Annotated in this window: 41 protein-coding genes; 19 read left to right on the forward strand and 22 right to left on the reverse strand. The window is 62.5% G+C overall.

Features of this window, described 5'->3' with window-relative positions:
• The 6 genes from BN1136_RS15905 to BN1136_RS15930 all read right to left on the reverse strand — a co-directional run.
• Nucleotides 1-221 (reverse strand): AraC family ligand binding domain-containing protein (locus tag BN1136_RS15905; RefSeq protein WP_043808896.1); only part of this gene is annotated, 221 nt, incomplete at its 3' end.
• A gap of 79 nt (nt 222-300) precedes the next feature.
• On the reverse strand, nt 301-1,002 hold the full coding sequence (locus BN1136_RS15910; RefSeq protein ID WP_043763936.1) for an ABC transporter ATP-binding protein: 702 nt from the start codon (nt 1,000-1,002) through the stop codon (nt 301-303).
• Nucleotides 1,003-1,013: 11 nt separating this feature from the next.
• Complete coding sequence (gene livG / locus BN1136_RS15915; RefSeq protein WP_043763938.1) at nt 1,014-1,787, reverse strand: high-affinity branched-chain amino acid ABC transporter ATP-binding protein LivG; 774 nt, start codon at nt 1,785-1,787, stop codon at nt 1,014-1,016.
• Nucleotides 1,784-3,052 carry a high-affinity branched-chain amino acid ABC transporter permease LivM gene (locus BN1136_RS15920; protein ID WP_043763939.1) on the reverse strand — a complete coding sequence of 423 codons (1,269 nt, stop codon included), beginning with the start codon at nt 3,050-3,052 and terminating at the stop codon, nt 1,784-1,786. Before BN1136_RS15920 ends, livG begins: the two co-directional genes overlap by 4 nt.
• Complete coding sequence (livH, locus tag BN1136_RS15925; protein ID WP_043763940.1) at nt 3,052-3,978, reverse strand: high-affinity branched-chain amino acid ABC transporter permease LivH; 927 nt, start codon at nt 3,976-3,978, stop codon at nt 3,052-3,054. The genes BN1136_RS15920 and livH overlap by 1 nt, the downstream gene beginning before the upstream one ends.
• 64 nt (nt 3,979-4,042) lie before the next feature.
• Nucleotides 4,043-5,164, reverse strand: coding sequence for a branched-chain amino acid ABC transporter substrate-binding protein (locus BN1136_RS15930; RefSeq protein ID WP_043763942.1), 1,122 nt, complete (start codon nt 5,162-5,164; stop codon nt 4,043-4,045).
• A 436-nt stretch (nt 5,165-5,600) separates the two neighbouring features.
• Between BN1136_RS15930 and BN1136_RS15935 the strand changes: the two genes are divergently transcribed.
• Nucleotides 5,601-6,605 (forward strand): substrate-binding domain-containing protein, encoded by a 1,005-nt coding sequence (locus BN1136_RS15935; protein WP_042074022.1) that lies wholly within the window; start codon nt 5,601-5,603, stop codon nt 6,603-6,605.
• A 90-nt stretch (nt 6,606-6,695) separates the two neighbouring features.
• Here the strand turns inward: BN1136_RS15935 and norR are convergent, their stop codons facing one another.
• Nucleotides 6,696-8,222 carry a nitric oxide reductase transcriptional regulator NorR gene (gene norR / locus BN1136_RS15940; RefSeq protein WP_043808899.1) on the reverse strand — a complete coding sequence of 509 codons (1,527 nt, stop codon included), beginning with the start codon at nt 8,220-8,222 and terminating at the stop codon, nt 6,696-6,698.
• A gap of 170 nt (nt 8,223-8,392) precedes the next feature.
• Here norR and norV point away from each other — a divergent pair, with 170 nt between their 5' ends.
• The 8 genes from norV to BN1136_RS15975 all read left to right on the forward strand — a co-directional run bounded on the left by norV (nt 8,393) and on the right by BN1136_RS15975 (nt 17,384).
• On the forward strand, nt 8,393-9,880 hold the full coding sequence (gene norV / locus BN1136_RS15945) for an anaerobic nitric oxide reductase flavorubredoxin (RefSeq protein ID WP_043763945.1): 1,488 nt from the start codon (nt 8,393-8,395) through the stop codon (nt 9,878-9,880).
• Nucleotides 9,877-11,028 carry an NADH:flavorubredoxin reductase NorW gene (norW, locus tag BN1136_RS15950; RefSeq protein ID WP_043763947.1) on the forward strand — a complete coding sequence of 384 codons (1,152 nt, stop codon included), beginning with the start codon at nt 9,877-9,879 and terminating at the stop codon, nt 11,026-11,028. The genes norV and norW overlap by 4 nt, the downstream gene beginning before the upstream one ends.
• 51 nt (nt 11,029-11,079) lie before the next feature.
• Entirely contained in the window at nt 11,080-11,421 is a 342-nt protein-coding gene (locus BN1136_RS15955) for a TehB family protein (RefSeq protein WP_043763949.1), read from the forward strand.
• Nucleotides 11,422-11,542: 121 nt separating this feature from the next.
• Nucleotides 11,543-12,760, forward strand: a complete 1,218-nt coding sequence (locus BN1136_RS15960) for a 4Fe-4S binding protein (RefSeq protein ID WP_043763951.1) — start codon at nt 11,543-11,545, stop codon at nt 12,758-12,760.
• Between the two features lie 179 nt (nt 12,761-12,939).
• Nucleotides 12,940-13,011, forward strand: coding sequence for a tryptophanase leader peptide (gene tnaC, locus BN1136_RS20680; protein ID WP_223302601.1), 72 nt, complete (start codon nt 12,940-12,942; stop codon nt 13,009-13,011).
• Nucleotides 13,012-13,214: 203 nt separating this feature from the next.
• On the forward strand, nt 13,215-14,681 hold the full coding sequence (gene tnaA, locus BN1136_RS15965) for a tryptophanase (RefSeq protein ID WP_043763952.1): 1,467 nt from the start codon (nt 13,215-13,217) through the stop codon (nt 14,679-14,681).
• Nucleotides 14,682-14,751: 70 nt separating this feature from the next.
• Nucleotides 14,752-15,966, forward strand: coding sequence for an aromatic amino acid transporter (locus tag BN1136_RS15970; RefSeq protein ID WP_043763953.1), 1,215 nt, complete (start codon nt 14,752-14,754; stop codon nt 15,964-15,966).
• A gap of 197 nt (nt 15,967-16,163) precedes the next feature.
• Complete coding sequence (locus BN1136_RS15975; RefSeq protein WP_043763954.1) at nt 16,164-17,384, forward strand: aromatic amino acid transporter; 1,221 nt, start codon at nt 16,164-16,166, stop codon at nt 17,382-17,384.
• A 61-nt stretch (nt 17,385-17,445) separates the two neighbouring features.
• On the opposite strand, the gene BN1136_RS15980 is transcribed toward BN1136_RS15975, so the two are convergent.
• Nucleotides 17,446-17,850: a g-type lysozyme inhibitor gene (locus BN1136_RS15980; RefSeq protein WP_043763955.1), complete on the reverse strand. Its 405-nt coding sequence runs from the start codon at nt 17,848-17,850 to the stop codon at nt 17,446-17,448.
• A gap of 309 nt (nt 17,851-18,159) precedes the next feature.
• Here BN1136_RS15980 and BN1136_RS15985 point away from each other — a divergent pair, with 309 nt between their 5' ends.
• Entirely contained in the window at nt 18,160-18,714 is a 555-nt protein-coding gene (locus BN1136_RS15985) for a hypothetical protein (RefSeq protein WP_152552647.1), read from the forward strand.
• 196 nt (nt 18,715-18,910) lie between these two features.
• Here BN1136_RS15985 and BN1136_RS15990 read toward each other — a convergent pair whose 3' ends face one another.
• From BN1136_RS15990 to glyQ, 6 genes are all read right to left on the reverse strand, one after another.
• Nucleotides 18,911-20,011, reverse strand: coding sequence for a polyamine ABC transporter substrate-binding protein (locus BN1136_RS15990; protein ID WP_043763956.1), 1,101 nt, complete (start codon nt 20,009-20,011; stop codon nt 18,911-18,913).
• 35 nt (nt 20,012-20,046) lie between these two features.
• A complete protein-coding gene (locus tag BN1136_RS15995; protein WP_043763957.1) occupies nt 20,047-21,075 on the reverse strand; it encodes a histone deacetylase family protein in 1,029 nt (342 codons plus the stop codon).
• 140 nt (nt 21,076-21,215) lie between these two features.
• Nucleotides 21,216-22,226, reverse strand: a complete 1,011-nt coding sequence (locus BN1136_RS16000; protein ID WP_043763958.1) for an AraC family transcriptional regulator — start codon at nt 22,224-22,226, stop codon at nt 21,216-21,218.
• A gap of 655 nt (nt 22,227-22,881) precedes the next feature.
• On the reverse strand, nt 22,882-23,829 hold the full coding sequence (locus tag BN1136_RS20300) for a DUF6236 family protein (RefSeq protein WP_134697167.1): 948 nt from the start codon (nt 23,827-23,829) through the stop codon (nt 22,882-22,884).
• A gap of 73 nt (nt 23,830-23,902) precedes the next feature.
• Nucleotides 23,903-25,972: a glycine--tRNA ligase subunit beta gene (gene glyS, locus BN1136_RS16005; RefSeq protein WP_043763959.1), complete on the reverse strand. Its 2,070-nt coding sequence runs from the start codon at nt 25,970-25,972 to the stop codon at nt 23,903-23,905.
• A 9-nt stretch (nt 25,973-25,981) separates the two neighbouring features.
• Entirely contained in the window at nt 25,982-26,905 is a 924-nt protein-coding gene (glyQ, locus tag BN1136_RS16010) for a glycine--tRNA ligase subunit alpha (protein ID WP_041212022.1), read from the reverse strand.
• A gap of 199 nt (nt 26,906-27,104) precedes the next feature.
• On the opposite strand from glyQ, the gene BN1136_RS16015 reads away from it, so the two are divergent.
• From BN1136_RS16015 to BN1136_RS16030, 4 genes are all read left to right on the forward strand, one after another.
• Nucleotides 27,105-27,677: a DNA-3-methyladenine glycosylase I gene (locus tag BN1136_RS16015; RefSeq protein WP_043763960.1), complete on the forward strand. Its 573-nt coding sequence runs from the start codon at nt 27,105-27,107 to the stop codon at nt 27,675-27,677.
• A 165-nt stretch (nt 27,678-27,842) separates the two neighbouring features.
• Nucleotides 27,843-28,097: a hypothetical protein gene (locus BN1136_RS16020; protein WP_043763961.1), complete on the forward strand. Its 255-nt coding sequence runs from the start codon at nt 27,843-27,845 to the stop codon at nt 28,095-28,097.
• A 97-nt stretch (nt 28,098-28,194) separates the two neighbouring features.
• The gene (locus BN1136_RS16025) at nt 28,195-28,437 is read left to right on the forward strand and encodes a hypothetical protein (protein ID WP_043763962.1); all 243 of its coding nucleotides are present in this window, start codon (nt 28,195-28,197) and stop codon (nt 28,435-28,437) included.
• A gap of 159 nt (nt 28,438-28,596) precedes the next feature.
• Nucleotides 28,597-29,253, forward strand: coding sequence for an OmpA family lipoprotein (locus BN1136_RS16030; protein WP_043763963.1), 657 nt, complete (start codon nt 28,597-28,599; stop codon nt 29,251-29,253).
• 109 nt (nt 29,254-29,362) lie between these two features.
• On the opposite strand, the gene BN1136_RS16035 is transcribed toward BN1136_RS16030, so the two are convergent.
• The gene (locus BN1136_RS16035) at nt 29,363-29,710 is read right to left on the reverse strand and encodes a RidA family protein (RefSeq protein ID WP_043763964.1); all 348 of its coding nucleotides are present in this window, start codon (nt 29,708-29,710) and stop codon (nt 29,363-29,365) included.
• 19 nt (nt 29,711-29,729) lie between these two features.
• The gene (gene tusA, locus BN1136_RS16040; RefSeq protein ID WP_043763965.1) at nt 29,730-29,975 is read right to left on the reverse strand and encodes a sulfurtransferase TusA; all 246 of its coding nucleotides are present in this window, start codon (nt 29,973-29,975) and stop codon (nt 29,730-29,732) included.
• Between the two features lie 171 nt (nt 29,976-30,146).
• On the opposite strand from tusA, the gene BN1136_RS16045 reads away from it, so the two are divergent.
• Nucleotides 30,147-30,338: a hypothetical protein gene (locus BN1136_RS16045; RefSeq protein WP_043763966.1), complete on the forward strand. Its 192-nt coding sequence runs from the start codon at nt 30,147-30,149 to the stop codon at nt 30,336-30,338.
• A gap of 44 nt (nt 30,339-30,382) precedes the next feature.
• Here BN1136_RS16045 and BN1136_RS16050 read toward each other — a convergent pair whose 3' ends face one another.
• From BN1136_RS16050 to BN1136_RS16075, 6 genes are all read right to left on the reverse strand, one after another.
• On the reverse strand, nt 30,383-31,639 hold the full coding sequence (locus BN1136_RS16050) for an ABC transporter substrate-binding protein (protein ID WP_043763967.1): 1,257 nt from the start codon (nt 31,637-31,639) through the stop codon (nt 30,383-30,385).
• Between the two features lie 131 nt (nt 31,640-31,770).
• Nucleotides 31,771-33,216: an ATP-binding protein gene (locus BN1136_RS16055; protein WP_043763968.1), complete on the reverse strand. Its 1,446-nt coding sequence runs from the start codon at nt 33,214-33,216 to the stop codon at nt 31,771-31,773.
• A 46-nt stretch (nt 33,217-33,262) separates the two neighbouring features.
• The gene (locus BN1136_RS16060; protein ID WP_005307430.1) at nt 33,263-33,985 is read right to left on the reverse strand and encodes a response regulator; all 723 of its coding nucleotides are present in this window, start codon (nt 33,983-33,985) and stop codon (nt 33,263-33,265) included.
• Nucleotides 33,986-34,309: 324 nt separating this feature from the next.
• Complete coding sequence (gene fadA, locus BN1136_RS16065; RefSeq protein ID WP_043763969.1) at nt 34,310-35,473, reverse strand: acetyl-CoA C-acyltransferase FadA; 1,164 nt, start codon at nt 35,471-35,473, stop codon at nt 34,310-34,312.
• A gap of 21 nt (nt 35,474-35,494) precedes the next feature.
• Nucleotides 35,495-37,642, reverse strand: a complete 2,148-nt coding sequence (gene fadB / locus BN1136_RS16070) for a fatty acid oxidation complex subunit alpha FadB (RefSeq protein WP_043763970.1) — start codon at nt 37,640-37,642, stop codon at nt 35,495-35,497.
• Between the two features lie 214 nt (nt 37,643-37,856).
• Nucleotides 37,857-39,794 (reverse strand): acetoacetate--CoA ligase, encoded by a 1,938-nt coding sequence (locus BN1136_RS16075; protein WP_043763971.1) that lies wholly within the window; start codon nt 39,792-39,794, stop codon nt 37,857-37,859.
• 196 nt (nt 39,795-39,990) lie between these two features.
• On the opposite strand from BN1136_RS16075, the gene pepQ reads away from it, so the two are divergent.
• The 4 genes from pepQ to hemG are packed head-to-tail and all read left to right on the forward strand — an operon-like array spanning nt 39,991 to nt 43,956.
• Nucleotides 39,991-41,313, forward strand: a complete 1,323-nt coding sequence (pepQ, locus tag BN1136_RS16080) for a Xaa-Pro dipeptidase (protein WP_043763972.1) — start codon at nt 39,991-39,993, stop codon at nt 41,311-41,313.
• A complete protein-coding gene (locus BN1136_RS16085; protein WP_043763973.1) occupies nt 41,313-41,930 on the forward strand; it encodes a YigZ family protein in 618 nt (205 codons plus the stop codon). Before pepQ ends, BN1136_RS16085 begins: the two co-directional genes overlap by 1 nt.
• 36 nt (nt 41,931-41,966) lie before the next feature.
• Nucleotides 41,967-43,424: a TrkH family potassium uptake protein gene (locus BN1136_RS16090; RefSeq protein WP_043763974.1), complete on the forward strand. Its 1,458-nt coding sequence runs from the start codon at nt 41,967-41,969 to the stop codon at nt 43,422-43,424.
• 7 nt (nt 43,425-43,431) lie between these two features.
• Nucleotides 43,432-43,956 carry a menaquinone-dependent protoporphyrinogen IX dehydrogenase gene (hemG, locus tag BN1136_RS16095; RefSeq protein ID WP_043763975.1) on the forward strand — a complete coding sequence of 175 codons (525 nt, stop codon included), beginning with the start codon at nt 43,432-43,434 and terminating at the stop codon, nt 43,954-43,956.
• Nucleotides 43,957-44,163 lie beyond the last annotated feature (207 nt).

A 44,163-nucleotide genomic window follows, 5' to 3' on the forward strand; every position in this document is an offset into this window, starting at 1 on the left:
GGGTTCATCAGCACCAGGCTGCCGCGACCGACCTCCTGCCGGCTGCGCTGATTGAGGTAGTGGCTGTGGCCGCCGGTGATGGCGCCGATGGAGAAGTGGGGGTGGCTGTGCTTGTCGTAGCAGACGCGGCGACCGTCCTGTACCGCACGCGCTTCGATGAAGGGCAGGGCAGGGTCGTGCCAGAAGTGGTGGTGATCCTGTGTCTCCCTCGACCGGCTCAAGGGGTGAGCCCCCGGGCGGGAGTCTCCCCCGACCGCGCCGGGTGGGCACGGCCGGGGAAAGTGGGGTGGCAATGCACGCTTAGCCGCCGAGGTAGGCCTGGCGGACGGCCGGGTTGGCCAGCAGGGCCTCCCCGGTGTCCTGCAGCACCACGCGGCCGTTCTCCAGCACATAGCCGCGATCCGCCAGCTTGAGCGCCTGGTTCGCGTTCTGCTCCACCAGGAAGATGGTCATCCCCTTCTGGCGCAGTTGCTCTATGGTGTCGAAGATCTGCTGGATGACGATGGGGGCCAGCCCCAGGGAGGGTTCATCCAGCAACAGCAGGCGCGGCTTGCTCATCAGGGCACGGCCGATGGCCAGCATCTGCTGCTCGCCGCCGGACATGGTGCCGGCCCGCTGATCCAGCCGCTCGTGCAGCCGGGGGAACAGGGTGAAGATCTGATCCAGCAGGCCTTGCTGCTCCGCCTTGTCGACGAAGAAGGCTCCCATCAGCAGGTTTTCCTCCACCGTCAGGCGGGCGAAGATGCGACGCCCCTCCGGCACCACGGCGATGTCCTTGCGCATGATGCGGGCGGTGCTGAGGTCATTGATCTGCTCCCCTTCGAACCAGATGCTGCCGCTGCTGGGTTTGGGTTCGCCACAGAGCGTCATCAGCAAGGTGGTCTTGCCGGCGCCGTTGGCACCGATCAGGGTGACGATCTCACCCTCTTTCACTTCGACGCTGACGTCGTGCAGCGCCTGGATCTTGCCGTAATGGGTCGATACGTTGCGAAGTTCTAACATCTTGCTTCTTCCTATGACTCGCCCAGATAGGCCTTGATCACGGCCGGGTTGCTACGAATGTCGTCCGGCTTGCCGTGGGCCAGGGGGGTACCCTGGTTGACCACGAAGATGCGGTTGGAGATCTCCATCACCAGCTTCATGTCGTGTTCGATCAGCAGCACGGAGACCCCGAACTCGTCCCGCAGGTTGGAGATGAGCTCGTTGAGCTCGTCCGTCTCGTGGGGGTTGAGGCCGGCGGCCGGTTCATCCAGCATCAGCAGCTCGGGCCGGGTCGCCATGCAGCGGGCTATTTCTAGGCGGCGCTGCTGGCCGTAGGCCAGGTTGCCGGCGGCGCGGTTGGCGAGATCCTTGAGCCCCACCTTCTCCAGCCAGAAGGCGGACTGCTCCAGCCCCTCTTTCTCGGCGCGGCGGAAGGCCGGGGTCTTGAACAGGCCGGCGAGGAAGCCGGTGTTGAGGTGCCTGTGCTGGGCTACCAGCAGGTTTTCCACCGCCGTCATCTCCTTGAACAGGCGCACGTGCTGGAAGGTCCGCACTATGCCCTTGCGGGCGATGAGGTGGCCGGGCAGGCCCTGGATCTCCTCGCCCTTGTAGCGGATGACGCCGCCGCTCGGGCGGTAGAAGCCGGTCAGGCAGTTGAAGATGGTGGTCTTGCCTGCGCCGTTGGGGCCGATGATGGAGATCACCTCCCCCTTGTTCACGTCCAGCTTGACGCCGTTGACCGCGAGCAGGCCGCCGAAGCGCATCGACAGATCTGAGACATCCAACAATGTGTGATTGTTGCTCATTTACGAAGCTCCATATGGGGTCGACTCATGGGCAGCAGTCCCTGCGGCCGCCAGATCATCATGAATACCATCAAGAGACCAAACATCAGCATGCGATATTCGTTGAACTCGCGGGCCAGCTCCGGCAGCACCGTCATGACGATGGCCGCCAGCACCACCCCGATCTGGGAGCCCATGCCCCCCAGCACCACGATGGCCAGTACGATGGCCGACTCGATGAAGACGAAGGACTCCGGGCTGATGAAGCCCTGGCGCGAGGCGAAGAAGCTGCCGGCGAAGCCCGCGAAGCAGGCGCCTATGGTGAAGGCGGTCAGTTTGATGATGGTGGGGTTGAGCCCCAGGGATTTGCAGGCGATCTCGTCCTCCCGCAGCGCCTCCCAGGCGCGGCCGAGTGGCATGCGCAGCAGGCGGTTGATGACGAACAGGGTGGCGATCACCAGCACCAGCGCCATCAGGTAGAGGAAGATCACCTTGTGATTCGCGTTGTAGGCGATGCCGAAGAACTCGTGGAAGGTCTCGAAGCCGCCATCCTTCACGGTGCGGTTGAACTCCAGGCCCCCCAGGGTCGGCTTGGGAATGCCGGAGATCCCGTTCGGGCCGCCGGTCAGGCTGGTCATGTTGTTGAGCAGGATGCGAATGATCTCGCCAAAGCCCAGGGTCACGATGGCCAGATAATCCCCCCGCAGCCGCAGCACCGGGAAGCCGAGCAGGAAGCCGAAGGTGGCCGCCATCAGGCCGGCGATGGGCAGACACTCCCAGAAGCTCAGGCCGAAGTAGCTGTTGAGCAGGGCGTAGCTGTAGGCACCGACCGCGTAGAAGCCGACATAGCCGAGGTCCAGCAGGCCGGCGAGGCCCACCACCACGTTCAGGCCCAGCCCCAGCATGATGTAAATCAGGGTGAGAGTGGCCAGATCGATGGCGCCGCGGGAGGCCATGAAGGGCCAGCTCACCGCGAACAGCAGCACCAGCACGGCAGTCAGGTTATAGAGCTTGGGCGCCTCCTCCGGGCTCGGCAGCACCAGCTTGGTGAAGCCGACGGAGAAACCGCTGATGGAAGCCTGGAACAGGCGTGCGATCTGGCCGCGCAGCATCTGGAACCAGAAGACGATGGTGGCGCCCCCCAGCAGCCAGGCCAGCGACACATCGAGGCGGCTCACCACCAGCAGGCGGGAGCCCTCGGTCTCCAGCTTGAAGCCGAGCAGCCAGAAGGAGAGCACCAGCAGCATCAGGCTGGAGATGCACGCATGGATGAATTGGCGTTTCATCATACTTTCTCCACTTCCGGACGACCCAGGATGCCGGTCGGCATGAACAACAGCACGAAGATGAGCAGGGCGAAGGCCATGACATCCTTGTATTCGGTGCTGAGGTAGCCGGCGGTGAGTGCCTCGACCACCCCCAGCAGCAGGCCGCCGATCACGGCGCCCGGAATGCTGCCGATACCACCCAATACCGCGGCGGTGAAGGCCTTCAAGCCGGCCATAAAGCCGAGGTAGGGGTTGATGACGCCGTAATACATGCCGAGCAGCACGCCGGCGACGGCGGCCAGGGCGGCCCCCAGCACGAAGGTGATGGAGATGACCACGTGGGTGTCGATCCCCAGCAGGTTCGCCATCTTGATGTCTTCCGAGCAGGCGCGGCAGGCGCGGCCCATGCGGGAGCGGCCGATGAACTGGGTCAGGGCCAGCATGGTGACGAAGGTCACCACGAAGATGATGAGCTGCATGTAGGAGAGGCTGGCCTGGAAGCCGTCTTCACCGCCGAGGGACCAGCCCCCGGAGATCAGGGTGGGCATGGCGATGTCGCGCGAGCCCTGTGCCATCCGCATCATGTTCTGCAGGAATATCGACATGCCGATGGCGGAGATGAGGGGGATCAGGCGGTTGCCACCCCGCAACGGGCGATAGGCCACCCGTTCTATGGTCCAGCCATAGCTGCCGGTGATGATGATGCTGACGAGGAAGGCGCCCCCCAGCAGCAGCACCGTGCTGTCGATGCCCATCATCATGAGCCCCGCCATCACCATGAAAGCGACATAGGAGCCGATCATGTAAACCTCGCCGTGGGCAAAGTTGATCATGCCGATGATGCCATAGACCATGGTGTAGCCGATGGCGATCAACGCATAGGTGCTGCCTATGGTCAATCCGTTCAGCAACTGCTGAACCAGATAGAGAAAGTGTTCGGACATACTGCGTTCCCTGTACTTGCCCGTAAAGAAAGGAGGGGTGACTCACGTCACCCCGGTCGGCAGATTATTTGACTTGGGTGGAGGTTCCGTCGGCGTGCCACTGGAAGACACCGAACTCGAAGCCTTTGAGGTCACCGTTCGGTGCCCAGGTCAGGGGGCCCATGACGGTGTCGATCGGTGCGGCCTTGATGGCGGCAGCCACGGCAGCCGGGTCATCCTCACCCGCCTTGGCGATACCGGCCGCCAGGGCCTGCATGGCAGCGTAGGTGGTCCAGACGAACGGACCGGAGGAGTCCTGACCCTTGGCCTTGAACGCTTCCACTATGGGGGCGTTGGCGGGAACCAGATCGTACTTGTTCGGCAGGGTGACCAGCAGGCCTTCGGAAGCCGGACCGCCGATGGCGGAGATGTCCTTGTTACCCACCCCTTCCGGACCCATGAACTTGGCCTTCAGACCCTTCTCGCCAGCCTGGCGCAGGATCAGGCCCAGCTCCGGGTGGTAGCCGCCGTAGTAGACGAAGTCCACGTTCTCTTTCTGCAGCTTGGCGATCAGGGCGGAGAAGTCCTTGTCGCCGGCGGTGATGCCCTCATAGGCCACAACCTTGACGCCAGCCTTGTCCAGGGCGGCCTTCACGCTGGAGGCGATGCCTTCACCGTACTGCTTCTTGTCGTGGATGACGGCCACGCGCTGGGGTTTGACCTGCTCGATGATGTACTTGGCGGCGGTCGGGCCCTGGTCGCTGTCCAGGCCGATGGTGCGCAGGGTCAGCTGGTAGCCGCGCTCGGTGATCTTGGGGTTGGTGGAGGCCGGTGTGACCATCAGCACCCCTTCATCTTCATAGATGTCGGAGGCGGGCAGGGTGTTGTCGGAGCAGAGGTGGCCGACCACGAACTTGACGCCGTCGTTGATCACCTTGTTGGCGATGGCCACGGCCTGCTTGGGATCGCAGGCGTCGTCATAGATGACGGCTTCGATCTGCTTGCCCTTGATGCCACCGGCCTTGTTGATCTGCTCGACCGCCATCTTGCCACCGGTGAACTGCATGTCGCCGTACTGGGCGACCGGGCCGGTCAGGGGGCCGGCGATGCCGATCTTGATGGTGTCGGCCGCATTGGCCATGGAGACTGATCCAAACAGAGCCAAAGAAACCGCTGCTCTGACTGCCATTTTGCTGAAGTTATGCATTGATTCGTCCCTTAATCAGTGAAATGTTTCATTTTATGCACGTCATTCCGAGCCTGTGTCCCGCCAGCCCGGCGATAGATAAGGTTCTATCATTCCTCACCGTGCAATAACAAGATGTTAAAGATACTAACCGGACGGGGGTGGGGGGGGCGTTTTGTGGAGCAAACAACCTGCCATGTTTGTCGTTTTGGAATTTAATCCTGTTTTGTTTGGTTAACATATTAACAACACAGGGCTGGTTGGCAGAAAATCAGAGTAAAAAGCTGACGATATTTCATTCTGCGTCTGCTCTCATTTTGACCAAATTTCGTTTGCGCAAATAGAAATGACCGCCTAGATTAGCCAGCATTGACAATTCACTGGCAGCTCTCGTTAAAACCAAGCCTTTATTCGGGAAATCTGCTACTGTTCCGCTTTTGTTATTCAGGAGACAGAGATGGCCACTATCAAAGATGTCGCCTCACGGGCAGGCGTATCCATCTCCACCGTCTCACATGTACTCAATCACACCCGTCGGGTCAGCGAAGATGCAACCCAGAAAGTGCTTGAGGCGGTGGCCGAACTCAACTACGCGCCGAACTCGGTGGCGCGCAGCCTCAAGATCAATGCAACCAAGACCATCGGCATGCTGGTGACCACCAGTGCCAACCCCTTCTTCGCGGAAGTGGTGCAGGGGGTCGAGGCGTACTGCTTCGAGCAGGGGTACAGCCTGATCCTCTGCAATACCGAGAACCAGCCGCCCCGCCAGCAGCACTATCTGCGCATGCTGATGGAGAAGCGGGTCGACGGTCTGCTGGTGCTGGGAACCGACATCGATACCCAGTTCAGGGACATGCTGCGCATCCACAAGAACGTGCCGCAGGTGGTGCTGGATTGGGGCAACGAGTGCGACTTCGCCAACGTGATCAACGACAACGCCCGCATCGGTGCGCGTCTGGCCGTGCGCCATCTGCTGGAGCAGGGCCACACCGACATCGTCTGCATCACGGGTCACCTAGCCAAGCCGACTACCCAGCAGCGTCTGGACGGGGTGCGCGATGCCCTGGCCGAGCAGGGCCTGACCCTGAAGGACGAGCAGATCTTCGAAGGGGACTACGAGAGCCAGAGCGGCTTTGATGCCATGCAGCGCATCCTGGCCCTCACCCCGCGTCCGACAGCGGTGTTCGCCTTCGATGACCCCATGGCCATCGGCGCCATCTGTGCCGCCTGGGAAGCCGGGGTCAAGGTGCCGGACGACATCTCCATGATCGGCTATGACGACGTGGAGATGGCGCGCTTCTCCAGCCCGCCGCTCACCACCATCCGCCACCCCAAGGCCGAACTCGGCCTGCTGGCGGTGCAACAGCTGGTGAGCCGGATCCGCAACAAGGAGCTGGAAGTCGAGTCCATGACGGTGCAGCCAGAGCTTATCGTTCGCCGCTCGGTCAAATCCCTGCGCTGATCCCTGCGCCGCCCGCGAGGCTGGCCCATGAAAAACCCCCTCCATCCCGAGGGGGTTTTTGTTTTTGGGCGCTTCTCGTCTCTGGGGGCGTCAGGCCTTGAGGCCGAGCCGCCTGGCGAGCCGGTGCAGGTTGCCGCCGTCCAGATCCAGCGCCCGGGCGGTAGCCGCCCAGTTGCCCTGGTAGGCTGTCAGGGTCTGCTCGATGAGCTGGCGCTGGAACAGATCGGTGGCGGCGCGAAGGCCCAGGCCGGCAATGACCGGGGAGGCGGGCTGGCTGACGGCGCCGACGGGCGGGGGTGAACCCGTCCCCCCCAGGTTGAAGTGGTGGGGGGCCAGCGTCGGCGAGGGGCTGCCCTGCTCGGCCCGGGCCAGCGCGGCGGCGCGGTGGATGGCGTGTTCCAGCTCCCGCACGTTGCCGGGCCAGTCGTGCCCCTCTAGCAGGGTGAGCGCCGCGGGCTGGATGCGCAGCTGCTCCAGCCCCAGGCTGAGGCGGCAGCGTTCGCAAAAATAACCGGCCAGCAGGGGAATGTCGCCGGGGCGCTCCCGCAGCGCCGGGGCATGGATCGGGAAGACGCTCAGGCGGTGGTAGAGGTCGGCCCGGAACTGCCCCTCGACCACCGCCTGCTTCAGATCCCGGTTGGTGGCCGCCAGGATGCGCACGTTCACCTTGAGGGGGGTGTCGTCGCCGATGCGCTGCAGATCGCCGTATTGCAGCACTCGTAGCAGCTTGGCCTGCAGCGCCAGCGACAGCTCGCCGATCTCGTCGAGGAACAATGTGCCCTGATCCGCCAGCTCGAACTTGCCGGCCCGGTTGTGGATGGCGCCGGTGAAGGCCCCCTTCACGTGGCCGAACAGCTCGCTCTCGGCCACGGATTCGGGCAGGGCGGCGCAGTTGAGGTAGACCAGGGGCGCGCTGGCGCGGGGTGAACCCTGATGCACCGCCTTGGCGATCAGCTCCTTGCCGACCCCGGTCTCCCCCAGGATCAGCACGTTCAGTTCCGAGCTGGCCACCACCTCGATCTCGTGGCGCAGCCGGGCCATGGCGGGGGACTGGCCGATCATCTCCGGCAGCTCAGGGCCGGGTCGGGTGCCAGGGACCAGCGGCTCGCTGCTCTGGCGGGCGAGCCGTTCCAGCAGCAGGGCATTGTTGAGGGCGGCGGCGGCCAGGGCGCCCACCAGCCGCAGCTCCTCGTCGCTGATGGCGTCGAACTGGGTCGGGTTCATGCCGTCTATGGTCAGCGCGCCGATCAGCGCCTGATCCGAGAACAGCGGCAGGCCGACGCAGGCGTGCACCTTGAAGTCGTCGTGATCCGGCAGCAGGCCGTCATAGGGGTCGGGCAGGCTGCTGTCGGCGGGGAAGCGCACCACGTCGCCGGCGCGGGCAATGGCCTCCATGCGCGGGTGATCCTTGAGGGCGAAGCGGCGCCCCAGCACGTCCTGCATCAGGCCGTCGATGGCGAGCGGGATGAACTGGCCCCCCTCGTAGCGCAGCAGGGCCGAGGCATCCGAGTTCAGCAGGCTGCGCACGCTCTGGATCAGGCGGTGGAAGCGGTCCTGATGGGAGATGCCGAGTTGCAGGTCGAGGGCGATGCGCGCCAGGCTGTCGGTCGAGATCACGATGATTGTCCAAATGACAGTGTGTTTGTGATTTTGACTATATGGAGAGATTGTCTTAATGACAATCATTGAAATTAGTGTCGATAAAAATCAATGAGTTATAACTTGGCACGTCCGCTGCAATAGCTGGTTCAGTCGAACATACACTATTGCATTCGAGGAACTGCCTGATGAGCATTCACGTCAAGAACAACATCCACTGGGTCGGCCAACGGGACTGGGAGGTGCGGGACTTCCACGGTACCGAGTACAAGACCCACAAGGGCACCAGCTACAACAGCTATCTCATCCGCGAAGGGAAGAACGTGCTGATCGACACCGTCGATCACAAGTTCAGCCGCGAGTTCGTGCAGAACCTGGCGGCACAGATCGATCTCGCTACCATCGACTATGTGGTGATCAACCACGCCGAGGAGGATCACGCCGGCGCCCTGACCGAGCTGATGGCCCGCATCCCCGGCACCCCCATCTACTGCACCCACAACGCCATCGACTCCATCACAGGTCATCATCACCACCCGGAGTGGAACTTCCACCCGGTCAAGACAGGTGACAGCCTGGACATCGGCAACGGCAAGCAGCTGGTATTCATCGAGACCCCCATGCTGCATTGGCCAGACAGCATGATGACCTACATGACCGAGGATGCGGTGCTCTTCTCCAACGACGCCTTCGGTCAGCACTACTGCGACGAGCACCTGTTCAACGACGAGGTGGATCAGAGCGAGCTGATGGAGCAGTGCCAGCGCTACTACGCCAACATCCTTACTCCCTTCAGCCCCCTGGTGACCGCCAAGATCAAGGAAGTGCTCGGCTTCAACCTGCCGGTGAGCATGGTGGCCACCTCCCACGGCATCGTCTGGCGCGAGGACCCCACCCAGATCATCCTGAAATACCTGGAGTGGGCCGACCACTATCAGGAAGACCGCATCACCTTGTTCTACGACTCCATGTCCAACAACACCCGCATGATGGCCGACGCCATCGCCCAGGGCATCCACGAGGTGGACCCCGGCGTCGCGGTGAAGATCTACAACGTGGCCCGCCACGACAAGAACGAGATCCTGACCCAGGTGTTCCGCTCCAAGGGGATACTGGTGGGCTCCTCCACCATGAACAACGTCATGATGCCCAAGGTGGCGGGCATGCTCGAAGAGATCACCGGCCTGCGTTTTCGCAACAAGCGGGCCTCGGCCTTCGGCAGCTACGGCTGGACCGGTGGCGCGGTGGACCGGATCCAGACCCGGCTGATGGATGCGGGCTTCGACATCAGCCTCTCCCTCAAGGCCAAGTGGCGCCCGGATGGCTCGGCGCTGGCCGAATGCCGCGAGCACGGCCGTCAGCTCGCCCGTCAGTGGGCGCTGCACCCGCTGGACGCGCCCCGTCCGATCACCACAACCCAGGCGACGCCTGCCCCCGTGGGACCCGCTGCTGTGGTTGCAGAGCCGAAAGCCGCACCGGTCGCCGCCGAATGGGACGACGATCAGGCCATGCTCTGCACCGTCTGCCAGTGGGTCTACGACCCGGCCCAGGGGGAGCCGGATCAGCTGGTGGCGCCGGGCACCCCCTGGGCCCGGGTGCCGGAGAGCTTCCTCTGCCCCGGCTGCGGTATCGGCAAGGAGGTGTTCGAACCCTGCGCCGTGGAGGCCTGCGTATGAGCGCCGTCCCCAGCAGTGACGAGATAGTGGTGATCGGCAGCGGCTTCGCCGCCCAGCAGCTGGTCAAGAGCCTGCGCAAGCTGGACGCCAAGCAGCCCATCCGCCTCATCACCGCCGACAGCGGCGACGAGTACAACAAGCCGGACTTGAGCTACGTGGTGAGCCGGGGCTGCCCTGCCGCGGCCATGACCCGCCAGAGCGGCAGCGACTTTGCCGAGCAGCAGCGCATCGCGCTGCTGCCCCACTGCCCGGTGCATGGCATCGACCCTGCCCGGCGGTTGGTGCTGACCGAACGAGGGGAATTCCCCTACGGCAAGCTGGTGCTGGCCACCGGGGCCAGTGCGGCGCGGCCCGATCTGCCGGGCAGCGAATCCCTCGTCACCCTCAACAGCCAGCAGGAGTACGCCGCCGCCGAGGGGGCAATCCAGCAGGCGCGCCGCATCCTGGTGCTGGGGGCGGGGTTGATTGGCTGCGAGCTGGCGATGGACATGGCGAGTGCGGGCAAGGAGGTGACGCTGGTGGATCTGGCCGACAGCCCGCTCAGCGCCCTGCTGCCCGCCGTCCTGACCCAGCCGCTGCAGCAGGCGCTGCGCAGCCAGGGGGTCAGCCTGCAATTCGGGGCTGGCCTTGCCAGGATTGACGCCCAGCCGGGTGAGCGCTGGCGCGTCACCCTGACCGACGGCCGCACCTGCGAGCAGGATCTGGTGATCGCCGCGATCGGCCTGCGGCCGAATCTGGCCCTGGCCCGCGGGGCCGGGCTGGCAGTGGGGCGCGGCATCCTGGTCGACGATCGGCTGCAGACCAGCGACCCCCATATCTTCGCCCTGGGGGATTGCGCCGAGTGGCAGGGTCGCTTGCTCCCCTTCCTGCAACCCATCCTGCTGGGGGCCAATGCCCTGGCCAAGACCCTGCTCGGCACGCCGACCCCGCTCAGCCTGCCCCCCATGCTGGTGAAGGTGAAGACGCCGCGCTACCCGCTGCAACTGGCCGGCCGCACCCGGGGCGAGGATCTCGCCTGGCAGTGCCGCTGGAACAGCCAGGGCATGGTGGCCGAGGCCCGCGACCAAGCCGGTGAGCTGTGCGGCTTCGTGGTGGGAGGTGATCAGATGAGCGCGGCCTTCCCGCTGCTGCGTCAGCTGCCCCGTTAACCCCTTTCATTGCACCGGCCGGGTAGACCCGGCCATTCGAGGAGAACCGATATGGCCATGCAACTGATCCCGTCTCACTGGGTAGTGCGCCGCTCCACCCCCTTCTTCACCCGTGACAACGTGCCCGCGGCGCTCTTGAGCCACCACAACACCGCGGCCGGGGTGTTCGGCCAGCTCTGCGTGATGGAGGGCACCGTCACCTACCACGGCTTCGCCGACGAGCAGGCCGAGGAGCCTGAGCTCACCCTGGTGATCCGGGCCGGGGAGTTTGCCACCAGCCCGCCCCAGTACTGGCACAGGGTCGAGCTGTCGGAGGATGCCCGCTTCAACATCCACTTCTGGGCCGAACAGGGTTCGTCGGACCAGCCCCTGTTCAACAGCCGCAAGGCATAAGGTTCAACCATGGGGAGGGGCATCGGGCGCAAATGTCCCCCTCTGCCCATGCAGATCAAAACAGTCAACTCAGATGTCCGTTATCTTTGCCGCCAGTGGTGGATGAGGCAGTGAGGGAAACATGAGCGTGATCGAAGCCGTGACCATGGCCGCCGGCCTGGTCTATCTGGTGCTGCTGGCGTGGCAGGGGCGCACCGGCTGGCCGTGGCGCCTTGCTCTCGGCCTGCTGCTCATGCTCTGGTTGCTGGCGGCGGACAGCCTGCTCTGGCTTGCCCTGGGCGGGGTGAGCGCCGTGCTCGCCCTCTGGCACCGTTATCGGCCGCTGCCCGCCCTCGGGGTGCTCGACGGTCAGCGGTTGCGGGGGCACACGCGCCAGCTGCTGCTGTTCTGCTGGGGGCTGGTGGCGGTGCAATATGGCCTGCATGTCTGGCAGCTGGGGCAGGGGGTGACCCCTTCGCTGGTGCGCCCGGACGTGGTGGACGGCTTCCTGCCCATCGCCGGCGGACTCGGGCTGCGGGCCTGGCTCGGTCAGGGGCTGGTGGATCCCCACCACCCGGCAGCCACCGTCACCGTGTTGATGCTCTCCCTGTCGGCCCTGCTGCTGGGGCGGGCGTTCTGTGCCTGGTTCTGCCCCCTCGGGCTGGTGGGGGAGTGGCTGCACGGCCTGCGCTCGCGCCTGTTGCCGGGGGAGTGGACCCCGCCGCGCTGGCTCGATGCCGTGTTGCGCGGCCAGAAGTTTCTGGTGCTCGGCTTTCTGCTCTTCATCATATTGCTGGCGGTACCCGCCGCCGCCCTGTCCGGCTACCTCGCCAGCCCCTACCATCAGGCGGCGGACATGAAGATGGGGGCCTTCTTCTTCAACCTGACCCTGATCTCGGGCCTGTGCCTTGGCTGGGTGTTGTTGCTCACCGTCACCTTCCGGCAAGGGTTCTGCCGCTATCTCTGCCCCTATGGCGCCTGGTTCGCCCTGCTCGGCCTGCTGACCCCATTGCGCATTCGCCGCGACCCGGCCCGCTGCCTGCGAAGCCTGGGCCACGATTGTGACAAGTGCAGCCGGGTTTGCCCCTCGCGCATCCAGGTGCACCAGCTCATTGCGGTGCAGAGCCTCGAGTGCACCAGTTGCCAGAGCTGCGTGGCCGCCTGCCCCAAGCGGGCCGATGCGCTGCACCTCGGTACTCAAGAGCGCAGGCTCGCCCCTCACCGGCTGCTGGGACTGCTCTGTCTGTTGCTGCTGGTGTTGCCGCTGCTCTCCTACGGCCTGCTGGATCTCTGGGTCAGCCAGACACCGCTGGCCGACCGCTATGAGCTGCTGCAACGGCTGCCCTGGCTGAGCCACTGAGTCACCGGGTGCATCGGGGCGGGACAGGGCCGCCCCGTTGCGACGGCCTGTATAAATTTCCCCCGCCAAATTGTTAGCGCCATCCCAAATTGCTCATGTTGCAATTGATCATATTCAAGGGCTCACCATAATGGATGCTGTTATTTGGCGTTGTTAATTCCAACCAGATGAGCAACAACATGAATATCAAGGTCAGCTATCCCAAGTGGTTTACCCTGGACCATAAAATCGCGTTCTTCTTCCCGCTGTAATATCCCGCGGCGCCGCTGCATTTCCCGCAATGCAACGAGCCCGTCTGAATACCTAATCTGAAATAAGCTGCACCCGTCTTCGCCACTTTATTTGGCGAGGCGATGTCGTGCACCCATTCTCAATATTTTCTACCTGCCGGATATTCTATTTTCGGCGGGGGAAGAGACACATTCTGAATATTTAACTCTGGGGTGTTTATATTATGGAAAACTTCAAGCATCTGCCCGAACCCTTCCGCATTCGTGTCATCGAGCCGGTCAAGCGCACCACCCGTGCCTACCGGGAGGAGGCCATCGTCCGCGCGGGCATGAACCCCTTCCTGCTGGACAGCGAAGACGTCTTCATCGACCTGCTGACCGACAGCGGCACCGGCGCCATCACCCAGGACATGCAGGCCGCCATGCTGCGCGGCGACGAGGCCTACAGCGGCAGCCGCAGCTACTATGCGCTGCAGCAGGCGGTGCAGGAGATCTTCGGCTATTCCCTGACCATCCCCACCCACCAGGGGCGTGGCGCCGAGCAGATCTACATCCCGGTACTCATCAAGAAGCGGGAGCAGGAGAAGGGGCTGGATCGCAAGAAGATGGTGGCGCTCTCCAACTACTTCTTTGACACCACCCAGGGCCACACCCAGATCAACTGCTGCGTCGCCAAGAACGTCTACACCAGGGAGGCGTTCGATACCTCGGTCACCGCCGACTTCAAAGGCAACTTCGATCTGGTGAAGCTGGAAGAGGCCATCCTGGAGGCGGGCCCTGCCAACGTGCCCTACATCGTCAGCACCATCACCTGCAACTCCGCCGGGGGGCAGCCGGTCTCCATTGCCAACCTGAAGGCGGTGTACGAGATCGCCAGAAAGTACGACATCCCCGTTATCATGGACTCCGCCCGCTTCGCCGAGAACGCCTACTTCATCCAGCAGCGGGAGCCCGGCTACGCGAACTGGACCATCGAGGAGATCACCAGAGAGTCCTACAAGTACGCCGACGGCCTCGCCATGTCCGCCAAGAAGGATGCCATGGTGCAGATGGGGGGCCTGCTCTGCTTCAAGGACGACAGCATGCTGGACGTCTACACCGAGTGCCGCACCCTGTGCGTGGTGCAGGAGGGCTTCCCGACCTATGGCGGCCTGGAAGGGGGCGCCATGGAGCGCCTGGCGGTGGGTCTGCGTGACGGCATGCGCCAGGACTGGCTGGCCTATCGCATCGGCCAGGTGCAGTACCTGGTGGACGGCCTGGAAGCCATCGGCGTGGTGTGCCAGCAGGCAGGGGGGCACGCGGCCTTCGTCGATGCGGGCAAGCTGCTGCCCCACATCCCGGCGGATCAGTTCCCGGCCCACGCCCTGGCGTGCGAGCTCTACAAGGTCGCCGGCATCCGCGCGGTGGAGATCGGCTCCCTGCTGCTGGGCCGGGATCCGGCCACCGGCAAGCAGCACCCCTGCCCGGCAGAGCTGCTGCGCCTGACCATTCCGCGTGCCACCTATACCCAGACCCACATGGACTTTGTCATCGAGGCGTTTGGCGAGGTGAAGAAGAACGCCCATCGGGTGAAGGGGCTCGACTTCATTTACGAGCCGGCGGTGCTGCGCCACTTCACCGCCAGACTGAAAGAGGTCGAGCATAACGACCCGTCAGCCGGCAAGGCGCAGAAAAAATTGATAGAAGCATAACGAGTCAGGGGCACAGATTTTTCTGTGCCCTTTTTTTTCGCAGCTTTGTGAAGTTTCGGGAGTGACACACATGACATCAAAACCGTCCGTCATCGGGGGGGCCTGCATCATTGCCAGCGTCTGTGTCGGCGCCGGCATGCTGGGGCTGCCGAGTGCGGGAGCCGGGGCCTGGACCACCTGGTCATCGCTGGCCATCATTCTCACCATGGTCATCATGACGGTCTCCGGCTGGATGCTGCTGGAAGCCTTCAAACCCTATGCGCTGACCGCCTCCTTCAACTCGGTGACCAAGGATCTGCTCGGTCACAAGATCAATGTTTTCAACAACCTGACCGTCTATTTCGTAGGCGGCATCCTGCTCTATGCCTATATCACCTCGTCGGGGCTGATCCTGGGCGGCCTGCTCGGCATTGACAGCCAGCTGGCCTCCGTCCTGTTCGTGCTGGCGTTCTCCTGGTTTGTCTGGCATTCGACCCGGGCGGTGGATCGCATCTCTGTGGTCCTGATCGCCTTTATGGTGCTGAGCTTCGTGTTCGGGGTCTCGGGGCTCGCCAGCAAGATCGACACCGCCATGCTGTTCAGCACGGTCGCCGAGGAGCTGGGCCAGGCCCCCTACGCCCTGGCCATGCTGCCGGTGGCGCTCACCTCCTTCGGTTACCACCATTCGGTGGCCTCGATGCGCGCCTACTACGGCGAGGAGCACAAGGCGAAGCAGGCGATCCTGGGGGGCACCCTGATCGCGCTGGCCCTCTACCTGCTGTGGCTGCTGAGCATCTTCGGCAACCTGCCCCGCAGCGCCTTCGGGCCCGTCATCGCCAAGGGGGGCGACGTGGACGTGCTGCTCGGGGCGCTGGCCTCGGTGATCGAGTCAAAGCAGGTCTCCCAGGCCATCAACCTCTTCTCCATGGCGGCCATCCTCTCCTCCTTCATCGGGGTGGGGCTCGGGGTGTTCGACTACCTGGCGGATCTGTTCAAGTTCGACAACAGCCGCCAGGGGCGCGCCAAGTCCTGGGCCGTGACCTTCCTGCCGCCGTTGGCGTTCTCTCTGCTGTTCCCGTTCGGCTTCGTGGTGGCCATCGGCTACGCAGGCGCGGCGGCGACCGTCTGGGCCTGCATCATCCCCGCCCTGCTGGCGAAGAAGTCCCGGGAGCTGGCTCCGGAAGAGGTGGGCTTCAGGGCCCCCGGCGGCCAGCCCATGATCTTGGCGGTCATCGTCTTCGGGGTGCTGACCGCCATCTTCCACCTGATGGCCATGGCGAACCTGTTGCCCGTCTACACCGGATGACCCGGGTGGTCTGAACCTGGCCCCATCCCGGACATGTCATGGGGATGGGGCGCAGGATCCGGCTCGTTTCGCCCCATTTTCCCTCCGGATTTGATACCCGGAGGCATGCAGGGTAAAGTCCCCCGCGCCAGCAATGGCGAACGCAGGAGAAGCACGGCGGTGTGCCGTGACCAGTCGACAATCCGTTTGGGGGAGTAATGGAACAGAAACCATCGTTGGTGGGCGGGGCATGCATCATTGCCGGCGTCTGTGTGGGGGCCGGCATGCTGGGGCTGCCGAGTGCGGGGGCGGGCGCCTGGACCCTCTGGTCCATGCTCGCGGTGGCACTGACCATGGTGGTGATGACGGTCTCCGGCTGGATGCTGCTGGAATCCTATCGGGGCTATCCCCTGCGCGTCTCCTTCGATACCGTGACCCGGGATCTGCTGGGGGATAAGGTCAACGCCCTCAACAACCTGAGCGTCTACTTCGTCGGCGGCATCCTGCTCTACGCCTACATCACCTCGGCCGGCCTCATCATCGACGGCATGACGGGGATGGGCAGCCAGTTATCCTCCATCCTCTTCACCCTGGTCTTCTCCCTGCTGGTGTGGCACTCCACCCGGGCGGTGGATCGTATCTCCGTGCTGCTGGTGATCCTGATGGGGCTGAGCTTTGCCTTCGGCATCTCGGGCCTGTCGATGAACGTACGCCTCGATCTGCTGCTCGACCGGGTGGGCAGTGAAGTCAGCTATGCCCCCTATGCCCTGGTGATGCTGCCGGTGGCGCTCACCTCCTTCGGCTACCACCACTCCGTCTCCTCCATGCGCGCCTACTACGGCGAGGAGAAGCGTGCCAGCCGTGCCATCCTGGGGGGCACCCTGATCGCGCTCGCGTTTTACCTCATCTGGCTGGTGAGCGTCTTTGGCAACCTGCCCCGCAGCGAGTTCGGCCCGGTGATCGCAGAAGGGGGCAACGTGGATGCCCTGCTCAAGGCGCTCGGCTCGGTGACTGAGTCCAGGGCGGTGGCCAGCGCCCTCAACGCCTTCTCCATGGCGGCCATCCTCTCCTCCTTCATCGGGGTGGGGCTGGGGGTGTTCGACTACCTGGCGGATCTGTTCAAGTTCGACAACAGCCGCGGCGGCCGCGCCAAGTCCTGGGCGGTGACCTTCCTGCCACCCCTGGTGCTGTCGCTCCTGTTCCCGTTTGGCTTCCTGGTGGCCATCGGCTATGCGGGCGCCGTGGCGACCCTGTGGACCTGCATCATCCCGCCCCTGCTGGCCTGGAAGGTGCGGGCGGCCCGGCGCGAGGAAGAGGGCGAGGGCTTCCGCGCCCCCGGCGGCGTCTTCATGATCGTCCTGGTGATCCTGTTCGGTGTGCTGACCGCCGCCTTCCACCTGCTCAACATGGCGGACCTGCTGCCCGCCTACAAGGGCTGACTCGTCTGGTGATAAAGCAAAACGGCGCCTTCGGGCGCCGTTTCTCATGGGGGCAAGACGGTTACTGGATGCTGACCGACAGGGTGTGGGGCACCTGCTCGCCGCGACGGGCGGAGGCGCGCATCTGGTAGACCTGGATCAGGTACTTGCCGGAGCTGGGCAGGGTGGCTTGCCACTGTTCGCCCACATAGCCGGAGCCCATGGCTTCGGCCTGACCCGGGATGGCGCCGGGGGCGTAGACATTGAAGTTGGCGTTGTCGCTGCCGGCGATGGTGACCTGCATGGTCTGCCCGGCCTTGGCGACCAGGGTGTAGTGGATGGTGTCGTAGCCCGAGAAGTTGCCCTTCACCTGGGCGCTGTGGGCCCCCTTGGCAAACTGCACGGGCACAGTGGTGATCTTGTCGGCGGCCTGTGCGCCGGCGGCCATGGCCATGGTCAGCAGAACCGCCGTGATGGCTCTTTTCATTCATTCCCCCTTGTTCGTTCAACGGATCCCCTCACCGGGGCCTGGTGACAAGATAGCCCCAGGGGGGCCAGGGAGCCAGAGGTCTGCTCCTGTGGCCAGGTTGTCCAGGGGAAGGGCCGGGAGGGGCTATAGTCAGACAGATGGCGCCCCGGGTTCAACGCAGTCCCCCGGGCTGCGATCCCCTGACGTCATCTGTTGATCACCCCGTCCCCCACCAGACAGCTGCTGCCCGGCAGCATGGCCGCCATGGTAGTCAGGCCCTGTGTGATCCCTCCAACCAACCGGGAGACAGACGTTATGTGCAAGCACATGTCCACCCTTGGAGCGCTCGCGGCCATTGCCCTGGCCGGCCTGGCGCAGGCCGAAGAGATGGCCGATGGCGCGGCGATGACAGACGAGGCGATGATCGCCAGCGCCATGGCGGCGGCCCCCGCCAGGGTCGGCGCCAATGCCGCCATCGTTGCCATGGGCGCCGATGGCAAGATGCGCACCCTGCGCGAGGGCAAGAACGGCTTTACCTGCATGCCCGACAACCCGGCCACGCCGGGGCCGGACCCCATGTGCATGGACGCGGCCGCGATGGCCTGGGCCCACGCCTGGATCAGCCACGAGCCCCCGCCCAAGGGCAAGATCGGCTTCATGTACATGCTCAAGGGCGGTACCGATGCCAGCAATACCGACCCCTACGCGACCCAGCCCACCGCCAGCAACAACTGGTTGCAGACCGGGCCCCACGTGATGATCGTCGGCGCCGAGGACGCCTTCTACGATCAGTACCCGAAAGGCCCTTCCCCTGACACCTCGGCCCCCTACATCATGTGGTCGGGTACCCCCTATCAGCACCTGATGGCGCCGGTGGAGTAGCGGCTGTCGTGCCATTGCGGGATCGGCAACGATCGATCACCAAAAGCGCCCTCCAAAGGCGCTTTTTTTGTGGCGGGGTGGTGGTAGAGCTACTGACACTGATGACCGATCACCCTGCACCTATGGCAGGCGTGGGCTGATCGGGTGGCAGGGAATGCCAAAAGGGGCCTGACGGCCCCTTTCTACATCGGTCGGATCAGACTCCCGACTTGATGGTGGTCCAGATGCGGGTGCGTGACCGTTCTGCCTTGGCGGGCAGCGGCTTGAGGGGGAAGAGGTGCGTCATCCCCTCGGCGGTGGGCACCAGATCCGGGTTGTCGCGGATCTCGCTCTTCACCAGGCCGATGCCCTCCTTGTTGGGGTTGGGGTAGCCGGTCTTGTCGCTGATGGGGGCGATCACCTTGGGTTGCAGCAGGAAGTTGATGAACTGGTAGGCCTCGTCGACGTTGGGGGCATCCTTGGGGATGGCCAGCATGTCGAACCAGATGGGGGCCCCTTCTTTGGGCTGGCGCATGGCCACCTTCACTCCGTTGCCGGCATCCTTGGCGATGTTGCCGAACTGGTAGAAGCTGCCGGAGTAGCCCACCGCCACGCAGATATCGCCGTTGGCGATGTCGTTCATGTACTTGGACGAGTGGAAGTAGCGGATATAGGGCCGCACCGACAGCAGCAGCTCCTTGGCCTTCTCGTAGTCCGCCGGGCTGGTGCTGTTGGGGGGCAGGCCCAGATAGTTGAGGGCGATGGGGATGATCTCGGCAGGGGAGTCGAGCAGGGTGATGCCGCACTTGGCGAGCTTGCTGGCGTACTCCTTCTTGAAGATGAGATCCCAGCTGTCGACCGGCGCCTGGTCACCGAGCGCCTCCTTCACCTTGTCGACGTTGTACCCCATGATCACGGTGCCATACATGTAGGGCACGGCGTGCTCGTTGCCGGGGTCGTTCTCCTGCAGCAGCTGCATCAGCTTGGGATCGAGGTGCTGCCAGTTGGGCAGTTTGCTGCGATCGAGCTTGAGGAACACCCCCGCCTGCACCTGCTTGGCCAGGAACATGTTGGACGGGACCACCACGTCGTAGCCGGAGCGGCCGGCCAGCAGCTTGGACTCGAGCGCCTCGTTGGTGTCGAAGACGTCGTAGGAGAGTTTTATCTGGGTCTGGGCCTTGAAATCGGTCAGCGCCTGGTCGGTGATATAGTCGGACCAGTTGTAGACATGCAGTTCTCCGGTTCTGGCCTGGACGGCGGGAGAGAGCAGGGAGCCAGCCAGCAGGCTGGTGGCAAACAGGCGGGTGAGTGTCTTCATGACAATAATCTCCATGTTGCAAAAACGGTCGCAAATCAGCGTTGTTCAAACCCTTCCAGCACATTCACGGCATTGATGCCGATGGCCTCCACCGCATAACCCCCCTCCATCACGAACAGGGTCGGCAGGTTCAGCGCCCGGATGCGCTCGCCCATCTTCAGGTAGTCCGGGCTGGTCAGCTTGAAGCGGGAGATGGGGTCCAGCTCGAAGGTGTCGACCCCGAGAGAGACGATCAGCACCTCGGGCTGGTAGTCGTCGATGGCCTGGCAGCCCTGCTCCAGTGCCGCACTCCACACCGGCCAGTCACTGCCGGCGGGCAGCGGCAGGTTGAGGTTGTACCCCTCACCCGCCCCGGCGCCTGTCTCGTCGGCATAGCCGAGGAAGAAGGGGAACTCGATGGCCGGGTCGCCGTGGAGGGAAACAAACAGCACGTCGCTGCGCTCGTAGAAGATCGACTGGGTGCCGTTGCCGTGGTGATAGTCCACGTCGAGGATGGCCACCCTGCGATAACCCTGATCGAGGAAGGCCTGGGCCGCGATGGCGGCGTTGTTGAGATAGCAGTAGCCGCCCATGAGATCGGCTGCCGCGTGGTGGCCGGGGGGGCGGCACAGGGCAAACGCACTGGTCGCACCGGACGCGATATGGTGCTGGGCGGTGAGCGCCACCTGCGCGGAGCTGTAGGCCGCCTGCCAGGTGCCGGCGGTGATGGGGACGCCGGCATCGAAGCTGTAGTAGCCAAACTGGCCGTGCACGCTGTCCGGTTTCTGCTGGCGCAGGGTGCGGGTCGGCCAGGTGTAGGGCAGCAGATCCCCCTCCTGACCGAGGGCCGCCCAAAGTGCCCAGGCCCCCTGCAGAAAGTCGAGCATCCCCTGATCGTGCACCCGGGCGATCGGTTCCAGCCCCCAGTCCCTGGCCGGCTCGATGGGGCCGAGCTGGCGTGCCTGCACGCGCTCGCGGATGAAATCGGCCCGCTCCGGTTTCTCGAAGCAGGGCATCAACTGACCGTCGATCAGCTCGCATCGTCCGTGGTGCAGATGGTGATCATCGCTGTAGATGGTGAGCATTCCGGCTCTCCTTTTGCTGGGTTTACGGAAGTGACGGCACCATTGTTGGGGAGTGTTGCAAAACTGTGAATGCTGGCAGCGGCCAAAAGGGGATAGATCAGGCCATTCTGGGCGGCCTGATTGTCCCTTTTATGCACACCTCAGTGGCGAAACTGGCTGGGGGGCACCCCGCTCCAGCGCTGGAAGGCGTGGCGAAAGCTGGCGCTCTCGCTGAACCCCAGCTCCTCGGCAATCTGGTAGATGGCGTGGCGCTTCTCTGCCAGCAGCTGCTTGGCGCGCTCGAAGCGCAGCTCGTCGAGCAACTCCTGATAGTTGGTGCCCATCTCATAGAGGTGGCGGCGCAGGGTGCGGGCGGAGCAGTGCATCTGGTCGGCCAGCGCCTCCAGCCGCGGCGGTGCCGACAGCTGGGTGCCGAGCAGCTCGCGTACCCGCTCCAGCCAGCGCTGGCGGGTGTTGAATTCGGCGTTGAGCTTGCGACAGCGCACCAGCATCTCGTTGTGGGTGACCGGGTTGGCCAGGGGCAGCCGCGTCGCCAGGGCACGGGTATCGATGGCAAAAGCATCCTGTTCGCCGTCGTAACGGATGTGCGGGCCGAAACTGGTGCGGTAACTGCCGGAGTAGGCGGTCTCGGACTGACTGAACTCGGCGCGGCGCACCGGCAGCGGATGGCCCACCAGATCGCTGCAGGTCTGGCGCAGGGAGGCCAGGCACATCTCGATATTGAAGCGGCGCAGGTCTTCCCGCTGGCGATAGTCGCTGGCACAGATCCAGGCCAGCTCTCCCTCGATGCGCAGCTGCAGGTGGAAGTAGGTGCCGAGCAGGGAGGGGTAGGCGAACATCAGTTGCAGGGCCTCCCCCAGGGTCGCGCTGGAGATGGCGGCATAGCCGAGCAGGCCATAGGCCGAGATGTGCATGCGCTGCCCCAGCCTCAGCCCGAGATCCGGGCAGCGAGACAGGCCGTTGGCGCACACGGTCAGCTCCTGGTGGCGGGTGATGCGGGCGTCGTTGTTGTGCACGTCCGCCGCCTCGATACCGCTGTGGGCCAGCAGGGCGGCGGTGACCCGCTCCTGCTGCTGGGGGGAGGCCTCCTGGCACAGGTACTCGAGCGCCAGCGAGACGACGTGCAGGGTCGTCAGCTGTGATTCCAGCATGGCAAATTCCTTCATCCTTGAATGGAAATGACAAGGAACCACTGTATCCGGAAAAACCGCCCAAGCGCCAAGGATCCCTGCATCCAACGTCGCCTTGTCAACACAGGCTGAAATAAATGGCGTCTATTGGCGCCAGTCGAAATACACCCCAAGCCACCTCCCCTGTAGGTTCGATTGGCACAGCGTAATCGGACGAACGAGATACCGTTGCTTAGGCTGTTTCGGCGAGTCAGGGACGGCCAGCCTGAGGGGAGAAATTCGGTTGGCCGTGATGGCGGGGGATTCCATTTACGCGAACGTCCGATTACGCCTGACGGCTAATCGAACCTACGATATTGAGGGGTAGTTCACATTCGGCTATTTATATTGTTGTCATTATCTGTGGGGTGGCACTACCGAAATGATCTCGTTGGTCTTGCCCATTGAAAGCTAATAGTTAATTGTATGACTATAAGGACAGATATGACTGATAGAAGACCTCTCAATCCTAATGTTACTGTTCCTAAGCCTGGTGGTGGCACTCAACCTAGGTCAAGAAACAAAGATGGCCAAGTTCGTGATAAACGTTCTGATGCAGGAAAACCAAAAAAATAGACTTTAATAGAAAATAAAAAGGCGCTATAAAAAATAGTGCCTTTTTTTATGCGATCTCACATTAATTTAGAATTTTACTTTTAAATCCCTCGGTTAGATATGAAATATGCTTTTGTTCGTCAGGGATAACTAATAATCGTGGTGAAATTTTTTTCTCAAACTTAAGAAGAGATGATAAATATGCAATAATAAACTGAGTAAGTGCACTTTGAATATCTGTTGAAACAATAGCTCCAGCGGTGCCATTCTTTAGACTCTCAAGTATGTTTTCACCAGAAATATCTATGTTTACACTCATGTTTGTACTGAATAAATTTCTGCCGAATTTCTCAGCTGTTTTTGTTCTGATTTCTTTGACGCAAGTTTCTAGATCATCATGTGCTAGTTTTACACTGTAATCAGAGATTTCACCAGCTTTGGAGACTTCATGAGTTAAAACATCCATTAATAATTTAAACTCTGAAAATAGATGCGAGTTTTCATATTTGAAATTGACTATTTTCTTAAGGCTGATATTGCTGGATGGTACAGGTAATACATTGTGTAATTGTATATGCAAGCAATCAACGTCTCTTGATATTTGATGGTTGGATATAAATTGTCTATAAGACTGCTGAGGTGTCCATAAAACATCACTCCGATTTTTCTTTAGATTTATAGCAGCATTGTTTTGGTTTTTTATAAAATGCTCTACCCAATATTTGTCATGTTCTACTTTGAGGCTATATGCATTTTCATTAACATATAGGCTTGATGTTTTACTTTGCGTAATATCAGCAATGACTGAAATATTCTCATGCAGTTTTAATAATATACCAGCCTCCTCTAGAACTATTTCATCCTGACTTCTTTTCCATTGCGGTAGTTGGGCTGAGACTGGCTGCACAATGTGATCCCAGTAAAGACAGAAAAATCTTAATTGATGAGGTCTTATTTGAACACTAGGTATATAGGCTCCACTATCATTTATTTCAAAGTGTGGGCAAAATATCACGCCTCTCTTTTTCATACCTAATCCTTGTGTTTTTATATAAAAACGGCGCCTCGCGGCGCCGTTTTTAATATCACTTACTCAACCAAAATCACTGCAGCAGGGAGATATCCGCGACTTGCAGGAACAGGTTGCGCAGGTTGTTTAGCAGCGCCAGACGGTTGGCCTTGAGGGCTTCGTCGTCGGCCATCACCATGACTTCGTTGAAGAAGGTGTCGACCGGCTCGCGCAGGGCGGCCAGACGGGTGAGGGCGGCCTGGTAGTCACCGGCGGCGAACAGCGGGGCCAGTTCGGCCTGCAGTGCGGCAACCTGGGTGGCCAGCGCCTTCTCGGCGGCGTCCTGCAACAGTTCCGGCTTGACGGCAGTCGGCAGCTCGCCTTCGACCTTGGCCAGGATGTTGCTCACGCGCTTGTTGGCGGCAGCCAGGGCCAGGGCGGCATCCAGCGTGCGGAAGTGGCTGACGGCCTTGACGCGGCGATCGAAGTCGAGCGGACGGGTCGGGCGGCGGGCCAGCACGGCCAGCACCACATCGGCACCGATGCCTTCGTCCTGATAGGCAGCGCGGAAGCGGCCCAGCATAAAGTCGACCACGTCGGTAACGACGGTCTTGTTGGTGAGCTTGTCGCCGTAGACGCGTACCGCTTCTTCAACCAGTTCAACCAGATCCAGATCCAGCTGCTTCTCGGTCATGATGCGCAGGGCACCGATGGCGGCGCGACGCAGGGCGAACGGGTCTTTGTCACCCTTCGGCAGCATGCCGATGCCGAAGATACCGGCCAGGGTGTCGAACTTGTCGGCCAGCGCGACGGCGCAGGCAACCAGACCAGACGGCAGGGCATCACCGGCAAAGCGCGGCATGTACTGCTCGTTGAGGGCCACGGCGACCGCTTCGTCTTCGCCATCGTGACGGGCGTAGTGCATCCCCATGACACCCTGGGTGTCGGTGAACTCGCCGACCATGTTGGTCATCAGATCACATTTGGAGAGCAGACCGGCACGCTTGGCCTGAGTGACATCTGCACCGATGCGCTCGGCGATAAAGCCGGCGACGGTCTCGATGCGCTCGACCTTGGCCTTGACGGTGCCCAGCTGTTGCTGGAACAGCACGGTTTCAAGGCGCGGCAGGCGGGAGGCCAGGGTCTGCTTGAGGTCGGTCTTGAAGAAGAACTCGGCGTCAGAGAGACGGGGGCGAACCACCTTCTCGTTGCCGCTGATGATCTGGCTCGGGTCTTTGGACTCGATGTTGGTGACGAAGATGAACTTCGGCAGCAGCTTGCCGTGCTTGTCGTAGACCGGGAAGTACTTCTGGTCACCCTTCATGGTGTGCACCAGGGCCTCGGCCGGCACGGCCAGGAACTTCTCTTCGAAGTTGGCGGTCAGCACCACAGGCCACTCGACCAGGGCGGTCACTTCTTCCAGCAGGGCGTCGTCCAGATCGGCCACGCCACCGAAGGCGGCAGCGGCCGCTTCGACGTCAGCCTTGATCTTGGCCTTGCGGGCCATAAAGTCGGCAATCACCATGCCGCGCTCCTGCAGGATCTGCGGGTACTGGCCGGCGTTGTCGATGGTGATCTCGCTCTCGCCCATAAAGCGGTGACCGCGGATGGTGCGGGCAGAGTCGATACCCAGAATGTGGGCGGGCACCAGATCCCCATCCAGCAGCAGGGTCACGGTGAAGACCGGACGCACGAACTGGATGGTCTTGTCGCCCCAGCGCATCATCTTGGGGATGGGCAGCTTGGCCAGGGCCTGGCTAACCAGCTCACCCAGCAGTTCTTTGGCGGGACGGCCTTCGACGCGGGCATTGTGGACCAGCCACTCACCCTTGTCGGTGACCAGACGCTCGGCCTGTTCGACGGTGATGCCGTTGCCACGGGCCCAGCCTTCGGCGGCCTTGGTCGGCTTGCCGTCCGCATCGAACGCCTGGGCCACGGCAGGGCCGCGCTTCTCGACGCTCTTGCTCGGCTGTTCGCCAGCCAGCTCGCTCACTTTCAGCGCCAGACGGCGCGGTGAGGCAAACCACTCGACACCGGCGAAGGCCAGATCGGCCTTGGTCAGTTCGCTCTTGAGGTTGTCGGCAAAGGCTTCGGCCAGGGAGCGCAGGGCTTTGGGCGGCAGCTCAGCAGTGCCGATCTCTACCAGAAATGTATGTTGTGCCATGTCCGTTCCTTAACCTTGCTTGTTCTCTGTGCGCTGACACATGGGGAAACCCAGCGCTTCGCGGGAGGCGTAGTAAGCCTCGGCCACGGCCTTGGTCAGGGTGCGAATGCGCAGGATGTAGCGCTGACGCTCGGTGACCGAGATGGCCTTGCGGGCATCCAGCAGGTTGAAGGAGTGAGCGGCCTTGAGGATGCGCTCGTAGGCAGGCAGCGGCAGCGGTTTTTCCAGTGCCAGCAGGTTCTGGGCTTCCTTCTCGTACTGCTCGAAGCAGTGGAACAGGAACTCCACGTCGGCGTGCTCGAAGTTGTAGGTGGACTGCTCCACCTCGTTCTGGTGGAAGACGTCGCCATAGGTGGTCTTACCCAGGGGGCCGTCAGACCAGACCAGGTCATAGACGCTGTCCACGCCCTGGATGTACATGGCCAGACGCTCGAGGCCGTAGGTGATCTCGCCGGTCACCGGCTTGCACTCGAGGCCGCCAACCTGCTGGAAGTAGGTGAACTGGGTCACTTCCATGCCGTTCAGCCACACTTCCCAACCCAGACCCCATGCCCCTAAGGTCGGGTTTTCCCAGTTGTCTTCCACGAAGCGGATGTCGTGGATCTCGGGATCCATGCCCAGCTCCTTCAGGGAGCCCAGATAGAGTTCCTGAATGTTGTCGGGGGAAGGCTTGATGATGACCTGGAACTGGTAGTAGTGCTGCAGGCGGTTCGGGTTCTCACCGTAGCGGCCGTCGGTCGGACGGCGGGACGGTTGTACGTAGGCGCAGGCGATGGGCTCCGGGCCCAGGGCGCGCAGGCAGGTCATGGGGTGGGAGGTACCGGCACCCACTTCCATATCCAGCGGCTGAATGATGGTACAGCCCTGGCGGGACCAATAGTCCTGCAACTGCAGGATCAGGCCCTGAAAGGTTTTGACATCGAATTTTTGCATAGTGTTTTTCGCGCGAAATGAAATCAGAGCAAGATTTGCTGAATGTGAACCGAGGGAGTATACCGTCTGGCATGGTCGGATAATAGGCGAAATTACAGGGGATTAGTGGGGCTATACTGCGCCGCGACCCGAGCTTGCCCTATGATGTGGCCGACGGAAGCGGCCGGCCGATGGCCGATGAAATGACAGGAGAGAGGGAATGGAGTTGCGTTGCGCCTGGGTGACCAGGGACCCGGAATACATCGAATACCATGACAAGCAGTGGGGCAGGCCGGTCCGCGACCCGCGGGAGCTGTTTGCCAAGCTCTGCCTCGACGGCCAGCAGGCGGGGCTGTCGTGGATCACCATCCTCAAGCGCACCGAGAGCTACCACCGCGCCTATGCCGACTTCGATCCGGTGCGCATCGTGCAGTTCGATGACCAGGACGTGGAGCGGCTGATGCAGGACACCGGCATCATCCGCAACCGGCTCAAGGTGCAGTCGGTCATCAAAAATGCCCGCGCCTACCTGGCGCTGGAGGCCGAAGGCATCGACTTCGCCGATTACCTGTGGGGCTTCGTGGGGGGCGCCCCCATGGTCAACCAGCGTCAGGGCAACGGCGATATTCCGGCCACCTCCCCCGAGTCGGATGCCATGTCCAGGGCGCTGAAGAAGCGCGGGTTTACCTTCGTGGGCAGCACCATCTGCTACGCCTTTATGCAGGCGGTGGGCATGGTGAACGATCATCTCGTCACCTGCCCCTGCCACGCTGAGTGCCAGCAGCAGGGGTAGAGCGGGCGCACGTCAACGAAGAAGGGAGGCCTGGGCCTCCCTTCTTCGTTGTGGGCTCTTGCCCGGCGGGCAATTCGTCGTTGCCGGGGGCCTTTTCGCCCCTCGGTACAGCCGGGATACAGTCACACGGATTCACCATCGGGATCACCATCACGAGGATATCCCATGTCACTGAGCGCAATTCGCACCCTCTCCCTCGGCAGCCTGATCCTGACCGGTTGCACCCTGCTGATGACCTTGCCCGCCCAGGCCACCGATCGCCAGGATGCCCGCGACGTGCGCCAGGAGGTGCGTCCCGAGATCCGCGATGCCAAACAGGCGTGTCGCGAGAACGATCAGAAAGAGAACTATGAATGTCGCCAGGACAAGCGCGAGGTGAAGCAGGACGTGCGCGAGAAGGCGCGTGACATCAAATACTGAGCCCGCCGGGGGCCGGCCCTGCGCCGCTGGCGCATTGCCCCGATTCTATAATTGAGAGACGCCAGACCGATCCCTGTGGTCTGGCGAAGGAGCCATCATGAAGAAGTCCGTATTCGCGCTGCTTGCCGTCACCGCCTTGCTGGCCGCCCTGCCCGCACAGGCTACCAAGCAGGCCCAGGAGCGCCGTGAAGCCCGCGATGTGCGCCAGGAGACCCGCCAGGAGTCCCGTGACGCCAAGCAGGAGTGCCGGAAGGGGCTGGTTGGCAATGCCGACTGCCGTCAGGAACACCGCGACAACAAGCAGGAGGGGCGCGACGAGGCCCGCGACATCAAGTACTGACGCCCCTCGCCTGAATGAGGCCGATCCCGTCATACGGCGCCACGAGGAGACTCGGTTTCCTTGTGGCGCTTCCTCGATCCCCAGCGTCACACTTTGGCGCCTCTCTGGGTTAGAATGCGCGGCCATCGGCTAGAGTCGTTCTTTTTCAGAGGTTTTTTCATGCATTTCAAGAAACTGGTTCCTGCACTTGCCCTGACCATCGCCATCACTGGCTGTACCACCAACCCCTATACCGGTGAATCCCAGACCTCCAAGGGCGCCTGGGGCGCGCTGGCGGGTGCCGCGACCGGTGCCGCCGTGGGCGCGCTCTCTTCCAGCAAGGGTGACCGCAAGAAGGGCATCCTGACCGGCGTGGCCGCCGGTGCGGCCCTGGGTGGCGGTATCGGTTACTACATGGACGTGCAGGAAGCCAAGCTGCGCGAGAAGCTGCAGGGGACCGGCGTCAGCGTGACCCGCAACGGCGATCAGCTGATCCTGAACATGCCGAACAACGTCACCTTCGACAGCTCCAGCGCCCAGCTGAAGGCCGCCGGTGCCAACACCCTGTCCGGCGTGGCCATGGTGGTCGCCGAGTTCGACAAGACCCGCCTGAACGTGGTCGGCCACACCGACAGCACCGGCTCCCGCGAGCTGAACATGAAGCTGTCCGCTCAGCGTGCCGACGCCGTCGCCGCCCAGCTGATCGGCCAGGGTGTGACCGGCAGCCGCATCGCCACCAGCGGCGTGGGCCCGGATCAGCCGGTCGCCACCAACAGCACCGCCGAAGGCAAGGCCCAGAACCGTCGGGTGACCATTACCCTGACTCCGACCGCCTAAGCCTCAGCGCTGCAGTCATGAAAAAGGCCCCGCCAGTGTACTAGCGGGGCCTTTTGTCATCTGTCTGGTCAGCGAATGCCTGCCGTAGCGTGGCAGACTTCCCGCCGGTTTAGACGGCGGCGGTCAGCTGCACTTCGACCTTGTAGCCCTCGTGGGCCAGACGGGCCTGCACGCAGGCACGGACGGGGGCGGTGCCCGTCGGGATCCAGGCATCCCACTGCTCGTTGAAGGCGGCGATGTCAGCAATGTCTTTGAGATAGATGTTGGCCATCAGGATCTTGTCGACGCCGGAGCCGTTGGCCTCCAGCAGGCGCTGCAGACTCTCCAGTACCTCGCGGGTCTGCTGGTGGATGTCGGCGGTCTCGGTGGCGGGCACTTCCACCACATAGAGGGTGCCGTTGTGGATGACCACGTCTGACCAGCGCTGGGTGGTGCCGATACGGGTAATGGTTGTCATGTTTGCTCCGAAACGGGGGTTATTGACCCTTGCGGATCAGATAGCGGTAGGGCGCCTGCTCGGTCTCGCTGGCGACCAGGGTGTGGTCCATGAAGCGGCAGAAACTGGGAATGTCGCGGGTGGTGGAGGGATCGTCGGCACAGACCAGCAGGGTCTCGCCCTCGGCCATCAGCCGCACTTTTTTACGCACCATCATCACGGGTTCCGGGCAACGAAGCCCGATTGCGTCCAACTCATGAGTTGCGTCGCAGAATAAAGCACTCATCAATAATCAACCTTCAACCAATTCAGCCAGCAATGATACTCAAGGCGAAAAAATAATCAAACCAGAGGGCGGTTGTGCAGCATATGCCACCAAAGTGTGAACAGGATCTACCCAGGCCTCGCCCGATGAGTAATATAAAAAATGAACCATATTCAACAAGGAGGTGTGAATATGCAGGTCTCCTACGGCAGATTGCAAGCCTACGCGGGCATGGGGTTCTTGTCGTTCGCCATGATAGTCATGGGCAGCCCGATCGGAAATACCGGCACCTGGTTCGGCTCCATGGTGATGATAGGGCTGGGGCTCTGGATCGAGCTCAGCGACTACTACGACGAGGATGAGGACGAGAACGATCCTTCCTGAGAGTCAGGCTCTCGACACACAAAGGCGGACAGGATCCGCCTTTGTCATTTCTGCTCCGCGCCGGAGCGGGTCGAACGCATGGCGCGCTCCAGCTGCTGCGCCGTCTGCTGCGGGTTGGCCCTGGTGTCGTTGAAGAAGCTGCTCAGCACGTCCATGATCCCTTGGCGCATGTTGGTCGGCACCGCCATCCCCTCGGCCATGCTGGGCAGCAGGTTGTCCTGCTGCTCGGCGTGGAGGAAGTCCTGATAGGAGCGGATGGCGCAGCGATCGAACTTGCTCATGTCCGGCTTGATGAGCGCCGGTATAGAGCCCTTCACCCGGTTGAACTCCTCCTGGAATTTCGGCGTCATCAGCAGCCTGGCCAGCTCGCCCTGGGCCTGCAGCTGGGCGGGGTCCCGCTGCTTGAACATGGCGATGGAGTCGAGGTTGTAGCTGAACAGCCCCTGGCTGCCCGGGCTCGGCAGGCATTCGATGTCCTCCCCGGGGCGGTAGTTGCCGGCACTCAGCTCCCCCTTCACCCAGTCCCCCATCACCTGCATGGCGGCGCCGCCGTTCTCCAGCAGGGTGGTGGCCTGGTGCCACTTCAGGCCGGCGTATTTCTCCGGCACATAGGCGCGCAGCTGCTGGAAGCGGGTCAGCACCCGCACCATGTCAGGGCCGGTCAGGGTGGCGCTGTCCTGCTCGAGGAAGGCCTTGCGATAGAAGGCTTTGCCCCCTTCCCCCAGCGCCACCGTCTCGAACAGTACCGCGAGCTGCCAGGGTTCGTTGCCGATGGCGACAGGCGTGATCCCCTCTGCCTTGAGCTTATCCGCCACCGTCACGAACTGGGCCCAGTCGGTGGGAGGCTTGAGCCCCTGCCGCTCGAACACCTTGCGGTTGAGCCACAGCCAGTTGACCCTGTGGATGCCGGTGGGCACCGCCATCAGGGCGCCGTTCTGGCTCAGGGTCTCCCGCACCATGGGCGGCAGTTGCGGGTACCAGCCGAGGTGTTCGGCCATGGGGGTGAGGTCGCGCAGGAAGCCCAGGCTGCCCCACTCGTGCAGCTCGTAGCCCTTTAGGTGGGCGGCCTCCGGCGGATTGGCCGCCAGGGCCCGGCTCTTAAGCACCGTCATGGCGCTCTTGCCGCCGCCCCCCTGCACGGCGAAGTCGTTCCACTGGTTGCCCTGCTCGGCCCACTCCGACTTGAGCACCTCCACCGCCCTGGCCTCGCCGCCGGAGGTCCACCAGTGCAAAACCTCCACCTGGGAGGCGCCGGCGGGCAGGGAGAGCAGGGCGACAATGGCAAACGGGAACAACTTCATACTGTGACTGCCTTGATTGAAGGAGAGTGGTCGGAGCCGAGCGCACGCCACCCGTGCAGTTCCCGATGCGCCGGGAGGCGGCAACGGGTGAAGCGAGCAGGGCGACGACAGAGAGACAACCACTTCATGCATTACTGCCTTGGTAGGGAGAGGGTGGCCTGCAGGCCGCCCTGGGGGCGATTTTCGAGCACCAGGTCGCCGCCGTGGGCGTGGGCGATGTTGCGGGCGATGCCAAGGCCCAGCCCGGTGCCGGCGGCATCCGTGCTGAGGCGATAGTAGGGCTCGAAGATGCGCTCGAACTGGTCTTCCGGCAGGCCCGGGCCCTCGTCCATGATGAAGAGGATCAGCATCTCCTCGTCATCCATGATGATGATGCGCACGCGCTGGCCGTACTTGATGCCGTTGTCCACCAGATTGCCGATGCAGCGCTTGAGGGCCAGCAGCTTGCCGCGGTAGGGCCACTTGCAGTGCCCCTCTATGGTGAGCAGGTCCTCGTGCAGGTTCATGGACTCCGCCATCTGCTCCAGCAGGGCGTTGATGTCGATCTGCTCGAGGTTCTCGTGAATGTCGGTCTCCTTCACCGTCTGCAGCGCCCCTTTGACCATCAGCTCCAGCTCGTCGAGATCCTTGTTGAACTTGGCGATCTGCTGTTCATCGTCGAGCAGTTCGACCCGCAGCCGCAGCCGGGTGATGGGGGTCTTGAGGTCGTGGGAGATGGAGCTGAACAGCCGCTCTCTATCGTCGATGAAGCGGCGGATGCGTTGCTGCATGATGTTGAAGGCGCGGGTGGCTGCGACGATCTCGGAGGCCCCCTCTTCCTTGAGGGAGGGCTGGTCGATGTCCTTGCCGAGGTTGACCGCCGCCTTGGCGAGCCGGCGCAGGGGGCGGGTCTGCCAGCGCACCAGCATGAAGGTGAAGAAGCAGAGGAACACCGTCATCAGGGCGATGAAGCGCACCTGGTTGCTCGGCATCACGGTGTCATCCAGGGTCATGTAGGGGGCGGGCAGCAGGGCCGCCAGGTAGAGCCACTCCCCCGGTTCTATCTCTATCTGGGTCACCAGCACCGGCGGGTTGAGGGGTTCCAGCGACAGGGTGTAGCGGGCCCAGGAGGAGGGCAGATCCGCCAGCAGGGTGTCGTTGTTGAAGACGTGCAGCTCCTCGGGGCGGGAGAAGTCCACCTTGATCGCCATGGCGTCGGAGAGCTTGCGGGTCAGCACTTCCTGCACCTCCTTCAGCACCAGCGTCTTGCGCTCGCTGTCGGGGATGGCGCTGATGTGGATCTCCTCCTCGTTCAGGGAGACGAAGAAGCGGCTGCCGCCCATGTTGCGCAGCTGATCCAGTGCGATGTGACGGTACTGCAGCGGCAGTGACTTGAAGAAGTTGACGGTGGAGGCGGCCGACAGCGCCAGGTTGCGGGTGGTGCTGAGCATGCCCTCCAGCTCCCGCTTCTGGATCTGCTGCATCCAGATGCCGGTGAGTATGGTCTGGGAGAGCAGGATGGCGAGCAGCAACAGCAGCAACATCCGCGACAGCAGGGAGCGCGGCACCAGGGCTCGCCAGAACCACCCGCTCTTCATGGGATCTCTCGCCTTGTGTCGATCAGCATGCCGTCGTTGCAGGCCCTCATGGGATCTCGTGCACCTCGGCGATCAGCATGTAGCCGCTGCCGCGGATGGTCTTGATGATGCGCGGGCTCTTGCCGTTGTCACCCAGCTTCTGGCGCAGACGGCTGATCTGCACGTCGATGCCGCGCTCCATCGGCAAACTCTCGCGGCCACGGGTCGCGTCAGAGATGGTGTCGCGATCCAGCACCACCCCGGGCTGCTGCAGGAACATGCCGAGCAGCATGGCGTCGCTGCCGGAGAGATCCAGCAGGCTGCCGTCCTCGTGGGTCAGCTGGTGGCTCAGGGTGTCCAGGGTCCACTCGGCGAAGCGCAGGCGACGGCTCGGCTCCTTCTCTTTCTCCGGCTGGCGGAATTCGGCGCGGCGCAGCAGCGCCTTGATGCGGGCCTGCAGCTCGCGCGGGCTGAACGGTTTGGCGATGTAGTCATCGGCACCGAGTTCGAGACCGATCACCCGATCCGCCTCGTCGGAAGCCGCCGTCAGCATGATGATGGGGACCTGGGAGTCGCGACGGATCTGCTGGCAGAGGGTAAAGCCGTCGTCACCGGGCATCATGATGTCCAGAATGATGAGGTCCGGGCTGTGCTGGGCGAGTTGCTGGCGCATCTCGTTGCCCTCTGCCGCCGTCAACACCTGGAAACCCGCCCGGGTCAGGTATTCGTTGAGCAGCTCGCGGATCTCCTGATCGTCGTCGACGATAAGCAGTTGTTTGCTCGTTGACATATGTATGTGCATCCACCCATTTTTTTGTGCAGATTGAACCTGTCGGGGGAGCAAAAAGCAAGCAAGGCCCCCCTCTAATGTGAAGTTATGGGCAATATAGCCTCAGGATTGACCCAGATCGCGGGAAAGGAATAAAAAAGGCCGACCCAAACGGGCCGGCCAATACGCAGATTCCGACGACAGGAGCACACCCCGTGTGGTGGGCTCCACAGACTCGAGAGCGGGAGCGGCGGGCCGATCCCGACACCGGCAAGAGGGCCCGCCACGCCGCAAAGAGGGGCGGGCCCGCGTCTGGTGTTCCGACCAATCCGGTCAGAGATGGTGCTACACCCGCTCGAAGACGGTGGCGATGCCCTGACCCAGGCCGATGCACATGGTGGCCACCCCCAGGGTCGCGTCCTTCTCTTCCATCAGATTGATCAGGGTGGTGGAGATGCGGGCGCCGGAGCAGCCGAGCGGGTGGCCTAGGGCGATGGCGCCGCCGTTCAGGTTCACCTTCTCGTCCACCAGGTCTTGCAGACCCAGATCCTTCACGCAGGGCAGGGACTGGGCGGCAAATGCCTCGTTCAGCTCGAACAGATCGATGTCACCGACAGTCAGACCGGCCCGCTTGAGCGCCTTCTGGGTGGCCGGCACCGGGCCGTAACCCATGATGGCGGCGTCGCAGCCGGCGATGGCCATGGCACGAACCTTGGCGCGCGGGGTGAGGCCGAGGGCCTTGGCGCGGTCCGCACTCATCACCAGCATGGCGGCGGCGCCATCGGACAGGGCCGAAGAGGTGCCGGCGGTGACGGTGCCGTTGACCGGGTCGAACACCGGGCGCAGCTGGCTTAAGCCATCGACCGTGGTCTCGGGGCGGATCACCTCGTCATAGTCGTAGAAGAAGCGGGCGCCGCTGGCGTCGTGCCCTTCCAGCCCGACGATCTCCTTGGCGAAACGGCCTTCCACGGTGGCGGCATGGGCACGGCGGTGGGAGCGAGCGGCAAACTCGTCCTGCTGTTGACGGCTGATGCCGTGCAGCTTGCCGAGCATCTCGGCGGTCAGCCCCATCATGCCGGAGGCTTTCGCCACGGATTTCGCCATGCCGGGGTGGAAGTCCACCCCGTGGCTCATGGGCACATGGCCCATGTGCTCGACCCCGCCGATGATGAAGATATCCCCGTCACCCACCTGGATGGCGCGGGAGGCGTCGTGCAGCGCCTGCATGGAGGATCCGCACAGGCGGTTGACGGTCACCGCGCCGACCTGCTTCGGGATGCCAGCCAGCAGGGCGGCGTTGCGGGCGATGTTGAAGCCCTGCTCCAGGGTCTGCTGCACGCAGCCCCAGTAGATATCCTCGATCTCGTTCGGGTCGAGGTTGGGGTTGCGCAGCAGGATGGATTTCATCAGGTGCGCGGACAAGTCTTCTGCACGCACGTTGCGGAAGGCGCCGCCCTTGGACCGGCCCATGGGGGTCCGGATACAGTCGACAATGACTACGTCTTTCATGAATGGATCTCCTTTCCGCAATCAGTAGAAGGTTTTGCCCTGGGCGGCCATCTCGCGCAAGCGGTCGCTGACGCGGTAGAGCGGGCCCAGGTCGGCATACTGGTCGGCCATGGCCACGTAGCGATCCAGACCAATGGTGTCCAGATAGCGGAACACGCCGCCGCGGAAGGGAGGGAAGCCCAGACCGTAGACCAGCGCGATGTCGGCTTCGGCTGGGGTGGCGACTATGCCCTCTTCCAGACAGAGCACCACCTCGTTGATCATGGGGATCATCATGCGGGCGATGATGGCGTCCTTGTCGAAATCCTGTTTCGGCTTGGCGATGGGGGCCAGCAGCTCGTAGCTGGCGGCATCGGCCACCTTCTTCGGCTTGCCCTTCTTGTCGGCCTCGTAGGCGTAGAAGCCCTTGCCATTCTTCTGACCGAAGCGGCTCGCCTCGTACATCACGTCGATGGCGGTACGGCCTTCCTTGCTCATGCGCGCCGGGAAGCCCTGTGCCATCACATCACCGGCATGGTGGCCGGTGTCGATGCCGACCACGTCCAGCAGGTAGGCGGGGCCCATGGGCCAGCCGAACTCCTTCTCCATCACCTTGTCGACGGCGGCGAAGTCGGCGCCGTCGGCGACCAGCTTGTTGAAGCCGAAGAAGTAGGGGAACAGCACGCGGTTCACGAAGAAACCCGGGCAGTCGTTGACCACGACCGGGGACTTGCCCATGGCGGCGGCGTAGGCCACCACGCGGTTGATGGTGTCGTCCGAGGTGTGCTCGCCGCGGATGATCTCTACCAGCGGCATGCGGTGCACGGGGTTGAAGAAGTGCATGCCGCAGAAGTTCTCGGGGCGCTTCAGGCTCTTGGCCAGCAGGGAGATGGGGATGGTGGAGGTGTTGCTGGCAAGCACGGCGTCGTCGCCGATCACGCCTTCCACTTCACTCAGCACGGCCGCCTTCACTTTCGGGTTCTCGACCACGGCCTCGACCACCACGTCCACATGCTTGACGTTGTCATAGCTGAGGGTCGGGGTGATGGCGGAGAGCACCTGGCCCATCTTGATGCCGTCGATGCGACCGCGCTCGAGCTGGCCGTTGAGCAGCTTGGTGGCTTCGCCCATGCCAAGTGCCAGCGCCTTCTCGTTGATGTCCTTCATCACCGCCGGGATGCCCTTGCTGGCAGACTGGTAGGCGATGCCGCCCCCCATGATGCCGGCACCCAGCACGGCGGCATGGCCGGTGGTCTTGTTCGCCTGCTTGGCGGCCTTCTTGGCCAGCGCCTTGATGTGCTGATCGTTAAGGAAGATGCCGACCAGCGCCTTGGCCACGTCGGTTTTCGCCAGCTTGATGAAGGTGGCGGCTTCGGCGGCCAATGCTTCGTCACGGCCCATGCCGGCGGCGGCTTCCACCGTCTTCACGGCGGCCATGGGGGCCGGATAGTGTTTGCCCGCCACGGCGGCAACCATGCCGGCAGCGGTGGTGAAGCTCATCATGGCTTCCAGTTTGGAGAGGCGCAGCGGGGCCTTCTTGGCGGCGCGGCGGCCTTGCCAGTCCAGCTTGCCCTTGACTGCGTCCTTGATCATCTGCACGGCGGCGCTGTGCAGCGCATCCGGGGCGACCACGGCATCGATGGCTCCCACCTTGAGGGCGTCATCGGCACGGTAATCCTTGCCGGTGGTGATCCACTCCAGCGCGTTGTCGGCGCCGATCACCCGCGGCAGACGGACGGTGCCGCCAAAGCCGGGCATGATGCCGAGCTTGGTCTCGGGCAGGCCGATCTTGGCTGTGGTGTCGGCCAGCCGGAAGTCGGTGGAGAGAATGGTCTCGCAGCCGCCGCCCAGGGCGTGGCCCTTGATGGCAGACAGGGTCGGCACCGGCAGATCTTCGATGGCGTTGAAGATGTCGTTGGCCTTTTTCAGCCAGCCGAGCAGATCTTCCTGCGGCAGATCGAACAGTTCCAGGAATTCGGTGATGTCGGCGCCGACGATGAAGGCGTCTTTGCCGGAGGTGAGGATCAGACCTTTTAGTTCACGTTCTTGTTTTAATGCGGCGATCGCTTCGCTCAGGGAGAGCAGGGTAGCGCGATCCAGCTTGTTGACTGAACCCGGGGCATCGAACCTCAGTTCGGCAATGCCGTCTTCGAGGTAGCTGACCGTCAGGGTTTCGCCTTGGTAGATCATGAGAGTGTCTCCTTGTTCCCACATGGTGGGGGGTGGTGCTCCTTTATCCCCAGCAGGGGGCGAGGCTCACTATTGATCCAAAAGGAGACATTTTCAACACCTATTTAAAACATTCGTTTAACACATTTAGAGTAAAAGCCCTTTGCCACGCCGCAGGCCTGTGTGGGCAAAAAAGAGGCGCCTTGTGGCGCCTGTTTCCGATAGAAGGCATGTGTCAGCTGGCCAGCTCTGGCCGATCGCGATACTGGTTCAATACCTCGGGATCGGCGAGGGCGTGGGTGTTGTTGACGGGGCGGTTGTGGACCACTTCCCGCACCGCCAGCTCCACTATCTTGCCGGACTTGGTGCGCGGGATGGCATCCACCTGCAGGATGCGGGCGGGCACGTGACGGGCGGTGCAGTGCTGGCGCACCTGCTGGCGGATGCGCTCGCGCAGGGGCTCGTCCAGCCTGAGACCGGCCTTGAGCTTGACGAACAGCACCACCCGCTCGTCCTGCTGCCACTGCTGGCCGATGACGATGCTCTCCTCCACCTCGTCCAGTTGCTCGACGTAGCGATAGATCTCGCTGGTGCCGATGCGCACGCCCCCCGGGTTGAGGGTGGCGTCGGAGCGGCCGTAGAAGAGGATGCCGCCGGTCGGGGTCAGCTCGATCCAGTCGCCGTGGCACCAGACGTTGTCGAAGCGCTCGAAGTAGGCGGCGTGATACTTGTCACCGCTTTCGTCCCCCCAGAAGCCGATGGGCTGGGCCGGGAAGGGCTTGGTGCAGACCAGCTCGCCCTTTTCACCCTGCACCGGCTGGCCCGCCTCGTTGAAGACCTGGACCGCGAGGCCGAGGCCACGTCCCTGGCTTTCGCCGCGATAGACGGGACTCAAGGGATTGCCGATGACGAAGCAGGAGCAGATGTCGGTGCCGCCGGAGATGGAACTGAGCTGCACATCTTCTTTGATGCCCTGATAGACGTAGTCGAACCCCTCCGGCGACAGCACGGAACCTGTGCTGCAGATCAGCCGCAGCTGCGGCAATGAGTGGGTCTTGATCGGGGCGTAGCCTTGCTTGTGCAGGGCATCGAGATACTTGGCGGAGGTGCCGAACAGGGCGACGCTCTCGTCACGGGCCAGATCCCAGAGTACGTTGCCGTCCGGGTAGAAGGGGGAGCCGTCGTAGAGCACCAGGGTGGCGCCGGAGGCAAGCGCGCTCACCAGCCAGTTCCACATCATCCAGCCGCAGGTGGTGAAGTAGAAGATGCGCTCCCCCGGTTTGATGTCGCAGTGCAGCTGGTGCTCTTTCAGGTGTTGCAGCAGGGTGCCGCCGATGCCGTGGACGATACACTTGGGTTTGCCGGTGGTGCCGGACGAATAGAGGATGTAGAGCGGGTCGTTGAAGGCCATGGGCTCGAAGGCGAGCTGGGCTCCGGGTTGGCTCGCGAGCACCTGATGCCAGTCGTGACCGAGCTGCAATGGGTTGCCCAGCAGGGGGATCATGACCGTCTGCTCTATGCTGTCGATCTGGCTCACCACGCCGGCCACCTTCTCCTGAATGTCGATGGCCTTGCCACCGTAGCGGTAGCCGTCCACGGCAAACAGCACCCTGGGCCGGGTCTGGCCGAAGCGCTCCACCACGCTGGCTTCGCCGAAATCCGGGCTGGTGGAGGTCCAGATCGCCCCCAGGCTGGTGGTCGCCAGCATGGCCACCACAGTTTCCGGGACATTGGGCAGGTAGGCCGCCACCACGTCGCCGCGACCTATGCCCTGGCTGCGCAGCCACTGGGCCAGCCTGGCGACCTGATCCCCCAGCTCGCGCCAGCTCAGGGTCTGGCTCGGGCCCCCTTCGATGCGGGAGATGATGGCAGGGCTATCGTCCTGACGGCGCATCAGGTTTTCGGCGAAGTTGAGTCGGCTGTCCGGGAACCAGCGGGCACGCTGCATCTCCTGGCGGTTCTCCGCCACTATGTTGCCGAGCTCCCCCTTGACGCCGCAATGCTGCCACACCAGGGGCCAGAAGCGGGTGGTCTTCTCCACCGACCATTGATAAAGGTCGGCGTAGCTGCGCAATTGCAGGCCGTGGAAGTGATTGACCTCGGCCATGAACTGATGGAGGTTGGAGTGCTGCATCCTGTCCTGATCCGGTGTCCACAGACAAAGGTTTGGCATGAGTCGTTCCTGACGGCTGGTATCTACTGTCTGTGGGCAGTGTATTGAATTGTTCTTTGTTTGTTAATTGTCTGTTTTCGTTTAATAACAAAAACCCTGTAACCTATGCGTTACCTCACGAAGCGAAGGCCTGGTGGCTCGAGCCTTGATTCGCTTGATGTTATGCTGAACCCACATTCGCCCGGAGCAGGACGCCATGAGCAGTTACAGTCAACTTTTTGCCCAGCATCTCGATACCCTGCAGCAGCGCACCCGCGACATACTGCAACAACAGGGGCTCAGCGGCCTGGCCATCCACTCGGGTCAGACCCACCGCATCTTCCTGGACGATCAGGACTATCCCTTCAAGGTGAATCCCCAGTTCAAGGCCTGGTTGCCGGTGCTCGACAACCCCCACTGCTGGTTGCTGGTGGATGGCGTGAGCAAGCCGGTGCTGCTGTTCTACCGGCCCGTGGACTTCTGGCACAAAGTGGCGGATCTGCCCAACGCCTTCTGGGTCGACTTCTTCGATATCCGCTTCCTGACGAGGCCGGAGCAGGTGGCGGATCACCTACCTGCCAACAAGCAGGAGTGGGCCTATCTGGGAGGGCACCTGGAGGTGGCCGAGCTGCTGGGACTGGGGCAACCCAATCCGGAGGCGATCCTCAACTACCTGCACTATCATCGCGCCTACAAGACCCCCTATGAGCTGGAGTGCCTGCGGGATGCGAACCGCATCGGCGTGCGCGGCCACATCGCGGCCAAGGACTCCTTCATGGCGGGGGCGAGCGAGTTCGAGATCAATCTGGCCTACATGAAGGCGGTCGGGCAGGGGGCCAATGAGGCGCCCTACGGCAACATCGTCGCCATCAACCGCAACGCGGCCATCCTGCACTACACCCACCTCTCCACCCAGCGGGTGCCGGACGCGGAGCGCCACTCCTTCCTGATCGATGCCGGGGTGGACGTCCATGGTTATGCCTCCGACATCACCCGTACCTGGGCCTGGCGTCGGGGCGAGTTTGCCGATCTCATCGCCGCGCTGGATACCCAGCAGCAGGAGATCATCGCGGAGATCAAGCCGGGTCGCCGATACAGCGAACTGCACCTGCAGATGCATCACAGGCTGGCGCGCCTGCTGCAAGCCACCGAGCTGGTGGACATGTCGGTGGACGAGATGATCCACACCGGCGTGACCAATGTCTTCTTCCCCCACGGTCTGGGTCACTTCCTCGGTCTGCAGGTCCACGACGCCGGCGGTTTCATGCAGGACGAGCGCGGCACCCATCTGCCTGCCCCCGAGCAGTTCCCCTATCTGCGTTGCACCCGGGTGATGGAGGTGGGCCAGGTGTTCACTATCGAACCAGGCCTCTACTTCATCGACAGCCTGCTGGAGCCCCTGCGTCAGGGTGAGCAGGGCAAGCGAGTCAACTGGAACAAGGTGGAGGCGCTGCGGCCCTATGGCGGCATCCGCATCGAAGACAACGTGGTGCTGCATGCCAACGGGGTGGAGAACCTGACGAGGCAAGCAGGACTCTGATGGCGGCGGATTACCCCGTACCGGTCGGGCCTGTGGAGGTGAGTGAAGAGATCAAGAAGAGCCGCTTCATCACCTTCATCGCCCACACACCCACAGTACCGGCCGCCAAGGCCTGGATCGATGACATCAGAGCACAACACCCCGGGGCCCGGCATCACTGCTGGGCCTTCGTCGCAGGGGCCCCGCAGGACAGCCAGGTGTACGGCTTCAGCGATGATGGCGAACCCTCGGGCACGGCGGGCAAACCCATGTTGGCCCAGCTGATGGGGGCAGGCCTCGGTGAGGTCACCGCCGTGGTGGTGCGTTATTACGGTGGAGTCCTGCTCGGCACCGGCGGCCTGGTCAAGGCCTACGGCAGTGGCGTGGGGGCGGCACTGAAGCAGCTAGAGACCCGTATCAAGCGCCAGCAGACGGCGTCCCTCATCCAGTGCGACTACACCGACATGGGGGCGGTGGAGGCGCTGATCTCTGCCCATCATGGCCAGTTGCTGGCCGCCGACTATGGCGCCAGCGTCACCCTGCGGGTGGCATGGGAAGCCTCCCTGTGGGCCCAGGTGGCGCGAGAATTGACCGACCGAACCCAGGGTCGGGTATCCCTTCGTCCCTTAGATGGCTAGAATCCATCGCTCTTTGATTCTTGATGGGGAGCAGGAATGCACATCCTGAGCATTATCCGCATTGTTGGCTTGCTGGTGGCGCTGTTCAGCTCGACCATGCTGCTGCCTGCGCTGGTGGCGTTTGGCTATCGGGATGGGGGCGGTTCTGAATTTGTCGGTGCCTTTGTGATTGCTTTGCTGCTCGGGGTGGCACTCTGGTTTCCCAACCGTCACAAGAAGCGGGAGTTGGGTTCCAGGGAGGGGTTTCTCATCGTCGTGCTGTTCTGGACCGTGCTCGGCAGTGTCGGCGCCTTGCCGTTCATGCTGGGTGACGTGCCTGACATGTCGGTTTCAGAGGCATTCTTTGAATCTTTCTCCGGACTGACCACCACGGGCGCAACCGTGCTGACCGGATTGGACGAGCTGCCCAAGGCCTTCCTGTTCTATCGCCAGTTGCTGCAATGGCTGGGGGGCATGGGGATCATCGTACTGGCCGTCGCCATACTGCCACTGCTGGGGATCGGGGGCATGCAGCTCTACCGTGCCGAGATCCCGGGGCCGGTCAAGGACAACAAGGTGACCCCGCGCATCGCGGAGACGGCCAAGGCGCTCTGGTATATCTACTTGTTCATCACCATCGCCTGTGCGCTGGCATTCTGGGGCGCGGGCATGACGCTGTTCGATGCCATCTGCCACTCCTTTGCGACCGTCGCGATCGGCGGTTTCTCGACTCATGATGCCAGCATGGGCTACTTCAACAGCTCGACCATCAACCTCATCACGGTGATCTTCCTGCTGATCGCAGGGGTGAACTTCACCCTGCACTTTGCGGCATTCGCGCAGCGGTCGTTGCGGATCGGGGTCTATCTGCGGGATCCCGAAGTGAAGGTCTTTCTCGCCATCCAGCTTGTGTTGACCTTCATCTGTTTCCTGGTGTTGATGGCACACAGCAACTACGCCAGTTGGAAGGAGACGCTGGATCATGCGCTGTTCCAGTCGGTGTCCATCGCCACGACGGCGGGCTTCAGCACGGCCGGGTTTGCCGAATGGCCGCTGTTTCTGCCAGTGTTGCTGATGTTCTCCTCCTTTGTTGGAGGCTGTGCCGGGAGTACCGGCGGCGGGATCAAGGTGGTGCGTCTGATGCTGTTGCATCTGCAGGGGATGAGGGAGCTCAAGCGTCTGATCCACCCGAAGGCTGTCTATCGCATCAAGCTGGGCAACAAGGCGTTGTCCGAGCGAGTCATCGAGGCCGTGTGGGGCTTCTTTGCCGCCTATGCCATCATCTTCATTCTATGCATGTTGGGGCTGATGGCGACGGGCATGGATGAACTCACGGCATTTTCAGCCGTCGTGGCGACCCTCAATAACCTGGGACCGGGTTTGGGGGAAGTGGCGCCCCACTTTGCTGATACCACTGAAGCCGCCAAATGGATAATGATCTTGGCTATGTTGTTTGGCCGATTGGAAATCTTCACACTTCTGGTACTGTTTACTCCTGCATTCTGGCGTAGTTGAGGTTGGTATGGACAAGATTTTGGTGCTTTATTCTTCTCGCGACGGACAAACGCGGAAAATCGTGGATGTCATGCTGGAGGAAATATCAGGATGCGAAGTAGTCATGCATGATCTGCACAGCCTGCCGATGTGCAATCTCAGCAAATATGCCAAGGTGTTGATCGGCGCCTCTATTCGCTATGGCAACTTCCACCCCAGCCTGTTCAGCTTTATCCATGCTCATGCGGAGCAGCTGGAAGTGGCCAATGCCGCCTTCTTCTGTGTCAACCTGACGGCGCGCAAGCCCGAGAAGCAGACGCCGCAGACCAATGCCTACATGAAGAAGTTCCTGCGTCTCTCCCCCTGGAAGCCGAAGACCCTGGGTGTGTTTGCCGGTGCATTGCAGTATTCCCGCTACAACTGGTGGCAGACCCGCATCATCCAGCTGATCATGAAGATCACCGGGGGGAGCACGGATACCAGCAAGGACCTCGAGTTCACCGACTGGGACAAAGTGCGCAGCTTCGCTCGGGAATTCTGGTCAAAAAAATAGCAGCAATGTGCTGAAACTGGCGTGAGCCCTGCGGATGCAGGGCTTTTTGTTTGATAAATAGACTCTTGAATCGTCAAACGGTAAAAAACGCTAATTTTTGCAATTTTGTGCTTGCCATCCCGGCGCGGCTCCCTATAATGCGCCTCCATCGACAGGGCAAGCGGCAACGCAAACAACCGGGTCGATAGCCTCGAAAAGCCTTTGAAA

The sequence above is a fragment of the Aeromonas taiwanensis genome, assembly GCF_000820165.1.
Lineage (GTDB): Bacteria > Pseudomonadota > Gammaproteobacteria > Enterobacterales > Aeromonadaceae > Aeromonas > Aeromonas taiwanensis.

Excerpts from the sequence above, each read along its gene's own strand:
- glyS (WP_043763959.1), bottom strand. The coding sequence starts at position 25,972 with ATGGCACAACATACATTTCTGGTAGAGATCGGCACTGCTGAGCTGCCG.
- BN1136_RS16085 (WP_043763973.1), top strand. The coding sequence starts at position 41,313 with ATGGCGGCGGATTACCCCGTACCGGTCGGGCCTGTGGAGGTGAGTGAA.
- BN1136_RS15960 (WP_043763951.1), top strand. The coding sequence starts at position 11,543 with ATGAGCGTGATCGAAGCCGTGACCATGGCCGCCGGCCTGGTCTATCTG.
- BN1136_RS15935 (WP_042074022.1), top strand. The coding sequence starts at position 5,601 with ATGGCCACTATCAAAGATGTCGCCTCACGGGCAGGCGTATCCATCTCC.
- BN1136_RS15995 (WP_043763957.1), bottom strand. The coding sequence starts at position 21,075 with ATGCTCACCATCTACAGCGATGATCACCATCTGCACCACGGACGATGC.
- norV (WP_043763945.1), top strand. The coding sequence starts at position 8,393 with ATGAGCATTCACGTCAAGAACAACATCCACTGGGTCGGCCAACGGGAC.
- BN1136_RS15955 (WP_043763949.1), top strand. The coding sequence starts at position 11,080 with ATGGCCATGCAACTGATCCCGTCTCACTGGGTAGTGCGCCGCTCCACC.
- livH (WP_043763940.1), bottom strand. The coding sequence starts at position 3,978 with ATGTCCGAACACTTTCTCTATCTGGTTCAGCAGTTGCTGAACGGATTG.
- BN1136_RS16015 (WP_043763960.1), top strand. The coding sequence starts at position 27,105 with ATGGAGTTGCGTTGCGCCTGGGTGACCAGGGACCCGGAATACATCGAA.
- BN1136_RS15975 (WP_043763954.1), top strand. The coding sequence starts at position 16,164 with ATGGAACAGAAACCATCGTTGGTGGGCGGGGCATGCATCATTGCCGGC.
- BN1136_RS16075 (WP_043763971.1), bottom strand. The coding sequence starts at position 39,794 with ATGCCAAACCTTTGTCTGTGGACACCGGATCAGGACAGGATGCAGCAC.
- hemG (WP_043763975.1), top strand. The coding sequence starts at position 43,432 with ATGGACAAGATTTTGGTGCTTTATTCTTCTCGCGACGGACAAACGCGG.
- pepQ (WP_043763972.1), top strand. The coding sequence starts at position 39,991 with ATGAGCAGTTACAGTCAACTTTTTGCCCAGCATCTCGATACCCTGCAG.
- BN1136_RS15920 (WP_043763939.1), bottom strand. The coding sequence starts at position 3,052 with ATGAAACGCCAATTCATCCATGCGTGCATCTCCAGCCTGATGCTGCTG.
- BN1136_RS16030 (WP_043763963.1), top strand. The coding sequence starts at position 28,597 with ATGCATTTCAAGAAACTGGTTCCTGCACTTGCCCTGACCATCGCCATC.
- BN1136_RS15910 (WP_043763936.1), bottom strand. The coding sequence starts at position 1,002 with ATGTTAGAACTTCGCAACGTATCGACCCATTACGGCAAGATCCAGGCG.
- BN1136_RS16050 (WP_043763967.1), bottom strand. The coding sequence starts at position 31,639 with ATGAAGTTGTTCCCGTTTGCCATTGTCGCCCTGCTCTCCCTGCCCGCC.
- BN1136_RS16035 (WP_043763964.1), bottom strand. The coding sequence starts at position 29,710 with ATGACAACCATTACCCGTATCGGCACCACCCAGCGCTGGTCAGACGTG.
- BN1136_RS15930 (WP_043763942.1), bottom strand. The coding sequence starts at position 5,164 with ATGCATAACTTCAGCAAAATGGCAGTCAGAGCAGCGGTTTCTTTGGCT.
- BN1136_RS15970 (WP_043763953.1), top strand. The coding sequence starts at position 14,752 with ATGACATCAAAACCGTCCGTCATCGGGGGGGCCTGCATCATTGCCAGC.
- BN1136_RS16000 (WP_043763958.1), bottom strand. The coding sequence starts at position 22,226 with ATGCTGGAATCACAGCTGACGACCCTGCACGTCGTCTCGCTGGCGCTC.
- BN1136_RS15980 (WP_043763955.1), bottom strand. The coding sequence starts at position 17,850 with ATGAAAAGAGCCATCACGGCGGTTCTGCTGACCATGGCCATGGCCGCC.
- BN1136_RS16060 (WP_005307430.1), bottom strand. The coding sequence starts at position 33,985 with ATGTCAACGAGCAAACAACTGCTTATCGTCGACGACGATCAGGAGATC.
- BN1136_RS15985 (WP_152552647.1), top strand. The coding sequence starts at position 18,160 with ATGTCCACCCTTGGAGCGCTCGCGGCCATTGCCCTGGCCGGCCTGGCG.
- fadB (WP_043763970.1), bottom strand. The coding sequence starts at position 37,642 with ATGATCTACCAAGGCGAAACCCTGACGGTCAGCTACCTCGAAGACGGC.
- tusA (WP_043763965.1), bottom strand. The coding sequence starts at position 29,975 with ATGAGTGCTTTATTCTGCGACGCAACTCATGAGTTGGACGCAATCGGG.
- BN1136_RS15990 (WP_043763956.1), bottom strand. The coding sequence starts at position 20,011 with ATGAAGACACTCACCCGCCTGTTTGCCACCAGCCTGCTGGCTGGCTCC.
- glyQ (WP_041212022.1), bottom strand. The coding sequence starts at position 26,905 with ATGCAAAAATTCGATGTCAAAACCTTTCAGGGCCTGATCCTGCAGTTG.
- BN1136_RS16090 (WP_043763974.1), top strand. The coding sequence starts at position 41,967 with ATGCACATCCTGAGCATTATCCGCATTGTTGGCTTGCTGGTGGCGCTG.
- livG (WP_043763938.1), bottom strand. The coding sequence starts at position 1,787 with ATGAGCAACAATCACACATTGTTGGATGTCTCAGATCTGTCGATGCGC.
- BN1136_RS16045 (WP_043763966.1), top strand. The coding sequence starts at position 30,147 with ATGCAGGTCTCCTACGGCAGATTGCAAGCCTACGCGGGCATGGGGTTC.
- BN1136_RS20300 (WP_134697167.1), bottom strand. The coding sequence starts at position 23,829 with ATGAAAAAGAGAGGCGTGATATTTTGCCCACACTTTGAAATAAATGAT.
- BN1136_RS16020 (WP_043763961.1), top strand. The coding sequence starts at position 27,843 with ATGTCACTGAGCGCAATTCGCACCCTCTCCCTCGGCAGCCTGATCCTG.
- tnaA (WP_043763952.1), top strand. The coding sequence starts at position 13,215 with ATGGAAAACTTCAAGCATCTGCCCGAACCCTTCCGCATTCGTGTCATC.
- fadA (WP_043763969.1), bottom strand. The coding sequence starts at position 35,473 with ATGAAAGACGTAGTCATTGTCGACTGTATCCGGACCCCCATGGGCCGG.
- norW (WP_043763947.1), top strand. The coding sequence starts at position 9,877 with ATGAGCGCCGTCCCCAGCAGTGACGAGATAGTGGTGATCGGCAGCGGC.
- BN1136_RS16055 (WP_043763968.1), bottom strand. The coding sequence starts at position 33,216 with ATGAAGAGCGGGTGGTTCTGGCGAGCCCTGGTGCCGCGCTCCCTGCTG.
- BN1136_RS16025 (WP_043763962.1), top strand. The coding sequence starts at position 28,195 with ATGAAGAAGTCCGTATTCGCGCTGCTTGCCGTCACCGCCTTGCTGGCC.